This is a genomic window from Ruminococcus sp. Marseille-P328, assembly GCF_964249465.1.
Classification (GTDB): Bacteria; Bacillota; Clostridia; order Lachnospirales; family Lachnospiraceae; genus Blautia_A; species Blautia_A faecis.
Genome location: NZ_CAXUBQ010000018.1, coordinates 57,672 through 101,388 on the forward strand (window position 1 = coordinate 57,672; position 43,717 = coordinate 101,388).

General features: G+C 43.6%; 41 protein-coding genes and 3 pseudogenes (1 of these 44 running past the window's edge). 38 read left to right on the top strand and 6 right to left on the bottom strand.

The window, feature by feature from the left end:
• The 13 genes from ACESTK_RS13420 to rlmH all read left to right on the top strand — a co-directional run.
• A protein-coding gene (locus tag ACESTK_RS13420; RefSeq protein ID WP_173715574.1) for a redox-sensing transcriptional repressor Rex crosses the window boundary here: on the top strand, positions 1 to 361 show its 3' portion. It extends 293 nt beyond the left edge of the window; the window shows 361 of its 654 coding nt (coding positions 294-654); the start codon falls outside the window, past its left edge; it ends in the stop codon at positions 359 to 361.
• A 79-nt stretch (positions 362 to 440) separates the two neighbouring features.
• Complete coding sequence (locus ACESTK_RS13425; protein ID WP_195590191.1) at positions 441 to 1,997, top strand: NAD(P)H-hydrate dehydratase; 1,557 nt, start codon at positions 441 to 443, stop codon at positions 1,995 to 1,997.
• 74 nt (positions 1,998 to 2,071) lie between these two features.
• On the top strand, positions 2,072 to 3,238 hold the full coding sequence (alr, locus tag ACESTK_RS13430) for an alanine racemase (protein ID WP_373119978.1): 1,167 nt from the start codon (positions 2,072 to 2,074) through the stop codon (positions 3,236 to 3,238).
• Positions 3,239 to 3,449: 211 nt separating this feature from the next.
• Positions 3,450 to 3,800, top strand: a complete 351-nt coding sequence (locus ACESTK_RS13435) for a type II toxin-antitoxin system PemK/MazF family toxin (protein WP_021926628.1) — start codon at positions 3,450 to 3,452, stop codon at positions 3,798 to 3,800.
• A gap of 159 nt (positions 3,801 to 3,959) precedes the next feature.
• Entirely contained in the window at positions 3,960 to 5,315 is a 1,356-nt protein-coding gene (locus tag ACESTK_RS13440; protein WP_173715577.1) for a hemolysin family protein, read from the top strand.
• Positions 5,285 to 6,013, top strand: a complete 729-nt coding sequence (locus ACESTK_RS13445; RefSeq protein ID WP_118578401.1) for a YebC/PmpR family DNA-binding transcriptional regulator — start codon at positions 5,285 to 5,287, stop codon at positions 6,011 to 6,013. The genes ACESTK_RS13440 and ACESTK_RS13445 overlap by 31 nt, the downstream gene beginning before the upstream one ends.
• A gap of 53 nt (positions 6,014 to 6,066) precedes the next feature.
• Positions 6,067 to 6,801: a ClpP family protease gene (locus ACESTK_RS13450; protein ID WP_118578400.1), complete on the top strand. Its 735-nt coding sequence runs from the start codon at positions 6,067 to 6,069 to the stop codon at positions 6,799 to 6,801.
• A 199-nt stretch (positions 6,802 to 7,000) separates the two neighbouring features.
• The gene (locus ACESTK_RS13455) at positions 7,001 to 7,888 is read left to right on the top strand and encodes a sulfide/dihydroorotate dehydrogenase-like FAD/NAD-binding protein (protein WP_118578399.1); all 888 of its coding nucleotides are present in this window, start codon (positions 7,001 to 7,003) and stop codon (positions 7,886 to 7,888) included.
• Positions 7,888 to 9,285 carry an NADPH-dependent glutamate synthase gene (gene gltA / locus ACESTK_RS13460; RefSeq protein WP_148462574.1) on the top strand — a complete coding sequence of 466 codons (1,398 nt, stop codon included), beginning with the start codon at positions 7,888 to 7,890 and terminating at the stop codon, positions 9,283 to 9,285. The genes ACESTK_RS13455 and gltA overlap by 1 nt, the downstream gene beginning before the upstream one ends.
• 271 nt (positions 9,286 to 9,556) lie before the next feature.
• The gene (locus ACESTK_RS13465; RefSeq protein ID WP_118578397.1) at positions 9,557 to 10,432 is read left to right on the top strand and encodes an undecaprenyl-diphosphate phosphatase; all 876 of its coding nucleotides are present in this window, start codon (positions 9,557 to 9,559) and stop codon (positions 10,430 to 10,432) included.
• Positions 10,433 to 10,502: 70 nt separating this feature from the next.
• On the top strand, positions 10,503 to 13,664 hold the full coding sequence (locus tag ACESTK_RS13470) for a DNA translocase FtsK 4TM domain-containing protein (RefSeq protein ID WP_373119980.1): 3,162 nt from the start codon (positions 10,503 to 10,505) through the stop codon (positions 13,662 to 13,664).
• Between the two features lie 151 nt (positions 13,665 to 13,815).
• Positions 13,816 to 14,118 (top strand): Dabb family protein, encoded by a 303-nt coding sequence (locus tag ACESTK_RS13475; protein ID WP_118578395.1) that lies wholly within the window; start codon positions 13,816 to 13,818, stop codon positions 14,116 to 14,118.
• Complete coding sequence (rlmH, locus tag ACESTK_RS13480; RefSeq protein ID WP_118578394.1) at positions 14,119 to 14,598, top strand: 23S rRNA (pseudouridine(1915)-N(3))-methyltransferase RlmH; 480 nt, start codon at positions 14,119 to 14,121, stop codon at positions 14,596 to 14,598.
• 241 nt (positions 14,599 to 14,839) lie between these two features.
• On the opposite strand, the gene ACESTK_RS13485 is transcribed toward rlmH, so the two are convergent.
• Positions 14,840 to 15,997, bottom strand: a complete 1,158-nt coding sequence (locus ACESTK_RS13485; RefSeq protein ID WP_195379699.1) for a pyridoxal phosphate-dependent aminotransferase — start codon at positions 15,995 to 15,997, stop codon at positions 14,840 to 14,842.
• 413 nt (positions 15,998 to 16,410) lie between these two features.
• Between ACESTK_RS13485 and ACESTK_RS13490 the strand changes: the two genes are divergently transcribed.
• The 14 genes and pseudogenes from ACESTK_RS13490 (at position 16,411) to ACESTK_RS13555 (ending at position 29,566) form a co-directional block, all read left to right on the top strand.
• Entirely contained in the window at positions 16,411 to 17,352 is a 942-nt protein-coding gene (locus ACESTK_RS13490) for a tRNA dihydrouridine synthase (RefSeq protein WP_373119982.1), read from the top strand.
• 79 nt (positions 17,353 to 17,431) lie between these two features.
• Complete coding sequence (locus ACESTK_RS13495) at positions 17,432 to 17,980, top strand: DUF2284 domain-containing protein (RefSeq protein ID WP_118578391.1); 549 nt, start codon at positions 17,432 to 17,434, stop codon at positions 17,978 to 17,980.
• Between the two features lie 74 nt (positions 17,981 to 18,054).
• A complete protein-coding gene (locus tag ACESTK_RS13500; RefSeq protein ID WP_118578390.1) occupies positions 18,055 to 18,321 on the top strand; it encodes a YabP/YqfC family sporulation protein in 267 nt (88 codons plus the stop codon).
• Between the two features lie 32 nt (positions 18,322 to 18,353).
• Positions 18,354 to 18,413: pseudogene (locus ACESTK_RS13505) on the top strand (hypothetical protein); the annotation flags it as partial.
• A 17-nt stretch (positions 18,414 to 18,430) separates the two neighbouring features.
• Positions 18,431 to 19,630 carry a sporulation protein YqfD gene (locus ACESTK_RS13510; protein ID WP_373119983.1) on the top strand — a complete coding sequence of 400 codons (1,200 nt, stop codon included), beginning with the start codon at positions 18,431 to 18,433 and terminating at the stop codon, positions 19,628 to 19,630.
• A gap of 76 nt (positions 19,631 to 19,706) precedes the next feature.
• Positions 19,707 to 20,726, top strand: a complete 1,020-nt coding sequence (locus tag ACESTK_RS13515) for a PhoH family protein (protein WP_118578388.1) — start codon at positions 19,707 to 19,709, stop codon at positions 20,724 to 20,726.
• Positions 20,727 to 20,897: 171 nt separating this feature from the next.
• The gene (gene ybeY, locus ACESTK_RS13520) at positions 20,898 to 21,395 is read left to right on the top strand and encodes an rRNA maturation RNase YbeY (protein WP_226840922.1); all 498 of its coding nucleotides are present in this window, start codon (positions 20,898 to 20,900) and stop codon (positions 21,393 to 21,395) included.
• 220 nt (positions 21,396 to 21,615) lie between these two features.
• The gene (locus ACESTK_RS13525) at positions 21,616 to 22,629 is read left to right on the top strand and encodes a DUF3048 domain-containing protein (RefSeq protein WP_226814800.1); all 1,014 of its coding nucleotides are present in this window, start codon (positions 21,616 to 21,618) and stop codon (positions 22,627 to 22,629) included.
• Positions 22,630 to 22,971: 342 nt separating this feature from the next.
• Positions 22,972 to 23,829, top strand: a complete 858-nt coding sequence (gene proB / locus ACESTK_RS13530) for a glutamate 5-kinase (protein WP_118578387.1) — start codon at positions 22,972 to 22,974, stop codon at positions 23,827 to 23,829.
• Between the two features lie 84 nt (positions 23,830 to 23,913).
• Complete coding sequence (locus ACESTK_RS13535; RefSeq protein WP_373119986.1) at positions 23,914 to 24,135, top strand: DUF896 domain-containing protein; 222 nt, start codon at positions 23,914 to 23,916, stop codon at positions 24,133 to 24,135.
• Positions 24,113 to 24,673 (top strand): 5-formyltetrahydrofolate cyclo-ligase, encoded by a 561-nt coding sequence (locus ACESTK_RS13540; RefSeq protein ID WP_373119987.1) that lies wholly within the window; start codon positions 24,113 to 24,115, stop codon positions 24,671 to 24,673. The genes ACESTK_RS13535 and ACESTK_RS13540 overlap by 23 nt, the downstream gene beginning before the upstream one ends.
• Complete coding sequence (locus ACESTK_RS13545; RefSeq protein ID WP_173715584.1) at positions 24,674 to 25,924, top strand: glutamate-5-semialdehyde dehydrogenase; 1,251 nt, start codon at positions 24,674 to 24,676, stop codon at positions 25,922 to 25,924.
• A gap of 88 nt (positions 25,925 to 26,012) precedes the next feature.
• A complete protein-coding gene (locus ACESTK_RS13550) occupies positions 26,013 to 28,292 on the top strand; it encodes a hypothetical protein (RefSeq protein ID WP_373119989.1) in 2,280 nt (759 codons plus the stop codon).
• Positions 28,293 to 28,549: 257 nt separating this feature from the next.
• Entirely contained in the window at positions 28,550 to 29,566 is a 1,017-nt protein-coding gene (locus ACESTK_RS13555; protein WP_226814801.1) for a M14 family zinc carboxypeptidase, read from the top strand.
• A 166-nt stretch (positions 29,567 to 29,732) separates the two neighbouring features.
• On the opposite strand, the gene ACESTK_RS13560 is transcribed toward ACESTK_RS13555, so the two are convergent.
• Complete coding sequence (locus ACESTK_RS13560; protein WP_118578383.1) at positions 29,733 to 31,103, bottom strand: MATE family efflux transporter; 1,371 nt, start codon at positions 31,101 to 31,103, stop codon at positions 29,733 to 29,735.
• A gap of 372 nt (positions 31,104 to 31,475) precedes the next feature.
• Between ACESTK_RS13560 and ACESTK_RS13565 the strand changes: the two genes are divergently transcribed.
• From ACESTK_RS13565 to ACESTK_RS13575, 3 genes are all read left to right on the top strand, one after another.
• Complete coding sequence (locus tag ACESTK_RS13565; protein ID WP_118578382.1) at positions 31,476 to 31,841, top strand: BMC domain-containing protein; 366 nt, start codon at positions 31,476 to 31,478, stop codon at positions 31,839 to 31,841.
• A gap of 11 nt (positions 31,842 to 31,852) precedes the next feature.
• The gene (locus ACESTK_RS13570; RefSeq protein WP_118578381.1) at positions 31,853 to 32,281 is read left to right on the top strand and encodes a BMC domain-containing protein; all 429 of its coding nucleotides are present in this window, start codon (positions 31,853 to 31,855) and stop codon (positions 32,279 to 32,281) included.
• A 125-nt stretch (positions 32,282 to 32,406) separates the two neighbouring features.
• Positions 32,407 to 32,946, top strand: coding sequence for a EutP/PduV family microcompartment system protein (locus tag ACESTK_RS13575; protein WP_148462568.1), 540 nt, complete (start codon positions 32,407 to 32,409; stop codon positions 32,944 to 32,946).
• Positions 32,947 to 33,166: 220 nt separating this feature from the next.
• Here ACESTK_RS13575 and ACESTK_RS13580 read toward each other — a convergent pair whose 3' ends face one another.
• The gene (locus ACESTK_RS13580) at positions 33,167 to 34,048 is read right to left on the bottom strand and encodes a helix-turn-helix domain-containing protein (RefSeq protein ID WP_373119992.1); all 882 of its coding nucleotides are present in this window, start codon (positions 34,046 to 34,048) and stop codon (positions 33,167 to 33,169) included.
• A 306-nt stretch (positions 34,049 to 34,354) separates the two neighbouring features.
• Between ACESTK_RS13580 and ACESTK_RS13585 the strand changes: the two genes are divergently transcribed.
• The 5 genes from ACESTK_RS13585 to ACESTK_RS13605 all read left to right on the top strand — a co-directional run bounded on the left by ACESTK_RS13585 (position 34,355) and on the right by ACESTK_RS13605 (position 39,047).
• Complete coding sequence (locus tag ACESTK_RS13585; protein WP_118584215.1) at positions 34,355 to 35,590, top strand: galactokinase family protein; 1,236 nt, start codon at positions 34,355 to 34,357, stop codon at positions 35,588 to 35,590.
• A 214-nt stretch (positions 35,591 to 35,804) separates the two neighbouring features.
• Positions 35,805 to 37,055, top strand: a complete 1,251-nt coding sequence (locus tag ACESTK_RS13590) for a DNA polymerase IV (protein WP_373119993.1) — start codon at positions 35,805 to 35,807, stop codon at positions 37,053 to 37,055.
• 174 nt (positions 37,056 to 37,229) lie between these two features.
• Positions 37,230 to 37,586, top strand: coding sequence for a GntR family transcriptional regulator (locus tag ACESTK_RS13595; RefSeq protein ID WP_187565662.1), 357 nt, complete (start codon positions 37,230 to 37,232; stop codon positions 37,584 to 37,586).
• A gap of 16 nt (positions 37,587 to 37,602) precedes the next feature.
• A complete protein-coding gene (locus ACESTK_RS13600) occupies positions 37,603 to 38,313 on the top strand; it encodes an ABC transporter ATP-binding protein (protein ID WP_118584213.1) in 711 nt (236 codons plus the stop codon).
• Positions 38,307 to 39,047 carry a hypothetical protein gene (locus tag ACESTK_RS13605; protein WP_187565661.1) on the top strand — a complete coding sequence of 247 codons (741 nt, stop codon included), beginning with the start codon at positions 38,307 to 38,309 and terminating at the stop codon, positions 39,045 to 39,047. Before ACESTK_RS13600 ends, ACESTK_RS13605 begins: the two co-directional genes overlap by 7 nt.
• A gap of 126 nt (positions 39,048 to 39,173) precedes the next feature.
• Here the strand turns inward: ACESTK_RS13605 and ACESTK_RS13610 are convergent, their stop codons facing one another.
• Positions 39,174 to 39,407, bottom strand: a complete 234-nt coding sequence (locus ACESTK_RS13610; RefSeq protein WP_118584211.1) for an alpha/beta-type small acid-soluble spore protein — start codon at positions 39,405 to 39,407, stop codon at positions 39,174 to 39,176.
• A 249-nt stretch (positions 39,408 to 39,656) separates the two neighbouring features.
• Here ACESTK_RS13610 and wecB point away from each other — a divergent pair.
• From wecB to ACESTK_RS13625, 3 genes and pseudogenes are all read left to right on the top strand, one after another.
• Positions 39,657 to 40,394, top strand: a pseudogene (gene wecB, locus ACESTK_RS13615) (non-hydrolyzing UDP-N-acetylglucosamine 2-epimerase); the annotation flags it as partial.
• A 91-nt stretch (positions 40,395 to 40,485) separates the two neighbouring features.
• On the top strand, positions 40,486 to 41,589 hold the full coding sequence (locus ACESTK_RS13620) for a hypothetical protein (RefSeq protein ID WP_373119994.1): 1,104 nt from the start codon (positions 40,486 to 40,488) through the stop codon (positions 41,587 to 41,589).
• Positions 41,590 to 41,880: 291 nt separating this feature from the next.
• Positions 41,881 to 42,663, top strand: a complete 783-nt coding sequence (locus ACESTK_RS13625; protein WP_173770888.1) for a ZIP family metal transporter — start codon at positions 41,881 to 41,883, stop codon at positions 42,661 to 42,663.
• Between the two features lie 267 nt (positions 42,664 to 42,930).
• On the opposite strand, the gene ACESTK_RS13630 is transcribed toward ACESTK_RS13625, so the two are convergent.
• Together ACESTK_RS13630 and ACESTK_RS13635 are read right to left on the bottom strand one after the other, a co-directional pair.
• Positions 42,931 to 43,356: an aspartate carbamoyltransferase regulatory subunit gene (locus ACESTK_RS13630; protein WP_148462559.1), complete on the bottom strand. Its 426-nt coding sequence runs from the start codon at positions 43,354 to 43,356 to the stop codon at positions 42,931 to 42,933.
• Positions 43,356 to 43,717, bottom strand: a pseudogene (locus ACESTK_RS13635) (aspartate carbamoyltransferase); the annotation flags it as partial. The pseudogene ACESTK_RS13635 and the gene ACESTK_RS13630, both read right to left, overlap by 1 nt.

Here is a 43,717-nt window from a genome sequence, read left to right on the forward strand (position 1 = left end):
TGCCAATTATGGAGACTTCGAAAAACGTGGCTTCCGTCTGGTTGGAATTTTTGATATAAACCCGGTTCTGGAGGGGATTTCTGTTCGCGGGATTGAGATTCGGATGATCAACAGTCTCCCGGAATTTATCAGGGAGAATCAGGTGGAGATTGCTATTTTAACCCTGCCGAAGAATAAGGCCAAGGAGATGGCGAAGGTTCTTATTGACAATGGAATCAAGGCAATCTGGAATTTTGCCCATACAGATCTTGACGCCCCGGAGGATGTGATCGTGGAGAATGTTCATCTGTCCGAGAGCCTGATGGCTCTGTCTTACAACTTAAGCCAGTATCGTAACGAACATAAAGAAAACAAAGAATAAAAGTCAAAGAGGACTGCTGCTTGTCTCGCTGAAGGATTTACAGGAGACCGGGCGGCAGTTTTGCATTAGGAGTGGTCTTATGAAAAAAGTTGTAACCTGCAGTCAGATGAAGCTGCTTGACCATGGCACCATTCATAATATGCATGTTCCCTCTCTGGTTCTCATGGAGAGGGCAGCACTTGCCACAGCAGAAGAGATCCGGAAATATCTGGAAAAGAAAAACGGTTCTGGAAATTTGAAAAAAGAACGGATTCTGACCGTCTGCGGATCTGGCAATAACGGAGGTGACGGCATTGCCATTGCAAGACTTCTGCATCTGGCAGGGATCCGTTCTGAGATTTATCTTGCAGGAAATCCGGATAAAATGACAGAAGAAACCCGACACCAGTGGGACATTGCCATGAGCTACCAGGTACCGGTAATGAATAACCCTGTATGGGATGAATATACTGTTATAGTAGACGGAATTTTCGGCGTTGGACTCTCCAGGGAGATTACCGGGAATTACAAAGAGATAATTGACCATATGAATGAAGCTCCTGCATATAAAGCAGCGGTGGATATTCCGTCTGGCATTCATGGAGATACGGGAGCTGTTCTTGGAACTGCTTTTGAGGCAGATCTTACCGTAACATTTGCGTATAAAAAACGTGGGCTTTGTCTATATCCGGGAAGAGCTTATGCTGGCAGAACTGTGGTGGCGGATATTGGAATTTATGACCGGGACCGTGATGGCAGTGAGCTTGCAAGCAAGGCTGCCTGGCATATAGAAAAATCTGATATGAAAACTCTTCCGGCAAGAAAACCATGGGGAAATAAAGGAACATTTGGCAAGGTTCTTCTTGTGGCGGGTTCGAAGGGAATGTGCGGAGCAGCCTGTCTGAGTGCCAGTGCAGCACTTCATGGAGGTGCCGGGATGGTGAAGATCCAGACTGTGGAAGAGAACCGGATTCCTTTACAGAGCCTTTTGCCTGAGGCAATGCTGACCAGCGAATTTGATGAGGAAGCCAATAAGAAAAATTTAAACTGGTGTGATGTGCTGGTGATCGGTCCAGGACTTGGAACAGAAGGCTCAGGAAAGGAAAGAATGCTTTGGTTCCTGGAAAACGGAGCAAAAGCAGGAAAACCTGTTATACTGGATGCAGATGGTCTGAATATTCTGGCAATGCATCCACAATGGATGAAATTCATAGGGGAACAGACCATTCTCACACCCCACATGGGCGAGATGAGCCGTCTTTGCGGCTTGAATGTATCAGAACTAAAGGAAGACCCTGTAGCCCGTGCTTATCAGTATGCAGAGAAAAGTGGCGGTGTTCTGGTACTGAAAGACGCATGTACAGTAGTGACTGACCGGAATGAAAAGCTGTATCTGAATCTTTCTGGTAATTCGGGAATGGCCACAGCAGGAAGCGGAGATGTGCTTTCCGGTATTATCGCATCTGTTCTCTGCATGTATTTAAGCTGTGAGGAAGAACAGGAACTTTCCTATAAAGCTGCCATGGCGGTGTATATTCACGGTCTTTGCGGTGATATTGCCAGAGAGAAAAAAGGATCTCACGGCATGACGGCGAAGGATATGATCGAAGCCCTGCCGGAAGTTTTGAAACTGGCAGAAGTTCAGAGTAAAGGATGAGAATTGTGACGTACATTTTGCAGAACGCCTTTTGAGGCATGCTCTGATAAATTTAGAAAATCGAGGAAAATGTTATGGAAAAATACAGCAGAATCAAAGCATTGATTTCTCTTGATGCAATCAGATATAATTTTGAACAGATGAAGAAGAACATAAAAGAGGGAACAAAGATCATCGCAGTGATCAAAGCGGATGCATATGGTCACGGTGCAGTACCTATTGCGAGAATGCTTGAGGAATTTGATTATATATGGGGATTTGCTGCGGCTACAGCCCAGGAGGCATTACAGCTTCGAAAAGCCGGGATCACAAGACCGATTCTGATCCTGGGACTGGTATTTGAAGAATATTATAAGAAACTTGCTGAAAATGATGTGCGCATGGCCGTCTGTGATTATGAGACTGCCAGGAAATTTAACAAAGCTGCTGAAGCAGCGGGCAAAAAAGGTCTGATCCATCTGGCTGCGGATACAGGCATGACCAGGATCGGATTTAAGGACAGCGAAGAGAGTCTGGAGGAAATCCGCAGAATTGCAGCTCTTCCCAATGTGGAAATTGAAGGTTTATTCACTCACTTTGCAAGAGCAGATGAATACGACCGTACCCCGGCAATGGTTCAGCTGAAACGATATCTTGATTTTTCGGATCTTCTGGAAAAAAATGGAATCCATATTCCACTGCATCATTGTTCCAATAGTGCCGGAATAATCCGTGTACCGGAAGCCAACCTGAACATTGTCCGTGCCGGAATTACCATTTATGGAATTTATCCCTCTGAGGAAGTGGAAAAAGACATTGTAATGCTGAAACCTGTAATGTCCCTAAAGAGTCATGTTTCCTACGTGAAAGATGTGGAGCCGGGGGTCCAGGTAAGCTACGGTGGAACCTACACGACAGATCATGTTACAAAGATGGCGACGATTCCTGTTGGATATGCAGATGGATACCCAAGAATGCTTTCTAATAAAGGCTGGGTTCTGATTCATGGAAAAAAAGCGCCGATCTGTGGCAGAGTCTGTATGGATCAGTTTATGGTAGATGTGACAGAAATCCCGGATGTAAAGACAGGGGATGAAGTGACACTGCTTGGAAAAGATGGGGATGAGGTTATCAGTGCAGATACACTGGGAGATCTGTCCGGCCGTTTTTCTTATGAATTTGTATGTAATATCAGCAAACGTGTGCCAAGAATCTATATCCGCGATGGGAAAGAGTGCGGCGAGCTGACATATTTTGACTGAGCATACCCAGACAAATTGTGACGCGTATCCTTTGGAAAGCCTTTTGCAGGTATGCGTCAGGTAAGAACAATATAGACGGAAAGGGTTCCGTTACCGGCTTTTATAAGAACCCGTAACGAATTACGGGAAAAATACCACACATGTATACACATGAAAAAAGTTGGAAATACTTATTTTCAGAAAAGTAAAAGTAAAACGGAGTGTGAATTGTGTGGTAATTAAAAGAGGGGATATTTTTTATGCGGATCTTCGGCCCGTGGTGGGAAGCGAGCAGGGAGGTATCCGACCGGTACTTATTATTCAGAATGATGTAGGCAACAGACATAGTCCTACCGTGATCTGCGCAGCGATTACATCCAAAATGAACAAGGCGAAGCTGCCCACCCATATTGAGATTGATGCATCGGCCTATGGAATTGAAAAAGATTCTGTAATTTTGTTAGAACAGCTTCGCACCATTGACAAGAGAAGATTAAAAGATAAAGTATGTCACCTGGACGGTCCTATGCTTGACAAGGTGAACCATGCTCTTGAAATCAGCCTGGAGCTTACATTCTCTTGACGAAAAGAAACTTTAGTGATATAGTTGTAAAGTCTCAGCGGCATTGACTGCCGCAATTGCACATTCGTGCTGCTGTGGAATAAGGAAGCAGCAGTATGTTTTCGTTACTGCGAAGGTAATAAGCAGTAACGCTGTCTAGGAGGAACAAAGGTTTAATATATGGAATCTGGCAGTAGTATGCCCCTGGCGGGCTTTGTCATTTTATTATTGCTTTTGTGGCTGAATGGTATTTTTTATGGATTTTCAGCTGCAGTGCACAATCTGAGCGAAAACGAAGTGGAGAAACGGGCGCAGGAAGGAGATAAGAAAGCAGTCTTTCTTCTTTCCCTGATCAACAATCCTGTTTCATTTGTCAATGCGATTCCGCTGATTGTTATGGCTTCCGGAGTCTGTTTCGGAGCATTTATCGTTCCATGGGCTACCGAGACCTTTCATCCCTACATAAAGCATTTGGCTGCATTGATCCTGGTGCTTGCACTGGTGATCATTCTGCTTGCGTCTCTTGGTATTCTTACATTCAGGAGAATCGGAACCTATCACCCGGAGAAATATGCATATCGGTATATGAAGATTGTGGGATTTTTTACCAGGATCCTGTATCCTTTTACTATGTGCGTAACCTTTATTGCCAAGCTGGCAGCAAGGCCATTTGGTGTTGCTTTTAATCAGTCAGAGGATCCGGTGACGGAGGAAGAGATCATTTCCATTGTAGATGAAGCCCATGAGCAGGGTGTCATTGAGGAAAACGAAGCAGAGATGATCCAGAATATCATGGAGTTTACGGACACTGAAGCCAAGGACATTATGACGCATCGCAAGAATGTGATCGCATTTGATGAGGAGGACAATCTTCAGACCATTGTGGATACCATGCTTGAGGAAGGAAATTCCCGTTATCCTGTATTTAGAGAGACGATAGATAATATAGTAGGAATTATTCATTATAAAGATGCTTTGAAATTTCTCACCAGGAATTCCTGGGCGAAGTTCAAACCCCTTAAGGATCTGCCGGGATTGATCAGAGAAGCTTCTTTTATTCCGGAGACAAGGGGAATCAGTGATCTTTTCAAATCCATGCAGATGAAGAAAATTCATATGGCAGTGGTAGTGGACGAGTATGGACAGACTTCAGGAATTGTCTCAATGGAAGATATTCTGGAGGAAATCGTAGGAGATATTCTGGATGAATACGATGAAGACGACAGTACGTTCCGGACGCAGAAGGATAACAGTGTGATCATTGACGCACTGGCGTATCTGGAAGATGTAGCGGAAGAGCTTGGAATTGATTTCGGTAAAGTGGAATTTGAGACCTTAAATGGTTATCTGACGAATCTTCTTGGACATATTCCCACAGAAGATGATCTGGATAAAGAAATTGTTGTAAACGGCTACCGTTTCAGAATTCTTTCCCTTGGCAACAAAACCATCGGAAAGGTGCGGGCCGAAAAGATAAAAAAAGAACCAAAAGGAGAGGATAAGAAATGTCAGGACATTCAAAATTCGCAAACATAAAGCACAAGAAAGAAAAAAATGATGCTAAAAAAGGAAAAATCTTTACCATCATCGGTCGTGAGATCGTAATGGCTGTTAAAGCAGGTGGTCCGGATCCGAACAACAATGGTAAGCTTCGTGACGTTATTGCAAAGGCAAAGGCAAACAACATGCCAAACGATACCATTGAGCGTGGTATTAAGAAAGCAGCCGGTGCTGATTCCGCAGACAGTTATGAGAAAGCTGTATACGAAGGATATGGTCCGAATGGTGTTGCCATCATCGTTGAGACTCTGACTGATAACAAGAACCGTACAGCCAGCAACGTAAGAAACGCTTTTACAAAGGGTAACGGAAGCATTGGAACCCAGGGCTGTGTATCCTATATGTTCGATCAGAAGGGTCAGATCATCATCGACAAGGAAGAGTGCGAGATGGACGCTGACGAACTGATGATGACCGCTCTTGATGCAGGTGCTGAGGATTTCAACGAAGAAGAGGACAGCTATGAAGTTCTCACTGCTCCGGATGATTTAGGTGCAGTACGCGAGGCTCTTGAGGCCGCAGGTGTTCCGCTTCTTGAGGCACAGGTTGCCATGATCCCGCAGACAACTGTTGAACTGACAGATGAGAAATCCCTTAAGGATATCCAGAGAATCCTTGATCTTCTGGATGATGACGACGATGTAACAGATGTATGGCATAACTGGGACGAATAATTTAATCAGATTTGCAGATACTACCTCCATACGATTGTGTGGAGGTATTTTTTATGCAGCAAAGAGAGGATAATGAAGCAGAAAGTGAAAAAAAAGAATCTGTAGAAAAAGAAGAACAGCAAAATAAGCAGATCCGTGATATGGGACAGGTTATTTTAAATGAGAATTCCAATAAATACAAAGTGGAACTTCTGACGATCATCGGTGAGGTAGAGGGGCACGAATCGGCGCCGTCTCACAGCAAAACTACCAAATATGAGCATGTTTTGCCAAAGCTTGCCATGATCGAGGATGACAAGTCTGTGGACGGGCTTCTGGTTTTGCTTAATACTGTGGGCGGTGACGTGGAAGCTGGTCTTGCCATTGCAGAGATGATCGCCTCTTTAAGCGTGCCCACAGTGTCCCTAGTACTTGGAGGCGGTCACTCCATTGGTGTTCCCATGGCTGTATCTGCAGATTATTCTTTTGTAGTTCCCAGTGCCACCATGGTGATCCACCCTGTTCGCACAAATGGCATGTTTATTGGCGTCGCCCAGTCCTACCGCAACATGGAGAAAATCCAGGACCGGATCACCACCTTCATTTCCAGTCACACTCACATGTCCCAGGAAAGACTGGAAGAACTAATGCTGGACACTACGCAGCTGGTAAAAGATGTGGGAACTATGTTAGAAGGTCCGGAGGCAGTGAAAGAAGGTCTAATCGATGAAGTTGGAGGAATGAAAGAAGCTCTTGGGAAATTATATGATTTAATTGGGAAAGAGAAAAGCAAATCCCCTGAAAAATGAAAAATTATACATTTTTTGGAAAAAATATAAGAAAAACAGGAGAATTTTATTTTACTAACCTGTCTTTTTGTGCTATAGTGTTATAGGATATGACCGACACAAGTGTCCATACAGCGGACATATACATGAAGTGACGGTTAAATATAGGTTACTGCCCGCGGAGTGAGCAGCAACAAATATAGTACTTCAGGAGGGAACTATGTATAAGATACTCAACGCAGAGAAACTTTCTGCAAATGTTTTTCTTATGGATGTGGAAGCTCCTCGTGTGGCTAAGCATTGTCTGCCTGGCCAGTTCGTCATCGTGAAAATGGACGAAGTAGGAGAGAGAATTCCGCTTACAATCTGCGACTATGATGCAGAGAAAGGTACTGTAACAATCGTTTTCCAGCCGGCTGGTGCTTCAACAACCAGAATGGCCCAGCTGAAAGCAGGCGATTACTTCGAAGATTTTGTTGGACCTCTGGGACAGCCATCTGAGCTTTGCCATGAAGATCTCGAAGAGCTTAAGAAGAAAAAAATCGTTTTCGTAGCAGGTGGTGTTGGTACAGCTCCTGTATATCCTCAGGTGAAATGGCTTCACGAGCATGGCATTACCGCTGATGCGATCGTTGGTGCCAAGACAAAGGATCTCCTTATTCTTGAGGACAAGATGAAAGAAGTATGTAATCTGTATGTTACTACAGATGATGGTTCTTATGTACGTAAAGGTATGGGTACAGATGTACTTCGTGACCTTGTGCAGAATCAGGGCAAAGAGTATGATCTCTGCGTTGCAATCGGACCGATGATCATGATGAAATTTGTCTGCCTGTTAACAAAAGAACTGAACATTCCTACAGTTGTCAGCATGAACCCGATCATGGTAGACGGAACCGGTATGTGCGGAGCCTGTCGTTTAATGGTTGGCGGCGAAGTGAAATTTGCCTGCGTAGACGGACCGGAATTTGATGGACATAAAGTTGATTTCGACCTTGCCATGAAGAGACAGCAGATGTATAAGACCGAAGAGGGACGTGCTCTTCTGAAGCTTCAGGAAGGCGATACCCATCACGGCGGATGCGGACATTGTGGAGGTGACAAATAATGGCAGATGTATTAAAGAAAGTACCAGTCAGAGAGCAGGCTCCTAAGGTTCGTGCTACTAACTTTGAAGAGGTTTGCCTTGGTTACAATAAAGAAGAGGCAATGGAAGAAGCAAACAGATGCCTTGGCTGTAAGAAAGCAAAATGTATGGAAGGATGCCCGGTATCTATCAATATCCCAGGCTTCGTTCATGAAGTAAAAGAAGGAAACTTTGAAAAAGCTTACCAGATCATCGGTGAGTCCAGTGCTCTTCCGGCTGTTTGCGGACGTGTATGTCCTCAGGAGACACAGTGCGAGGGTAAATGTATCCGCGGTCTGAAAGGGGAAGCTGTTTCCATTGGTAAACTGGAGCGTTTCGTTGCTGACTGGGCGAAGGAGAATGGTATCAAACCAGTTCCGGCTGCACAGAAGAACGGACATAAAGTTGCAGTGATCGGTTCCGGTCCTTCCGGACTTACCTGCGCCGGAGATCTTGCAAAGATGGGTTACGATGTAACAATCTTCGAGGCACTTCACAAAGCTGGTGGAGTTCTTGTTTATGGTATTCCGGAATTCCGTCTTCCAAAAGACAAAGTAGTTGCAGCAGAGGTTGAGAACGTAAAATCTCTGGGTGTTAAGATTGAGACCAACGTTATCATTGGTAAATCCGTAACAATCGACGAGCTTCTTAAAGATGAGGGCTTTGAGGCTGTATTTATCGGATCCGGTGCCGGACTTCCTATGTTCATGGGAATCCCGGGTGAGCAGGCTAACGGTGTATTCTCCGCTAACGAGTACCTGACACGTAACAACCTTATGAAAGCATTCCGTGAGGATTATGATACTCCGATCGCACATGGCAAGAAGGTTGCTGTTGTTGGTGGTGGTAACGTTGCTATGGACGCTGCAAGAACTGCACTTCGTCTTGGCGCAGAGGTACATATTATTTATCGTCGATCAGAAGCAGAGCTTCCTGCACGTAAAGAGGAAGTTCATCACGCAAAAGAAGAGGGCGTACAGTTTGATCTTCTCTGCAATCCTGTTGAGATCCTTACAGATGACAAAGACTGGGTAACCGGTATTAAATGTATCCGTATGGAGCTTGGCGAGCCGGACGCTTCCGGAAGAAGACGCCCTGTTGAGATTCCTGGTTCTGAGTTTACCATCGACGTTGATACTGTTATCATGTCCCTTGGTACAAGCCCGAACCCGCTGATTTCTTCTACAACCATCGGTCTTGATGTAAACAAGAGAAAATGTATCATTGCTGACGAAGAGTTTGGTAAGACTTCAAAAGAAGGCGTATATGCTGGTGGAGATGCTGTTACAGGTGCTGCCACTGTTATCCTTGCTATGGGAGCAGGTAAAGCAGGTGCACGCGGCATCGATGAGTATATTAAGAGCAAATATGCAAAATAAAAGCTGCTGGCCTCAAAATGGACAGTAACAAATATATGCACCTTTTTTCTGAGAAGTAAGAAGGTATGAGTTCCCTGTCTGGGATTTCGGTTTGAAATCTCAGGCAGGGTTTTTTCTATATATTATAGCGTGTTTGAAAAATCATTCCTGCAATCTGCAGACAAAACAGTCGTTCGATTAAAGTTGTATCTTTGCCTGCTTTGTGGTATAATAAGTACGCTTGACGGGTTTTCGCGGCCCGTCTTATCCCAAAGAAAAGGAAATATTGAATATGTCAGTTTTACAGGCGATTTTATTAGGAATTGTTCAGGGAATCACGGAGTTTCTTCCTGTGAGCAGTTTCGGACATCTGGCAGCCATAGAAAATGCAATGGGAATTACACGAAACACTGCAGTCCTTTTTGAAGTGCTTCTTCACATAGGCACGATGGTGGCAGTTTTTTTTGCATTCCATGAGGATCTTCGCCGGATCGGAGAGGAGCTTCTGGGCATGATCATGGATATAATCGGGAATGTAAATATCTATTTTCACAACAGGAAAACCGGTGAGAATCTCCACTATGCCAGAGTGGTGCACGGAACATACCGTAAATTTACAGCGATTATGGCTGTATCATTTATTCCCACAGCATTGCTTGGATACATTTGCAGAAGACTGGTGACAAGAGCGGCGATTTCCCCGCTTCTTCCAGGAGCATGTATCCTTGTGACAGGAGTGTTTCTTCTTGTGACAGACCTCAGTAATATCGGTGGAATCAAGACACCGAAAGATGTGACTTATGACAATGCCATGTGGATTGGAATTTGTCAGGGGATTTCCGTATTTCCAGGTATATCCAGATGTGGAATGACGATTTGTGCAGGCTTATTATGCGGTTTCAGCAGGAAATTTGCAGTGAAATATTCTTATCTTATCAGCATTCCGGCAGTTCTGGGCTCTCTTTTTCTGGAGCTTGGACAGTTTACCACGCCAAAGATGAGTGTGTCTCTTGGATTTACCTATGTCTTTGGTATGATCGTGGCGGGAGTAGTTGGATATTTTATGATACGCAATCTGCTCCGCATTTTGCAGCATGCGAAACTGCGCTATTTCGCATTTTACTGTTTTGTGGCAGGAGCCATAGCGCTTATTAGCAATTTTGCATAACTGTCCGGCAGGAAAGCTTACAGAAACACGGATCGGTTACAAATTTGCCTGATGAAGGGGGAACTTTTTAATGGCAGCGTCTAATACGCCGAAGAAATCAACAACCAAACGTGGTACATCCGCGAAGAAAAAATCTTCCGCACGTACCCAGTCTAAAAAGAATACAGCAGGAAAGCAGTCAATATCCAGCGGCTTTCAGACGGAAATCATACTTCTGGTGCTGATGGCGGCAGCAATCATTCTTATGGTAAGTTGTGTCGGACTTGGTGGAAATGTCGGAGGAAGCATCAGCAAGGTACTCATGGGAGTAATGGGACTGATGGCTTATATTTTTCCCGTTGTACTTTTTATTATGGCAGCATTTCTGATCTCCAATAAGGGAAATGTGCTTGCTTATAAAAAAACAGCCGCCGCCGCAGTTCTGTTTCTGATCTGCTGTGGACTGGCGCAGCTTTTTACAGAAGGCTATACAGAGAGTACAACTCTTGCAGAATATTACAGGATCAGTTCTGAGTATCGTACTGGTGGCGGAGCCATTGGAGGCGCAATCTGTATTTCTGCAATCTCCGCATTTGGAACCATCGGTGCTTATGTGATCATTGTACTTGTGATCCTGGTATGTTTGATCCTGATCACGCAGCATTCTTTCCTGGGATTTTTGTATAAGGTTTATGATAAGATCCTGGAAGCTGTGAAGGGGCAGCAGGCGCTCTATCAGGAGGGAGCACCGGAGCGTCAGCTGAAGAAGCAGCTGAAAGTCCAGCAGCGCCAGCTGGCAGCCCAGGAGCGCCGTGAGAAAAGGATGCAGGAGCTGGAAGCTGCACTTGCCGAAGAAGGGATTGCTTCAGATATGGTGGAAGAACCATCCCGTTTTGAGAAAAAGGCAGCCAAACAGAAAGGGAAAAAGGCTTCCAGGACAGCTGGAAATGATTCCAGGGCAAATTCCCGGATGAGAATGCGTGGAAATAACCAGACCCGGGGCAGAAGAGGAGAAAACCTGGATTCTACAAGCTTTCTTGCAGGGACAGATTTATTTGAAGATAGAAATTCCGAGGAAAGCGGGGAATCTGTGGATCAGGAATTTCCTTTAAATCCAGAGAATGCCATGAATCCGGGAGATGCAGGATCACTGGAGAATATGACTACAGTGAATGGAGAATTTTCCGAGAGTGCTTCTGCTCAGAATCTTCCGATTAATACAGGAAAGTATGTGGATATCAGTGAGTATCGGGTCCAGGATGATGATCTGTCAATTGATGACAGAGAATCACAGGAGGAAACACAGCTGCAGTTTGCAATTCACCGTTCTGAGCCAGAGCAGTCAGACGAGCCAGATCTGAATACGAGCGCCTCCTCTGGACAAGATGATCCTGTACCGTCATATTCTATGGAAAAGGATACCACGGAAGAGGACGGTACTGTCTATATGAAAAATCCAGTTAGCAGTGACCAACCAGCTGAGGCAGAGGAAGAAGAAAACAGTTATGATGGAGTGGATTTTAATGAAGCTATGGCTACCATGCAGAATGCAGTTGCTTTGACGAGAGATACTTCTGGCGCAGCAGGTGGTGCTGCCCATGGATCTCCGGCAACTTCTGGCTTCCACTTTTCTGAAGCTTCTGACGAAATGGCAGCGGGGAATGGAGTTTCGGATGAAACTACTTCCCGTCAGTCGGCGAAGAATCCTAAGTCTTCCAGGCAGGAGATTGCCAACGGAATTGTAAATATCCAGCATGAGATCAAAACCCAGGAAGCGGCGGTGAAAAAGGAATATCAGTATCCGCCTGTGAATCTTCTGAAACGTGGAAATGGGAAATCCCAGGGAGACTCTGATTCCCATCTTCGAAAGACAGCTCAGAAATTACAGGAAATCCTGTATAATTTCGGAGTAAATGCCAAGGTTACAAACGTAAGCTGCGGACCTACAGTTACCAGGTATGAGCTGCAGCCGGAAATGGGTGTAAAGGTAAGCAAGATCGTAGGTCTCTCTGATGATATCAAGCTGAATCTTGCCGCGCCGGATATCCGTATCGAAGCTCCGATCCCGGGTAAAGCAGCTGTAGGTATCGAGGTACCAAATAAAGAACACAGTGCGGTTATGCTCCGTGATCTGATCCAGAGCCCGGAGTTTATGAATGCCAAATCCAAGCTGGCTTTTGCTGCTGGTAAAGATATTGAGGGTAAGACGATCGTGGCAGATATTGCCAAGATGCCCCATCTTCTGATCGCAGGTTCCACCGGATCCGGTAAATCTGTTTGTATCAATACACTTATTATCAGTATTTTATATAAAGCCAAGCCGGACGAGGTCAAGCTGATCATGATTGACCCGAAAGTGGTAGAGCTTAGTGTTTATAATGGTATTCCGCATCTGTTCATTCCAGTTGTCACAGATCCGAAGAAAGCTGCCGGAGCTCTGAACTGGGCAGTAAATGAGATGAGTAACCGTTACAATACTTTTGCAGAGTATGGGGTACGAAATCTGGAAGAGTTTAACCGCAAGATTGAGAAGATGAAGTTCCCGGAGGGAGAGCAGCGCCCTGAGAAAATGTGTCAGATCGTCATTATCGTAGATGAGCTTGCAGACCTTATGATGGTTGCACCAGGGGATGTGGAGGACGCTATTTGTCGTCTGGCCCAGCTGGCCCGTGCTGCAGGCATCCATCTGGTTATTGCTACCCAGAGACCGTCTGTCAATGTTATTACCGGTCTTATTAAAGCGAACATGCCGTCACGTATTGCCTTTGCAGTTACTTCCGGTGTGGATTCCAGAACCATTCTGGATATGAACGGCGCAGAGAAGCTTCTTGGTAAAGGAGATATGCTGTTTTATCCGCAGGGCTACCAGAAGCCTGCCAGACTGCAGGGAGCCTTTGTTTCAGATGACGAAGTCAGCAATATTGTGGATTTCCTTGCAGATAAAAATCCACGGACAGATTACGACAATAAGATTGAACAGCAGATGAACAATGCGGTTCTTACAGCTGGCGGAAGCTCCGGCGGCAATGAGCGGGATGTCTATTTCGAGCAGGCGGGTAAGTTCATTATTGAGAAGGAAAAGGCTTCCATCGGTATGCTGCAGAGAATGTATAAGATTGGATTTAACCGCGCAGCCCGTATTATGGACCAGCTGTGCGATGCAGGGGTTGTAGGACCGGAAGAGGGCACCAAGCCACGTAAGGTACTTATGTCTATGGAGGAATTCCAGTCATATGTGGAAGAACATTTATAGGAAATTAATTCATGTTATGAAAATTTGTATATGAATAATAGCACAGAGCCTGTCTAAATACGTTTAAAATAAACTATGAGGACGGATTATCAGAAGTATGAATTGGAGTAATAGTTAAGAAAATATAATACATGTAAAGGAGACAATAGAAATGGTAAAACATATGGTAATGTGGTCATTTAAAGAAGAGATTCCTGAGGAGAAGAAGCCTGAATTAAAAGCACAGATCAAAGAACATCTTGAAGGTCTGGTTGGTGTTGTGCCAGGGCTCATTAAGGCAGAGGTTGTTACAGACCTTCTTCCATCCAGCACACGTGATTTGTGCCTGATCACTGAGCTGGAGAGCGCTGAGGCACTGGCTGCCTATGCAGTAAATCCGAATCATGTTCATGTTGCGGACACTTACGTAAGACCAAATGTATGCGACCGTGTAGCAATGGACTTTGAGGTGTAAATGGAAATTCGTATTATCACAGTTGGAAAAATTAAAGAGAAATACCTGAATGACGGAATTGCAGAGTACGCCAAGCGCCTTGGCCGCTACTGTAAGTTGAATTTTATCCAGGTGCCAGATGAGAAGACTCCGGATAAAGCTTCCGATGCGCTGAACCGTCAGATCAAAGAGACGGAGGGCAATCGGCTTCTTAGCCATATTCGCGATACAGATTATGTGATTGCACTTGCTATAGAGGGTAAAATGCTGGATTCTGTAGAGCTTTCTGACCTGATTGCCAGATTAGGCGTTCAGGGAAAAAGCAGCATTGCCTTTGTGATCGGAGGATCACTTGGGCTTTCTGATGCTGTTTTGAAACGGGCAGATTATAAGCTCAGTTTTTCAAGAATGACGTTTCCGCATCAATTGATGCAGATGATTCTGTTGGAACAAATTTACAGGGGATATCGGATTATGAATCATGAGCCTTATCATAAATAATGAGATTTCATTTTTGTAAAGTTCCATAAATGATAATTACAGACACAAGAACTCCCAGATGTTAGAGCATGTTCGAGGCAGCTAACATCCGGGAGTTTATTAGTTTACACGAGCAATCAGTCAAAACCTAAAGCCGACGTTTGTGTAAGTTTCTGGTGATTGCTGCCATAACGCGCAAAACGTGTGGTGTACGGTTTGTTAAAGCTTGCAATATATTTGAAGATAAATTTGGAAGTGGTACTTAAATTCCACTTGTACGGATAGATTCCACAGCCTCTTTGATTTTCTCTGGTGGAAGTACCAGCGCGAAGCGCACATATCCTTCCCCATGAGGACCAAAGCTTGCGCCAGGAGTAACGATGACACCGGCTTTTTCCATTAATTCCATACAGAATGCCATGCTGTCCGTGCGTTTTCCCGGAAGCTTTGCCCATACGAACATAGTTCCTTTGCCGTTTGGCTTCTCCCAGCCAATGGAAGCAAGTCCGTCGCATAGAGCATCACGGCGTGCCTGGTATTGTCTGCATTGTTCTTTTACGCTGTCCAGAGGTCCCTCAAGAGCAGCGATAGCAGCTTTCTGGATTGGCAGGAACATACCGAAATCGATCTGGCTGCGAAGCTTTTTAAGAGCAGAGATGATTTCTGGATTTCCAATGAGAAAGCTGATTCTGGCGCCGGTTACGTTAAAGGATTTGGAAAGGCTGAAAAACTCAACACCAACCTCCCGCGCACCAGGAGTGGCAAGAAAACTTCCACCTTCCACACCATCAAAGATAATGTCGCTGTATGCATTATCATGGATAATTAAAATATCGTATTTTTTTGCAAATGCAACAATTTCTTCATAAAGTCCTGGTGTGGCAATGCTTCCTACCGGGTTGGATGGAAGAGAGACTACCATGTAACGGGATTTGCGAGCCACATCTTCTGGAATATCCTTTACATATGGCAGGAAATCATGCTCTGCTACAAGCGGGTAGTAGTAAGGAACTGCGCCTCCTAATTTGCTTCCTGCTGCGAAAACCGGATAGCACGGATCTGGAAGAAGAACCACGTCTCCCTCGTCGCATAAAGTCATGCCAAGATGTCCCATGCCTTCCTGACTGCCATAAACGGACATTACCATATCCGGTGTGATTTCCACATGGAAGCGCTTCTTGTAATATGCACAGACCGCATCCAGAAGCTCAGGCAGATCGCGGAGACTGTAACGCCAGTTCTGATCGTCAGCAGCAGCTTCCATCAGTGCTTTCTTAATATGATCCGGTGTATGGAAATCCGGCGTTCCAACACTCATGTTGTAGATCTTCTTTCCCTGTTTCTCAAGTTCAAGCCGCCTTTCATTGAGCGCGGCAAAAATTTCATCTCCAAATAAATTCAGTCTTTTGGAAAAATTCATCGTAAGTAAGCCTTCTTTCTATCAAAATGCCAAACCAATAGGTTTATGCTAAAAATCCTATTTATTTTATCACAGTACCATAACAGAGTGCAAGACAAAATTGTATTTTCAGGAAAGACATTTGTATTACTATTAGAAAACGAAAATGGGATGGTTGCCGTGCATTGCTGGATTTAGGGGTAAAGTTCTTTATTGTATAGATTTTAGAGAAAAAATAGCAGCTGACACTTAAGAGGGCATTGTCTAAAATTGGAGAAACGTGTATAATTGGCTATATCAAACCAAGGGAGGAAAAGAAAATGAAAAAGTTTCTCGAAGAATTTAAGGAATTTTTTGCATGGTGAAAGCTCTAAATAAAGCAGCTGAGAAAATCCCCCCCCTTGATTTGAATAAAAAGACATGCGAGGATATAAATGAAAGACTACATGGCCCCTATGGAGGGCGTGACAAACTTTGTATACCGCCGGACTTATCACCGGTTTTATCATCCCATGGATAAATATTTTACTCCGTTTATTTCTGCCAAGCCGAAGAAAAACCTGAGCTTCCAGGAAATTTGCGAGGTGTCACCGGAGCGGAATGAGGGAATGTACGTGGTTCCCCAGATCCTGACCTGCAATGCAGATGATTTTATCCGTACTGCCCAGCTTTTGAAAGATGATTACGGACACCAGGAAGTGAACCTGAATCTTGGTTGTCCTTCTGGAACAGTTACAGCGAAGGGAAAGGGTGCCGGATTTCTGGCAGAGCCCCAGAAGCTGGATCAGTTCCTGGATCAGATTTTTTCGAAACTTGATATGAAAATTTCCATAAAGACCAGAATTGGAACTCACTACGAGGAAGACTGGGAGTATCTGCTGGCCATTTATGAAAAATATCCCATTCATGAACTGATCATCCACCCAAGGATTCAGACAGATATGTATCGCGGAGTGCCGCGGCTCGGAGCTTATGAGAAGGCTGTAAACCGTCTGAAAATGCCACTTTGCTATAATGGGAATCTGTTTTCTGCAGCTGATTATAAGCGGATTACAGAGCGTTTTCCAGACACTTGCTGCTTCATGTATGGAAGAGGGCTGATCACGAATCCGGGGCTGGTAACTGAGATCCGGGAAGGCATTCGTCAGGATAAAAAGACAGTAAGAGAATTCCATGATTGTCTTTTCGAAGAGTATCGGGAACTTCTTTCCGGCGAACGGAATGTGCTGTTCCGTATGAAAGAATTATGGAGCTATATGGCCGTTAATTTTACAAATTATGAGAAATATGCCAAGAAAATCAAGAAATCCCAGCATCTGTCAGAGTATTCGTCTGTGGTATCCAGTTTATTTGCAGAGCAGGATTTGATAGATTAAGTATTTTGGATATTTAGAACGCTGAAAGGATCCCCCTTGGCGGGCTAAATAGCAATAAATAATTCGAAAGAGGAATAACATGTTAAATACCGATCGTTTTGAAGAATTTATATCTCAGTATCCCATTTATGAATACCGCCTTGTGGATACTGCTGAAATAGAGGTAAGAGAGCGGGTGCGGATCATCTGCAAACAGGAGTGTGAGCGTTACGGCACTACCTGGGCCTGTCCCCCTGCTGTGGGCAGTCTGGAAGAATGTGGGAAGCGAATCCACAGTTATCCAAATGGAATCCTTTTTTCCAGTGTGGCAGAGGTTTCCGATGTGATGAACATGGCGGAAATGCTTGCTACCCGAGATGCTCACGAGGAGCTGACTACAGAGGTAGCCGGATTTTTGAAAGGGGAGGGATTTGAGACATTTACCTTGTCCACTGAATCCTGCGATCTTTGCGAGCATTGTGCCTATTTAGACGGAAAGCCCTGTCGCTTCCCTGAGAAAATGCATCCCTGCCTGGAAAGTCACGGTGTAGTGGTAAATGAGCTGGTAGAGCATCATTCCATGGAATATAATCTTGGCGGAAATACCATTCTGTGGTTTTCTCTGGTGCTTTTTCGCCAGAGAGCGTGATCTGTTAACTGTAAATCAGAATGAAAAGAAAACCTCCCGCATAAGCTAGAGATAAAGACCGGGAGGCTTTTTTTATGTCTGTATCAGAACGTTTTATGACAGCTATGGAACTTCCTGGTGACCTGTCCTGTAAAGCCCCTATTATAACGATTACCGGACCGTCGCAGGTACAGATTGAAAATTATAAAAGCATCTTATCCTATACAAGCGAGAAATTAATCGTGGTTACCTGCCAGGGACGCGTGATCCTTCAAGGGAAAAATCTGGAAATATTTCATTACACTACTTGGGAAATGGAAATAAAAGGGCAGATTTTGTCGGTAATGTTAGAGCGTGTTTGAAAAATCATTCCCGCAGTCTGCAAGCTCCGGTTTGCGGTATATTTTACCTGAATTCGGTTGCCGTCCGGCAGTACATCGTAAATCCAATATAAATGGAGGCGAGATTAAAATGAATAACCCCGAAAAAATACTCCATGGATTTTTAGAACTTTCAGTATCCGGTGACCAGCTGGAACGCTTCCTGAATTTGTGCCACGCCAGAGCTGTCTCTTTGGAAAGAATCCGTTATCTGTCAGAAAAAAACATAACAACTCGCATTTCCATAAATGATTTCCGAAAACTCCTTCCCATACATAGAAAGACCAGAGTCCGTATCCATATTCTAAAAAAAAGAGGTCTGCCGTTTTTACTGCTCAGAATCCAAAAACGAAAGTGCTTTACAGCCGGGTTACTTCTTTGTGTGGTTTTGCTGCTCTGGCTCTCTGGCCACATCTGGAATATCCACATTGATGGAAATGTAAAAAATTCCACCCCTCAGCTTCTGGAATTTCTGGACCAGCAGGGAATTACCCATGGGATCCGTAAAAATCAGGTTAACTGTACCCGGATTGCCGACCTTCTCAGGAAAAACTACCCGGATATTACTTTTGTTTCTGCCAGGGTTCAGGGTACCCGGCTTCTTCTTACCATTCAGGAAGAAAACCTCACAGAAGATATCCAGCAAACCAACTCCCCATGCAATCTGATTTCCGACCTGGATGGAAAAATTGTGAATATGGTTATCAGAAATGGAACTCCACTTGTTAAAACTGGAGACATTTGCAAACAGGGTGATATTCTGGTATCTGGCGAGGTGCCAATCCTGAATGACAGCCAGGAGGTTGTACGTGTGGAATACGTTCCGGCAGACGCAGACATTTATGTGCGCCATCAGATTGCTTATTATCAGGAGGTCCCCCTTTCCTATGAAAAAAAGGTTCAAAGCGGCACTTCAAAAACCAGCTGGTATTTTCGTGTTGGTGACTTCGTTTTTGGCGCAGATACAGGAAAAAAATCCAGATATATAACCTCAACGGAAGAAATCCCTTGGAAACTTACCGAGAATTTCGTCCTTCCTTTTTCCCTGGGAAAAATCACCCGAACACCTTATAAGATACAGAGCACAGTTTACACGAAAGAACAGGCTCAGAAGAAAGCAGTACAGCAGCTGAGAATATATGAACAAAAACTTCTGAATAAAGGAATCCGAATTGCAGATTCCCGGTTGTCAGTCACATTTGACAGTACAAATTGTACTGTGCAGGGTACATTGACAGTAGATGAAAAAAGCGGAAAGAAGCAGAATATAGAATTCAGTCAGGAATCATAAGTGTTGAAAAACAATCTTTAGAGTGGTATACTTTTACCCAGAGATATTTTTGAACAGACACAAGGAGGAGCAGTTTTTGAAATCCACGAATATAGAGATTGACTCATTAGATATTTTACAGGAGCTTTTTGGAATCAATGATAAGCTGATCAAGGTGATTGAGAATCGTCTTGGCGTATCCATTACCCAGAGAAATTCCTGCATTACCGTAAGTGGGACTAATGACGGCAGGATACATTCAGCTGTGAATATTATTGAAGCCATGAAGGAAGCTCTTGAAAAACAGCAGCAGCTTTCCGTGGATATGATCCATCGTTTTCTGGATGAGACCGAGGAAGAGGATGACAGCGAGGAGGATATTGCAGACAGCACCCGCAAGGTGCTGGGGGATGCAGTGACTTTGAATTATAAGAATATTCCAATTCGAACTAAGACAATTGGACAGAAAAATTATATCACTGCTTTGAAGAACAATACGGTTACTATCTGTATCGGACCTGCCGGTACAGGTAAAACATACCTGGCAGTTGCTTATGCGGCAGAGCTGTACCGGAATGACGAGATTGAGAGAATCATTCTCAGCCGTCCGGCCATTGAAGCGGGCGAGAAGCTTGGTTTCCTTCCGGGAGATTTACAGGAGAAGGTTGATCCTTATCTGAAGCCGCTTTACGATGCACTAAATGACGTATTCGGGCCAGATCAGGCTGCGAAGTTAAGAGAACGGGGAATCATTGAGGTTGCACCTCTTGCATATATGCGAGGCCGTACTTTGAATAACAGTATGATCATCATTGATGAGAGCCAGAATGCCACACTTCCTATTTTGAAAATGGCACTTACCCGTATTGGTACTGGTTCTAAGATGATTCTTACCGGCGATGTAACACAGATCGACCTTTCCAAAGAGACGGATTCCGGACTTCAGAAGTGTGCTTCTATTTTGAAAAATGTAGACGATATTGCTACTATTTCCCTGACGAACCGTGATGTTGTCCGCTGCAAGATCGTGAAGGACATTGTTAAAGCATTTGAGAAAGAGGAAGCGAAAGCCCAGGAAAAGACCCAGAAGCGGGCAGTTCGGCGGACAAGCCGGTAATTGGGAAGCCAGGACAAAATTTTCAGTAAATGACAATCAATATCCTGTGGGAAGATTAATTTGAAACTGAAATGTGAATTTTACAGAATAATTCAAACAAAATAGTAAAATTGAACATATGGTGTCGCCTGTTTGAGAAATCAGGCAGATGTCATACAGGAGGAATAAGTTTTGGTAACAATAGAATACGAATGCGAGACCGATTTTGACCTTGGACTTGACTGTCCGGCGCTTGCGAAGATGGTTGCAGAGAAGGTGCTTGACATGGAGAAATGTCCATGGGATGCACAGGTAAATTTGGTTCTCACCGATAATGAAGAGATTAAAAGGGTAAATACAGAGTTCCGTGGCATTGAGAGAGCTACTGATGTTCTTTCTTTTCCAATGCTGCCATTTGAGACACCGGCAGATTATTCTGTGGCTGAAGATGATGAGTCCTGCTTTGATCTTGACAGTGGAGAGCTTCTTCTGGGAGATATTATGATTTCTGCAGAACGTGCTGCTGCCCAGGCAGAAGAGTATGGACACAGTGTAAAGAGGGAATTTTGCTTCCTAGTTGCACATAGTATGCTACACCTTCTGGGATACGATCACATGACTCCGGAGGAAGCCGCAGATATGGAAGCACGCCAGGCGAAGGCACTGGAGGAACTTGGAATTACCCGTTAAATTTTTTTGTGCATGACCCTATAGCTGGAGAGGCTTTTGCTGTTTGCCGTGAATAAGTTACTATGAAAGTTCCGGATGGCAGTTGCAAAGCGACTGATTTTCATATAAGGTGATGTCATCAGCAGGTGGCATTACCATTCCGGATGTATTTATAAGTGGCGGTTTCTGCAGTTTCTGTTCAGTTAGAAGGTTAAATATATATGCATAAGGAGGAGAAGACATGAAGAAAAAAATATTTAAACTTCTCACAGGAATGTTGCTTTCCTGCGCACTTGCAGGATCCACAGTAGCGGTACAGGCAGAGGAAGCCGGGACAGATACCGTGAAGAGTTATCTTACCGGAGAGGATGTATCTGTCGGCATTGGCCACAGACGTCCCATCGCAGTTATGCTTGGCAACGATACCAATGGCGCTCCACAGAGCGGAACTGAGAACGCAGGAGTCATTTATGAAGCACCGGTAGAGGGAAGCATCACCCGTCTCATGGCGATCATCGAGGACTATGACAATATTCCAAGGATCGGTTCTGTGCGAAGCTGCCGTGATTACTTCCTGTTCTATGCAAATGAGTATGATGCCATCTATTCTCATTATGGACAGGCTGTATATGCACTTCAGTATCTGGACCAGCACCTGATCGACAATCTGAACGGACTTACACTTGGAAATGCTTACTATCGCAGCACTGACCGTGTAGCACCGCACAATGCTTACACTGATTTCTCCCATCTTCAGGCAGGAATCCAGAGCCAGGGCTATAGCCAGGATTATAAAGAGGACTATAATGGTCATTTCCAGTTTGCACCGGAAGGAACTGAGACAACCCTGGATGACGGAGTTTCTGCAAATGTTGTGAAGCTTGATAATTTCGCTTATAACCATCCGTGGTTTGAGTACAATGCAGAGACTAAGGAGTACAGCCGCTTCCAGTTTAATGCACCGCATATTGACCAGAACACAGGTAATCAGCTGACATGTGAGAATATTATTTTACAGTATTCCAACTATGTTCCATATGATCCAAATGGTTATCTGAACGTAGATACCCAGTCCGGAGGTGAGGGCAAATACATCACCAGAGGCAAGGCAATCGACATCCACTGGACAAAGGATTCCCAGTGGGGAATCACTCATTATTATGATTCCAATAATCAGGAGATTCAGCTGAATCCTGGAAAAACATGGGTCGAGATCGTGCTGAATGATTCTGTAGGTTCTGTGTCTTTACAGTAAAATAAATTAAAAATGGAGAGGGACGTCATAAGATAAGGCGTTCCTCTTTTGTATTTACGTGAAAAACATGCTCTAGAGCCTGTCTGCACGAGCGCATGATGCAAATGAACGCGTTTTGACTTGATTTGCAAAAGTGATAGGACGATCAAAACACGGTAGAGCTCTTTCAGACTATGCAATATTTTACAGAAACAATAATTCTACACGTTAAAATGTGAAATTTTTCTGAAATTAAGAACTGTTTACCTGAAACCATGGACGAAATGAAAAAAATGATGTAAGATAAGAAATTGATATGTATGAAAACTACATGGAAACATAATAACGGAGTTGACAAATAAAATGAATGATCGGGAAAGACTGAAAGATAAAAAACGTATTGTAATCAAGATTGGAAGTTCCTCTCTTACCCATGCTGAAACTGGCAAGCTGAATCTTCGGAAACTGGAGATTCTGGTAAGGGAATTGGGCGATCTTCGAAATCAGGGTAAGGATGTGGTTCTGGTATCTTCAGGAGCCATCGCTGTTGGAGCAGCAGCTCTTGGATTTAAAGAGAAGCCACAGGAGCCTCGTCAGAAGCAGGCGTGTGCAGCGGTTGGACAGGCCAGACTTATGATGATTTACCAGAAGCTGTTTGGAGAATACAATCAGATGGCAGGTCAGATCCTGATGACCAAAAATACCATGGTAAACAACGCCAACCGCAAAAATGCAGAGAACACGTTTAATGAGCTTTTATCCATGGGTGTGATCCCTATTGTTAATGAGAATGACTCTATTTCCACCTATGAGCTTCAGTCTCTGGAAAAATTCGGAGACAACGATACCCTTTCTGCAGTGGTAGCTGCTCTTATAGGGGCAGATCTTCTGATCCTTATGTCAGACATAGACGGACTTTTTACAGATGATCCGAATACAAATCCAGATGCGAAATTTATTGACACGGTAGAAACATTGGACGATGAACTTCTTAACATGGGAAAATGCTCCTCCGGAAGTAAAGTGGGCACTGGAGGAATGGCTACCAAGCTTACAGCTGCCAGAATTGCCACAGCTGCCGGTACCGACATGGTAATTGCCAATGGCGGCGATTTTCATAATATTCACCGCATTGTGGAGGGCGACCCCTGCGGTACATTGTTTGTTGGAAAGAAAAAGGAAGAGTTTTTCCTGATCGATTATATTGAAAAATTGCTGTAACTGTTCAGTATCTTCACAGTTACAATTGCTTTAAGTTTTTGTATAAATTAAAATTACACAGAACATTCTCAGGAGGAGTATATTATGGACAGCACAAAAATCGACAGAATCAACACCCTTCACCATAAGGCACAGAGCGTAGGCCTTACAGAAGAAGAGAAAAAAGAACAGGCAGAGCTGCGCAAGGAGTATATTGCCACCATTAAGATGAACCTTAGAAATCAGCTGGATAATATTGATGTAAAGAAAGCCGATGGTACGGTTGTGAATCTTGGAGAAAGATATGGAAGAAAAAAGACTCATTAGAAAGCAGATTTTTGCAGCCAGAAAGCAGTGCAGCGATGCGCAGGTAGAAGAATGGAGCCATCAGATTACAGATCAGGTGCTGAAACTCTCAGAGTTTGTGAAGGCTAAGCATATTCTGGCTTATGCAGATTACAATCATGAAGTAATGACCAGATATATCATTGAGGAAGCCTGGAAAGCAGGAAAAGAAGTGGCAGTCCCGAAGGTTGTGGGAAAGGATATGATTTTTTACCGCCTTACTGATTTTTCTCAGCTAGAGCCTGGATATTTTGGAATTCCGGAGCCTGTCAGAGGCGAGATCGTGAAGTGGGAGGATGCTCTTATGGTCATGCCTGGTGTAGCTTTTGATCCTGAGAACAACAGAGTGGGATATGGCGGCGGCTTTTATGACCGCTTTTTAGAAAAACATCCTGATATTACCAGACTGGCAGTGGCTTTTGATTTTCAGATCCTTGATCTGGTGCCCACAGAACCTACGGACATTTGTCCTCAGATCATTGTGGCACAGAGTAAAGTTTACCGGAGGGAGGACTTATAAATGAATGAAATGCTGGAAACTCTTGGCAGGAATGCCAAAGAGGCAGAAATCGTTCTTCGAAACCTTGATACAGCTAAGAAAAATCAGGTTCTGGAGGCTGTTGCAGACAGCCTTGTTGCAGATTCGAAAGCACTTCTTACAGCAAATGCCATTGATGTAGAGAATGGCAGGAAGAATCAGATGCCAGAAGGACTGGTAGACCGTTTGATGTTGACAGAAGCCAGAATTGCAAGCATGGCAGAGGGGCTTCGTCAGGTTGCGGCACTGGAAGATCCTATCGGGGAAGTGACCGGGATGAAAAAACGTCCCAACGGACTTCTCATTGGACAGAAGAGAGTCCCTCTTGGAGTGATCGGAATCATCTACGAGGCAAGACCAAATGTGACAGCAGATGCTTTTGCCCTTTGCTTTAAAACTGGCAACGTGGTGATCTTAAAGGGTGGTAGTGATGCCATCCATTCCAATACTGCTATTGTGGATTGCATCCGCAGAACCCTGGATGAGAATGGAATTACGAAAGATGCGATCCAGCTGATCTCTGATACTTCAAGAGAGACTGCCGGAGAATTCATGAAGATGAATGAATATGTGGATGTACTGATTCCACGAGGAGGCAAAGGTCTTATTAAAGCAGTAGTAAATAACAGCACGATTCCTGTAATCGAAACTGGTACCGGAAACTGCCATATTTATGTGGATGAGAGCGCAGATCTTCAGATGGCGGCAGACATTGTGATGAATGCCAAGACACAGCGGGTGGGTGTCTGCAATGCCTGTGAGTCTCTTCTGGTGCATGAGAAAGTGAAGGATGCTTTCCTTCCGGTTCTTGCAGAGCGCCTTCGGACAAAGAATGTGGAGATGCGTGCTGACGAGGAAGCGAAGGCTTTGATCCCAGACGCAGTCACTGCCACTGAGGAAGACTGGGGTACAGAATATCTGGACTATATACTTTCTATAAAAGTAGTTGGATCTGCAGATGAAGCGATTCGCCACATCAATCGCTACAATACAGGCCATTCAGAGGCAATTATTACCAGAGATTACAACAATGCCCAGAAATTCCTGGATGAAGTAGATGCAGCTGCTGTATATGTGAATGCTTCTACAAGATTTACGGATGGTTTTGAGTTTGGTTTTGGTGCCGAGATCGGAATCAGCACCCAGAAGCTTCATGCCCGTGGCCCCATGGGACTTCTGGCACTTACTTCCACAAAATATATCATTTATGGAAACGGACAGATTCGTCCTTAGGTTTGATTTTTGAACTGAGATATGTTATACTAGACTTCGATGTTAATATTTAATATGGGGGACTCATTTATAAGGAGGACTTTTTAAAATGAAGAAAAAGCAACTTTTGGTATTCATTATGGCGGGAAGCCTTGCAGCCGGAATGTCTCCGGTGACAATGGCATTTGCAGAGGCAGATACCCAGACCGTGACAATAGAGGACACAGTAGCTGTTGCCGCAGAGTCAGAAGAAGGAGAAGCAGCAGCTGAACCAGTGCAGGATATTTCAGATGCCGCAGCAGATACACCTGTGGAAGAACCTGCACAGGCAGCAGATACGCCGACTGCAGAACCAACCCAGGCAGCTGCAGATACACCGGCAGCAGAACCAACCCAGGCAGCTGCAGACACACCGGCAGCAGAACCAGCTCAGGCAGCGGATGCGGTTGTGGATGATGGCTTTAACAGCGGAGATACTGCTGAGCTGACTTTGGAGGAAGAGGAGAGTGCTACCCCTACTCCTGAGACCACTGGTCAGATTATCCTGAAGGCAGCAGATGGAACCCAGACATCCTATTCCACATTAGCAGAGGCAATTGCGGAAGCCCCGGTTAATATTGGCAAGGATGGTGAAGTTACCCAGATCCTTGTAACCGGAACTGTAGAGATCAGTGAGACTGTTGTGATCGATCAGAATAAGAATATCTCTATTGCAGCAGCTGCGGATGGAACTACTATTAAACGTGCAGCCGGATTTTTAGGAGATATGTTTAAAGTAAAAGATGAGTCCACTTCTTTCCAGTTTGGTACAGGCAAGGAGGGTGAGACTGTTTTAAGTCTGACTGTAACAGGAGCACTTGACCAGGGGGATGCAACAGGCTCCATTATTTCTGTGGAGGGCGGTTACTTCGGATTGTCCGATGGTGTAACCCTGACAGGAAACAGAACCAGTGCGCCGGGAGCTGCAATCTGTAATTCTGGCGGAAGCATCGGACTGGCAGGTGGTACTATCACAGGAAACCAGTCTGAAGGTATTGTAAATGAAGCTGCTGAAATTACAGGTGGAGCTATTTACAGTCTGGGCGAGATCCGTGTTTCCGGCGCCGTAATTGTAAAGGATAACAAGGACGATGGTCTTAATGATAACAGTATTGTTTTAGGCGGTGATAACGCATGTATCGCAGCAATTGGCCAGCTTGCTGAAACAGCAGACCTTCAGGTAAGAAGAAGTGACGCAGCTGCCGGAAAGATTATTGTAAAGGTCGGTACGGATGCGAATGGTACTGCACTTACTACTATGGAGAATATTCTGGCACATGTTCATTATCTGGACACTACAGAGTATACCATTAACAACCAGACTGGAGCACTTGAGTCTGTTACAGCTCCTGTTAGTACTATGACGCTGACCGCAGATTCTATTTCCTGGAATAAGGCGTATGAGCATACTGTTGATCTGACCTTCCATACCAATGATGCTGGTGTTGGAGGAAGATATTATGTGACCTGGGTGAAGAAATCTGATTCTACACCTGGATTCGAAGCAGTAAAGAGCAATTATAAGAGCTCTGGAGATATTGCAAGCTCTGCAAGTGTACAGTTGACAGATGTAGCTTATGATACAGCCATTAAAGTAGTTGTATATGCTGAGGATTCCAAGGGACTTGAAGCAGTTGCGCCACTTGTACTTACATTAAAGGCGAAAGCAAGCACTCCCACAGAAACTCCGATTACTACTACACCGACGCCAACTACTCGTGCAACCATTAACCCGTCTGTCAGCGAAAGCAAGGTAACAGGTCTTGAAAAAGCACTGGCATTCTACCCGAAGCAGATGTACAATTTCACAGTAACTGGCGCCGGAACTGACAATACAAACCCGATCAAAGGTGATACCAAGTGGATCCCGTATGGCTGGAGCATGTCCGCGAAGAACATTGACACCGGATATCAGAAGAGCTGGTCTATCGGAAATGTAAATGGTATCAAGCAGGCGAAGACCTTTAGAATGTATATCTTCTTCCAGAAGTACATATACAATGGATCCGAATGGGAAGCTACCGGCGTGAAGGAAGCTCTCCCTACAGAATTTAAGTCCAAGGCAATCGACTTCACAGTAACTCCATCCGGCACAATCACGCCAACTGCAACAGCCGGTTCTGGTTCCGGCGGTTATGATTATAACGGAACAGGTAGCGGCGATGGAGATGGAACAGATGGCGATGATGCAGAGAACCATGACGGAACAGACAGCGATACCGGTTCTACATCTGCAACAAACGCGAGAACAGCCGATAACTCCCCGATTGCCACTATGATGATGCTTGCAAGTCTTTCTCTGGTAGCTGGAGGTTATGTTATCGTCAGAAAGAGAAAAAAAGAAATCTAAGAAAATCTATGGCATATGAATAACCATGCATTTTGATCAGAAGTTTTTCTGACAGCAAAATAATAAGAAACATACATTAGGCAGGTCTTTTGACCTGCCTTTTTGCATATAATAATACAGGCAGCGGGGGGACAGGCTATAGCGTGTAAAAAAAGGCCTTCTGCAAGATGTACGTTACACTTTGTTGGAATGATTTTTCAAACACGCTCTAGAGATGAAATGCCGCCTGAGTTTTTTCCTGCTGCAGGAGGTAAAATATGTTGTCAGAAAGCGTATTGTCAGTCAGAAAAGAATTGTTCCCACAGAATAAAACGGCTGTCAGTGACATGCCGAAAGTAAATATACAAAAGAAAGTACAACCGACAGATGCAGATATGGTACAAACATCGCTGTCATTTGAAAACATATATTATTCTTTATGGGAAATAGCTGGACGCTACAGCAGCTTTTGCCAGTTTCGCGTGATTGGAAACAGTCATGACGAGAGAATGATCCCAATGCTGGAAGTTGGCACCGGCGCACAGATGATCTTCTGTGTGGCTGGAATTAATGGAACTCAGGCTCTTTTGCCGGAACTTCTTCTGAAAATGGCAGGAGAATACTGCAGGGCCTACGAATGCGGCTGGAAGCTGGATGAATTTTATGAAGTGAAAAAACTCCTTGATAAAATAAGGATCTGTCTGATTCCGATTTTAAACCCGGATGGTTATGAAATCCGCCAGAATGGCTTTGGTGCTATTCGAAATCCAGTTTACCGTCAAATGCTTCGTATGCAAAGCATTCCTGCTGAGGATTTTGGATATAATGCCCGTGGAATGGATATTTCACATAATTTTCCAACGGTTCATTATATCCGTTCACGTATGGGAGAGGAACCAGCCAGCGAGAATGAGACAAAGGCATTGATCCGGATCATTCAGGAATATGATGGAAGAGGACTTTTGACGTTTGCTCAATCCGGAAGGGAAATCATTTATTATCACTGTCAGCAGGGAGTGGGAAGTCTTCCGAAATCCTACCGGCTGGCAAGACATATGCAGAAATCTTCTTCCTATCATCTGGAAAGGGAACAGATGACCGAATCGGCCAGGGAAAAATTTAAGGGAATGGGAACCCCGGAACAATACTATATTCAAACGAAAAAACAGCCGGCATTTCGTATTAAAGTACCAGCTCAAAGCGGAAATGGAAGAGGCGTTGAAGAGGATAAAAAGGCAGTATATGAGGAAATACATTTGCTTCCATTGGAATATATATTTTCATTAGACAATTAAATGTTATTGTTTGCAGGTGAGCTTTTGTAAAATAATTACCGGAGAAAGCTGGCCGGTAACCATAAAAGGAGATGTCCGAAATAATCGAAACATCTCCTTTTAGTATATGATTTGTTTTTTGGCGTTTACGAAACGCATAGAAGATTGCCATGCGCATCCGAAATGATTATTTTTCGGAAGTAGCAGTTTCCGGTCTTTCGTATTTCCTGCGGATATCTTTCATGACAAAAAGATAGGAAACACCGGTAAATACTGCTGCTGTAACCCACGCTGCCGGGTCACAGAAGCATGCAAGTGCATAACTTCCTACCGCCATGGAAATCATTGCTACAACCAGACGTGCAACCAATTCAGAAACACCACCCATCATAGGCAGGAATCCATATCCGCAGCCCTGCATGGTATTTCGGAATACGAAAATACTGCTTAAGGGAATGTAAAAGATCACACTCATATAAATGTAAGTTTTTGCCCATGGAAGCATGCTGTTCATATCCACATTTCCAGTGAAGAAAAGTCCAAGAGCTGGTTTCAGAAGAATACAAACCAGCACGGCTGCTGCAAGAGCATATACAACAGAAGCTTCCAGAGACGCTTTAACACCCTGGCGGATTCTCTTGATATCACCCTTTCCGAAGTTCTGTCCACTATATGTTGCCATAGTCTGTCCCATAGCCATCATTCCCTGGGTTACCAGGTTCTGTACCTTGCTGGCTGCCGTAAAAGAGGCAACGGCATCGGAACCGAAAAGATTGATAGCAGACTGCATGACCATGGTACCGGAAGCTGTAATTGCAAACTGCAATGCCATAGGAATTCCCATAGCCAGCTGGTTACGGCTCTCCTGGCCGTGAAGCCTCCAATGTCTTCTGTTTGGGGCAAGAGAAGGCATACGTATATAGATGTAGACCAAACAGAGTATTGCGGAAACGCCCTGAGAAATAATGGTTGCCCATGCTGCTCCGGCAACGCCCATTTTAAAATTGATAATCAGTACCAGATCCAGAATTACATTTAAAGCTGCGGAAAATACAAGAAATACCAGCGGAATCTTACTGTTTCCAACTGCACGCAGGTAAGAGGAAAACAGGTTGTAAAAAATAGTGGCGATGATTCCGGCGCTGATGATCATAATGTAGGTATATGCATCCTGAAAAATGTTGTCAGGTGTGTTCATCAGCTTCAGAAGAGGGCGCATGCCCAGCAAACTTAAAGAACTGATGATTACGGTAAAAATCAGGGAAAGAAGAATTCCGTTAGCTACACTGATCTTTACCCCTTCGGTATCTTTGGCTCCGAAGCGCTGAGCGGTGAGTACGGAGAAACCAGCTGTGATTCCCTGCGAGAAGCCCACAGTAAGAAACATGATCGTTCCGGTGGATCCGACTGCCGCAAGGGCATCCGCGCCTACATAGCGTCCTACAATAATCGTATCTGCCATATTATAGAGCTGCTGAAAAATGTTTCCAATAATAAGAGGAAGCATAAATTTCAGGATTACCGGCAAAGGCCGGCCTTTTGTCATATCTTTTTCCATAAAAAACTCCTTATTGAGAAATATAGAAATCGTAAATAAAAAGTGTTACTAAATTACTTACATATTAGAGTGTGTCAGAGTCTGTTTGAAAAATCATTCCCACAAAATATAACGCACATTTTGCAGATTGCATTTTTTTACATACTCTGGAAGCGAAAATTATTTTATCACACTGCGGATTATCTGTCACTATTTTATTTTTGACTATTTTAAAGGCATTTAATGCCATAATGTTCAAGAAACCACACTTTTTCTCGAAAAATGTTTAGGAATTTTGACTGATATGTTGGTTTTGCTTGCTATTTGCTCTCATAAATGGTAAAATCAAATATAACGTGAAGATATTTTTTTGAAAGAGAGGCATTCATATAAATGGCGAATGAACATGGAGAACAGATCAGAATCGTGCAGGAGACTGTGGCTGGTAAGGAGATTACTTTTGCCCATGTAATGGGAGGACCGGCACCGATCATTTATCAGAAGCTTGGGTTGAATCCGCAGCTGGATTATCGTTCCTCTGCAATTGGAATCATGAATATGACACCTCCGGAATCCGCAGTTATCGCTTCTGATATTGCGGTGAAGAGCGGTAATGTTTATCTTGGATTTGCAGACCGGTTTACAGGGACTTTGATCATTACAGGAGAGATTTCTGATGTAATGTCTGCAATGACTGAGATCGTAAATTATTTCCGGGATTCTCTGGGATATGTGGTCTGCAATATTACGAAACGATAGGAAGTAGAAGCATGGAGCGAATAACGAAGGAAGAGCTGCTGGAAATGCTATTCCATGATGATTATGAACATCTGAAGGGGAAGAAGCTTCGTATGACTCGTGTGCGTGTACCGGGAAAGGAAGTTTGTCTTGCTCATGTGATCAGTCCTTCCCAATCTTGTATTTATGAAAATCTGGGACTGCATATTGGAGTTCATGAGGGGGAAGACCACACAGGAGAATCCATTGGTCTGATCCGTTTTACTCCCTGGGAAGCGGTTGTGGTAGCTGCAGATGTTGCTATGAAGAGTGCAGATGTACAGATCGGGTTTATGGATCGTTTTTGCGGTTCTCTGATCATTACAGGAGGATTGTCCCAGGTGCAGACTGCTGTGGAAGAGGTCGTACGTTTCTTTGACAGAGAGTTAGGCTTTAAAACATGTGCGGTTCACAGAAGCTGACAGATACCTTATGGCTGCGGGAACAGTAGCTTATGGATACGATATTATGATATGCAAATGTAAAAATACTGCACTGCTGTATTTTTACAAGTAAGGTTTATTGAAAACAGGGGAAATACAATTCGATGAAGAAAATTTTTTTGATGGGAAGAAGTGAAGCCGGCAAGACCTCACTGACGCAGGCACTAAAAGGCGAGGAGCTTCATTATATAAAAACACAATATACCAATTCCAATGACGATACCATTGACTCTCCGGGGGAGTATGCAGAGTCAAAAAGATTCAGTGTAGGACTTGCATGTTTTTCCTTTGAGGCAGATGTGGTGGCAATTGTGCAGGCTGCAGATGAGCCATTTAATCTGTTTGGTGCAAGCTGCCGCTCTTTTATCCTTCGTCCTCTTATTGGCATTATCACAAAAATTGATTCACCATATGCCAATATCCCTATGGTGAGACAATGGCTGATCAACGCTGGATGTGAACGCATTTTTATGGTGAATAATGTGACCAGAGAGGGAATTGATGAGTTGATGGAATATCTGCAGGAGGATACCCCGAAGCTTACATTGGAACAGGCGAAATTCAAACAGAGCCTTGGTCTGAACGAGTGGGATCCTCTTCCAGAGGGAGTGGCTTATCCGGAAGAAAAAGAGAATATGCTATAAAAAATTCCCATTCAGATTTTCCTGTTATCTGGATGGGAATTTTTATATGGTATGTTGCTTATGTAAATTACGGTATTAAAGAAATGTACTGCTTTAACAGACAGAGGGTTAAATCCGGAACCGCCTGGGCAGCCGGAATCCCCACCGACGGTTCACCGATCATATTATATCAGATATTGGTGCAATAATTGGAAAATAAGTTAGCAACCACCAGTTCAACTTAAAATCTATGGTTTCGATATTCCCGGGGACTGCATCCCTTTATTTTGGCAAAAACTTTGGAATAATAATTGGGATCTGAAAATCCAGCCTTGTCAGCCACTGCGCTGACAGGCTGGTCATCCTGCAAAAACTCCAGGCTGCGCTCGATTCGATATTCCTGCAAAAAGGCAAACAAGGTAGTATTCATATGACGTTTAAAAAGCCGGGTGCATTCGCTTTCACACAGGTGGATGTGTCCGGCGATGTCATTTAAGGTGATCTTATTTTGATAATTTTCTTCTATGTAGGACAGAATCTTCTTGATTCGGTCGTATTCCAGAGAGTTTTCCCTGGAAGCCTGGGGTTCGTAGGTAATATGCTCCAGAAGAAGCCGCCACATGGATTGCAGGCAGATGGTAATGTCCAGCTCATAAAAATCCGGTTTCTTTTCATCCAGATCAATAATGCGGAGAAGATATTCGCGAAAAGGCTTGTGCCAGGGCTCACTCTGGTCGATACAGATGGCAGGGAGCATAGAATCCTGAATGATAGGATCTACATATTTGCTGTTGACAGTGCTTTGGAAAAATCCATAAATCAGCCTGGAATCAAAGGTTACAGGAATATAAGCGCAGTCCTTCTGATTTTCCATTGTGCCAGAGTGAAGGGCACCGGAGTTGTTAAATACAATATCTCCTTCTTTTAAGTGGTAAACCATATGGTTGACCTTGTAGCACATAGTGCCTTTTTGCACATAAGTAATCTCTATTTCCGGGTGCCAGTGCCACATAAAGGAACCAGACTCATATTCTGAAAGTTTCTGGTAGCTGACCAGGAATGGAAACTGTTCATTGCCGTGCTGTTTTAATTCTTTTTGAAACTGATTGGTTATGATCTGCATGCCAAACCTCCCGAGAAAAAATTTCATATCCTGTGGACTGTATAGAATTCCATATGTTCAAAAATAGAGAACTACAATAAAACGCATAAATTTACCTGTATTATACATCTGTTAAAGATAAAAACGCAATATATTACTTGTTTTTCGCAAGTTATTTAAGGTAATGCAAAGGAAATGCATGTAAAATGAAATTAACTTGATGAGAGATCCGGATAAGCACAGATGAAGCGGAAAATATGCACTGAGGCAGCTGGAGTACAGAATGTAAAATTATAACAATATTAACAAAAATAGGAGAATGAGACCATGAATTTACCAGAAAAAGCAAACCTTGAGAAAATCTATGGAGAGAACAGTGCCTGCGCAGCTCGTTTCCAGAATCTAGCAGACAACTTTGCCAGAATCTACAAACATGACCATGCAGATTTCTTTACTTCCCCTGGAAGAACAGAAATCATCGGAAACCATGTTGACCACAACGGCGGCAAGGTAATCGCAGGAAGTATCAATCTGGATACCATCGGCGCAGCTGCACCGAATGGAACCAACGTGATCCACATTACAAGTGAAGGCTACAGAGATGAGATCGTAGTTGATCTTGACAAGATCAACAGAGCCAACTATCCGAAAGGAACCTTTGCCCTGGTTGCCGGTATGATGGAAGGTGCGAAGAAGAATGGCTTTCAGACAGCTGGTTTTGATGCCTATGTAAGCACCAACGTGATCGCAGCAGCAGGAGTAAGTTCCTCTGCATCCTTTGAAATGCTGATCTGCGTAATCATCGATTACTTCTTTAACGACAGCAAGATGACTTACACAGACTATGCAAAGATTGGTCAGTACGCAGAGAACGTATACTGGGATAAAGCTTCCGGAATGATGGATCAGATGGCATGTGCAGTTGGTGGTCCGGTTCTCTTCGACTTTGCAGACAGAAATGATCTGAAATACAGCAAGCTGGACTTCTCCTATGGAAAATTTGGTCACAAACTGGTAATTGTAAACACCGGAAAAGGCCATGCAGATCTCAGCCAGGAATACTCTGAGATTCCAGGTGAGATGAAAGCAGCAGCCAAGGTACTTGGTGCAGAGCTTCTTCATGAGACTACTCTTGAAAATCTGCTTGCACATGTAAACGAGATTCAGGACGACAGAGCAATTCTCCGTTCCATTCACTTCTTTGAAGAGACTTCCCGTGTAGAACGGGCAGCAGAGGCAATTGGTAAGGCAGATTACGAGGAATTTTTGAAGCTGATGGATGAATCCGGAAGATCGTCCTGGGAACTGCTTCAGAACTGCTACTGCATGAAAGACTGCCACGAGCAGAAGATCCCGTTGGTTCTTGCTCTTACCCAGCTGTTCCTGAACAAGATCGGCGGCGGTATCTGCCGAGTACATGGCGGCGGATTTGCCGGTGTTATTGCAGCTGTTGTACCGGAAAATGAGATGGAGAATTATGTAGAATACATTTCCCAGTATGTTGGCAGAGAGAACGTTTATCCAATGGATATCCGCGCAATTGGAGCTGTTCACATTGGATAATGACAATATTCTGAGTTATCTGAACTAAAGGTGACCTTTTTCGCAGCAGCTTTTCGCTATGACAGCCAGTTTAGAACTTTTACAGTCTTTTTGTGTTACCGTATTTGCGTAATATATACATAAAGAATCTGGACATATTTCCTTCTGACGTGCTATATTGAGTCTATCACAGAATTTTCGGAAATAAAGGAAAATACGAAAGAAGGAGAATCAGATGGAAAGATTGATTTTTCATGTTGATGTGAACAGCGCTTTTCTTTCCTGGGAGGCAGCGAGCAGAGTAAAGGCAGGTGAGCCGGATCTGCGGGAAATTCCGTCTGCAGTAGGCGGTGATCCCAGGACGCGTACCGGAATCATAGTTGCGAAATCCATTCCTGCCAAGAAATACGGAGTACAGACTGGTGAGCCCGTGGCAATGGCACTTCGAAAATGCCCGAATCTGGTAGTGGTCCCTAGTGATTTTCGCCTTTACACGAAGAATTCCCAGGCATTTAAAGCAATTTGTAAATCGTATGCTCCTGCAATGGAATCCTTTTCTATTGATGAGGTATTTCTGGACATGACCGGAACTTCCCTGATCTACCCAGATCCCGTAGCCACAGCTTGTGAGATAAAGGACAAAATTTATCAGGAGCTTGGATTTACAGTAAATGTGGGAATTTCCACCAATAAGCTGCTGGCGAAAATGGCCTCGGACTTCGAGAAGCCAAATAAAGTGCACACCCTTTTCCCGGAAGAAATTCCGGCAAAAATGTGGCCTCTTCCCATTAGAGATCTGTTATTTCTGGGAAAAGCTTCGGAAAAGAAGTTGGTTGATTTCGGAATCCGCACCATTGGGGAACTGGCTCGGGAAAGTGAGTCCACTATTCAGGCACTTCTGGGAGAAAAGACCGGGCATCAGCTCTTCCAGTACGCCAGAGGCATTGACAATTCTCCGGTTTTGGAAGTGCCGGAGGAGAGTAAAGGCTTTAGCGTGGAGAAGACTTTCAATGATGATATTATATCTATGGAGCAGATTCAGCCTATTTTATTGGAACAATGCGATGTGGTAGCCACCAGAATGAGGCGGAAAGGAAAGAAGTGTACCTGTATTTCTGTCACCTTCCGCACTCTGGATTTTAAGAATCGTTCCCATCAGATGAAGCTTGGAAGTGCTACGGATGTAACCGATGAAGTCTACGCAAATGCCAGAAAACTGTTCGCAGAGTTCTGGAAGGGGCAGCCATTACGTCTAATCGGTGTGGCACTTACCGGGCTTACTGAGGACGGATTCGAACAGATGTCCCTGTTTGAGGACTGTACGAAAAAGGAACAGCGCCAGAAGCTGGATGCAGTGATGGATGCCATCCGCATGAAATTTGGAAACGACAAGATCACCAGGGCCAGCATTATGAACAGCAATGCAGGAATCGGGCGAAAAGCCAAGGCGCAGATGGAAAACGAAGAAAATGAAAAAGAATTCTAAAAGAAATAGAAAAGAGAACATTGTCATTTCCTTTGCAGGGAAATGCAATGTTCTTTTTTTGCACAGGAAACACTGTTTTGTTCCTTATGTGAAAAAATGTAAAAAACCACTTGACGAAAATACAATTCCAGTGTACTATACAGCTATGACAGTGATACAGAAAGAGAGGTAACCATGGAATATAATTCATCGCTGCCAATTTATCTCCAGGCAGCAAATTCTATAAAGCAGGATATTGTAACAGGCAAGCTGTCTCCTGGTGCGAGGCTTCCATCTGTGCGGGATCTGGCGGTAGAATATACCATTAATCCCAATACAGTCAGCCGCGTATATAAAGAATTGGAGATGGAAGGCGTCTGCTTTACCAGACGCGGGATGGGAACCTTCGTGACAGAAGATCCGGAAAGAGTGCAGCAGCTGAAGGAAGAGATGGCAGGAGCCCTGATCCGGGAATTTCTGGAAGGAATGGAGCAGCTTGGCTTTTCCAGAGCCCAGGCAATCGGACTTCTGGAGAAAGAACAGTCGGAATGACGAGGAGTGTATAAAAATGATCTTAGAGAGCAGAGAAGTAACGAAGAAATACGGCAGTAAGACTGCTGTGAATCAGGTATCTTTACAATTGGAGCCAGGCCTTGTATACGCCATGCTTGGCCCCAATGGAAGCGGCAAGACCACCTGGATGAAAATGGTAGCAGGACTTGTAAAGCCTACCAACGGTGAGATCCTTTATCAGGGAACTCCCATTGGAAAAGAGAGTAAAAAAGAAATTGCTTATATGTCCACGGAGCCTTATTTCTACAACTGGATGACAGTTTCAGATGTGGGAAAATATTATGAGGACTTTTTCGAAGATTTTTCCATGGAGAAATACAGACAGATGATTTCCCGAATGGAGCTTACAGAGGACATGAAAGCGAAGAAACTGTCCTCTGGTATGATGGCCAAGCTGAAAATTGCAGTTACCATGGCAAGGGAGGCCAGGCTGTACTTGCTTGACGAACCGTTGAACGGCATTGACCTTCTTGCAAGAGACCAGATCATGAAGAGCATTCTGGAAGCCATAGATCCAGATGTGACACTGGTAGTTTCCAGTCATCTCGTAGACGAACTGGAACGTGTAGCAGATGCAGCCATTTTTATGAAAGATGGTATTTTGGCAAATCAGTGCATGGTAGAGGAGCTTCGGATCAATCAACACAAATCCGTAGTGGATCTGTACCGTGAAATCTATGGACATGGAGGAGAAGAAGTATGTTAAAGTTGATGAAATATGAGCTTCGGAAAACCGCATTTTCCAAACTTGTTCTGTTGGTGATCACTGCAGTGGCAGAAATTGCTTTTTTAATAGGTGTATTTTGGAAAAAGGATAATATTCTGGCAATGGGAATTATTTTCCTGGTCATGTGTACAATATTTGGTGTTATCTACATTGGTATAGAGAGTGTAAATGTTCTCCATCGTGACCTGAATACCAAACAGAGTTATATGTTATTTCTCACGCCAAAGAGCAGCTATCAGATTCTGGGAGCCAAGATCCTGGAAAATGGAATTTCCATTATCATGGCAGGCGCATTTTTTGCAGCGCTGGCAGCTCTTGACGTGACAGTGGCAACTCTTTACATTGGTGGTCTGAAAGAGATGATCAATTTGGTAAGTTCCTTTATGGAATTAAACTGGTCCGTGACTTTTACTCCTACAGAAGCAGCTTTCTATTTCTTTGGTCTTCTGGCTAGCTGGATCGTCTTCATTGTGAATGCTGACCTGTCCGTGATTTTATCCGCCAGTGTCCTTGCAGGCAAAAAAGGCAGCGGCATCGCCGGCTTCCTTATCTTCCTGGTAATATCTTCTGTTATTGGGAAGCTGCTGGATCTCATTCCGGTTCTGAAAAGTATGGAACTTACTTTTGTCCTGTATATTGCAGCATCATTTGCCATTGCGGCAGTGCTGTATGTAATCAGCGGCTGGATCATGGAGAAGAAACTGAGCGTATAATAGAAAACGCAGGATCAGAAGGTTAGAGCGTCAAAAAAGATCTATTTCAAAACAGGGCATTACCTGCTTCTCGTTGAGGAGTAAGTAATACCCTGTATTTTTTTACTTAATCAGGCGTTTTTTGAATTAGTACTGACCACTCTGGCCGCTCTGTCCTGCGGACATGGATCTTTCCTGCGCCTCGATCATCTTTTTCACCATATATCCACCTACACTACCATTCTGTTTGGAAGTAAGGTTTCCGTTGTATCCGTCTGTAAGCGGCACACCCAGCTCATTTGCAACCTCAAATTTGAAACGATTTAATGCGCCCTTTGCTTCTGGTACAGCTGCTTTGTTAGAAGAAGTATTGTTTGACATAATCATTTTCCTCCTTGGTTAATTGTTGTTTTGTTTGATGTTACATTGCTAGTATGTACTCTGAAAATGAAAATACACTGGGAATAAATGGGGTGATCAAAAAAAGACAACAAAAAATAAATATGCCGGACAGCAAAATGTTTTAACTTGACGCTACATTCTCAGTGTAGAAATTCTTATATTGGGAGCATATCTTATTACAGGAACAAAAAATTGCATACACAAAAATAGAGATAGGAAGCGAGACTTCGTACTTATAATATGAAATCTCCCTATCCTGAAGAATTTAACAGGCAGGCCATTGGACTTACTGCCAGCTTGCATTTTGCACCGACCCAGAAAGCAGCGGATGCACTGCTGAAAGAGGGTAAGGATCCAGAGCAGATTTTTGTCACAGGAAATACAGGAATTGATGCTTTGCACTATACGGTGCGAAATGATTTTTATCACCCGGAAACAGAATGGGCAAAAGGCAGCAGACTGATTGCTGTGACAGCACACAGAAGGGAAAATCTGGGAGAACCCATGCGTGATATGTTCCGGGCTATACGCAGGATCGTGGAGGAATTTACAGATGTGAAGGTTATTTATCCTGTACATTTGAATCCGCAGGTCAGAAAAATCGCAGATGAGGAATTCGGTGGATGTGATAGAATACACCTGATCGAACCACTGGATGTGGTAGAATTTCATAACCTGATGAAAGCCAGTTATCTGATCATGACTGATAGTGGCGGAATTCAGGAAGAAGCTCCGGCATTGGGAAAACCTGTGCTGGTCATGCGAGATACAACAGAACGTCCGGAAGGTGTGGAAGCAGGAACCTTAAAGCTTGCAGGCACGAAAATGGAGGATATTTACAGAGAATGCAGGCAGCTTCTTACAGAACCTGAAATTTACAGAAGGATGAGTGAGGCCAGAAATCCTTATGGTGATGGGACTGCATGTATCAAAATCAGAAAAATCCTGGAGAATATAGATGCATGAGCATAAACACAATCAATGCAGAAGAAAAGTAAAACATCGAAAGAACGTGATGAAACTTATTATATTTTGCATAACTGTGGGAATTTCACTTATGTTCATTTATTATCAGAACCTGAGAAAAGAAATAGATGCCCGGCAGAAATGGCTGGAAACAGTCTTGACCGGAGAAAAAAAGTGGATTCTTGAAAATCAGGGGCCTGAGGGTGAATTTTACATGAATGGAAGTAAAGCCGGAGATGTTAATCCATACTTTGCATATATGGCTGCACTGGGGCTTCTGGCAGAAACAAAGAACTGCCCCATTACTGAAACAGAGAAAAAAGCTGTTGGCAGGTATCTGGACTGGCATACCGGGATTTTGCTGGAAACAGATGGAAAAATGGGAATCTACAGGAAAAAGAGTGGGAAACTTATTTATAAAGAAAGGGCTGATTCCGAAGACGGGTATCTTGGTATGTATCTTTTTCTTATGGGAAAATATCTGGAAAAGACAGAAAGTACAGACCTGCCGGAATACTGGAAAAAGGGAATCAGCCTTGCATTAAAAAAGATTCAAAGCCTGATGCAGGATGGAATTACACAGGTCTCAGAAGAAAATACAACAGTTTATCTGATGGATAATCTGGAAGTATGGAAAGGCCTGTACGAATTAGAACATGCAGGACTAAAGGATGTGCAGGCAATCCGTGAAATGCGTAATAAGCTACAGGCACAGATAGAAAAGCTATTCTGGGATGATGCAAATCAAAGATGGAGAATTATTGAAAACAGTGATCTGTATCACCAGAAAGAATTTTATCCGGATGGAGTTGCTCAGATTTATCCGCTGATTTATGAATTTCCGGTAAAAGAGAAGAAAAAGCAAAAGATATTATATGAGCAGTTTACAGAAAGGTTTCAGTGGCAGAAGCTGACTAAAAAAAGAAATGGCTTTTTGTGGGCAATGACAGGAATGGCTGCTGCGCAGATGGGGGATATCAATAACCTTTTGGAAATGATAAGAAATTATGAAGCAGAATACTGTGAGAACCGAAAATATCCGCTATACACAGGCGAAGCAGGATGGATTTGTATGGAATGTGAGAAATTGTATAGTTTATATGAAAAAAATAAAAACAGGATTTTTGGTTTGACCGGGCTTCCGGCTTTTTGTAAATTGCTGCAGAATATTAAATATGTACTCTTTAGACAATGACTTCAATTGTCCAGAAAAAAATCAAAGCATTGTTGAAAAAATTCTATTGTTACATGATTACGTAAATGATATACTTAAGTACAAGAAAACCGTGTGAAATTACAGCTTGCTTTTTGCACGGTTTCCTTTAAATTAGATAGTTAGTTTTGTCTAACATGATAAAAATATGACAAATTATAGAATAATAGATATTAGGGAATATAATCAACAAGCTATAGAATAAATACTATATCGCTGAAGATAATTACTTTTGCCAATAAATTTTTTCGAGCATATATGAAAGGAAATTTTATGCTAATAAATATTTTTGAAGGTATACTGATTCCATTTGTTGGAACAACGCTAGGTGCAGCATGCGTGTTTTTTATGAGAAAAACACTTAGCAAGTCAGTGCAACGTGCACTTGCAGGGGTTGCAGCAGGTATAATGGTTGCTGCTTCAATCTGGAGTCTTCTGATTCCGGCAATTAAACAATCTGAGAATATGGGAACTTTATCGTTTGTTCCGGCAGTTGTTGGGTTCTGGATGGGTATATTGTTTTTACTCGCACTTAATCATTTGATTCCGCATCTTCATGTTGGAAGTGATCAGGCAGAGGGACCGAAAAGCAAACTTGGCCGTACTACGATGATGGTGTTGGCAGTTACATTGCATAACATCCCTGAAGGTATGGCAGTTGGTGTAATGTATGCAGGATTTCTTGCTGAAAATGCACAGATTACAGCAACAAGTGCACTTGCTTTATCACTTGGAATTGCTATCCAGAATTTTCCGGAAGGAGCGATTATATCCATGCCGCTTAGGGCAGAGGGTGAAAGTAAAAGAAAGGCATTTCTGGGAGGTGTACTTTCAGGAGTGGTTGAACCGATTGGAGCAGTAATGACGATTCTTGCTGCACAGCTGGTAATCCCGGCATTACCATATTTACTGAGCTTTGCAGCAGGGGCCATGTTGTATGTCGTGGTTGAAGAACTAATCCCGGAAATGTCTCAGGGACAGCACTCGAATATTGGTACGCTTTTCTTTGCACTTGGATTTAGTTTGATGATGATCCTGGATGTGGCACTGGGGTAAGAGGAATGTTTCTTATGAGAATATTGATTTATGGTGCGGGTGTGATTGGATCCTTGTATGCGACTTTATTTGCAGATGACGGTTATGAATGGCTATGAGGCAACGAAAGCAATCCGCAGAAGTTCCCATGAACTGGAAAAGACGATCCCTATTATTGCCATGACTGCTAATGCATTTAAATATTTTTTTAAATACCCTTTAGGAATAGAAATAAACCTAAAGGGTATTTTCCTCTTAAGCGACATACAAGGGAGAGTTTGGTAGTTTCTATCTTAAGAGGGAAGCTTCCTGGTTGCAGTAAATACATCTATATTTTCCACTGGAGGACAATTTGAAGATGTGCTCGCAGTTTGCTTCCGTACTGGTAATGCAGCGGGGATTTTTGCATTTGATTACATTTTTTAAAGTTCTTGGCGGAACAGGATGATATTTTTTTACCACCTTTCCATCACGAATTACGATCAAAGTGACTCCATCGTTTAAATAACCAAGGACTTCAAGACGCTCAGGCTCTGTAAGCCCCTCTATTTTAATCAGATCTTTACAGCCGTATTTTTCACTTCTTACGGACTGCAGTAGGGCAATGGACTGCTTCTGGGAGTCCAGTTCCAATAACTTGTAAATATCCATTCCTTTTCCAGCCGGGATATGGTCGATCACAATTCCATTTTGGATAGATTCAATCTTTAACATTACAGCACCGTCCTTCCTGTCAGCGGATCCGGGATTTCAAGCAGCGCCATAATAAGTGCCATACGGATATATTTTCCGTTTTGTACCTGGTCAAAATAAGCGGCTCTTGGATCCTGATCCACATCTGAGGCAATCTCATCCACCCTTGGAAGAGGATGGAGAACCGGCATATCCGGCTGTGCCAGATTCAGCTTCTCGCGGTTTAAAATATAGGTATCCTTTAACCGGACATAATCTTCTTCGTTAAAGAAACGCTCTTTCTGAACCCTTGTCATATAGAGTATGTCCAGTTTGGGAAGTGTTTCCTCCAGGCTGGTAACCTCTTTGTAAAAAGAATGGTTAGGCTTTAAGGTCTCTTCAA

Coding starts and splice junctions, on each gene's coding strand:
- ACESTK_RS13425 (WP_195590191.1), top strand. CDS start 441: ATGAAAAAAGTTGTAACCTGCAGTCAGATGAAGCTGCTTGACCATGGC.
- alr (WP_373119978.1), top strand. CDS start 2,072: ATGGAAAAATACAGCAGAATCAAAGCATTGATTTCTCTTGATGCAATC.
- ACESTK_RS13440 (WP_173715577.1), top strand. CDS start 3,960: ATGGAATCTGGCAGTAGTATGCCCCTGGCGGGCTTTGTCATTTTATTA.
- ACESTK_RS13445 (WP_118578401.1), top strand. CDS start 5,285: ATGTCAGGACATTCAAAATTCGCAAACATAAAGCACAAGAAAGAAAAA.
- ACESTK_RS13450 (WP_118578400.1), top strand. CDS start 6,067: ATGCAGCAAAGAGAGGATAATGAAGCAGAAAGTGAAAAAAAAGAATCT.
- ACESTK_RS13455 (WP_118578399.1), top strand. CDS start 7,001: ATGTATAAGATACTCAACGCAGAGAAACTTTCTGCAAATGTTTTTCTT.
- gltA (WP_148462574.1), top strand. CDS start 7,888: ATGGCAGATGTATTAAAGAAAGTACCAGTCAGAGAGCAGGCTCCTAAG.
- ACESTK_RS13465 (WP_118578397.1), top strand. CDS start 9,557: ATGTCAGTTTTACAGGCGATTTTATTAGGAATTGTTCAGGGAATCACG.
- ACESTK_RS13470 (WP_373119980.1), top strand. CDS start 10,503: ATGGCAGCGTCTAATACGCCGAAGAAATCAACAACCAAACGTGGTACA.
- ACESTK_RS13475 (WP_118578395.1), top strand. CDS start 13,816: ATGGTAAAACATATGGTAATGTGGTCATTTAAAGAAGAGATTCCTGAG.
- rlmH (WP_118578394.1), top strand. CDS start 14,119: ATGGAAATTCGTATTATCACAGTTGGAAAAATTAAAGAGAAATACCTG.
- ACESTK_RS13485 (WP_195379699.1), bottom strand. CDS start 15,997: ATGAATTTTTCCAAAAGACTGAATTTATTTGGAGATGAAATTTTTGCC.
- ACESTK_RS13490 (WP_373119982.1), top strand. CDS start 16,411: ATGAAAGACTACATGGCCCCTATGGAGGGCGTGACAAACTTTGTATAC.
- ACESTK_RS13495 (WP_118578391.1), top strand. CDS start 17,432: ATGTTAAATACCGATCGTTTTGAAGAATTTATATCTCAGTATCCCATT.
- ACESTK_RS13500 (WP_118578390.1), top strand. CDS start 18,055: ATGTCTGTATCAGAACGTTTTATGACAGCTATGGAACTTCCTGGTGAC.
- ACESTK_RS13510 (WP_373119983.1), top strand. CDS start 18,431: ATGAATAACCCCGAAAAAATACTCCATGGATTTTTAGAACTTTCAGTA.
- ACESTK_RS13525 (WP_226814800.1), top strand. CDS start 21,616: ATGAAGAAAAAAATATTTAAACTTCTCACAGGAATGTTGCTTTCCTGC.
- proB (WP_118578387.1), top strand. CDS start 22,972: ATGAATGATCGGGAAAGACTGAAAGATAAAAAACGTATTGTAATCAAG.
- ACESTK_RS13535 (WP_373119986.1), top strand. CDS start 23,914: ATGGACAGCACAAAAATCGACAGAATCAACACCCTTCACCATAAGGCA.
- ACESTK_RS13540 (WP_373119987.1), top strand. CDS start 24,113: ATGGAAGAAAAAAGACTCATTAGAAAGCAGATTTTTGCAGCCAGAAAG.
- ACESTK_RS13545 (WP_173715584.1), top strand. CDS start 24,674: ATGAATGAAATGCTGGAAACTCTTGGCAGGAATGCCAAAGAGGCAGAA.
- ACESTK_RS13550 (WP_373119989.1), top strand. CDS start 26,013: ATGAAGAAAAAGCAACTTTTGGTATTCATTATGGCGGGAAGCCTTGCA.
- ACESTK_RS13555 (WP_226814801.1), top strand. CDS start 28,550: ATGTTGTCAGAAAGCGTATTGTCAGTCAGAAAAGAATTGTTCCCACAG.
- ACESTK_RS13560 (WP_118578383.1), bottom strand. CDS start 31,103: ATGGAAAAAGATATGACAAAAGGCCGGCCTTTGCCGGTAATCCTGAAA.
- ACESTK_RS13565 (WP_118578382.1), top strand. CDS start 31,476: ATGGCGAATGAACATGGAGAACAGATCAGAATCGTGCAGGAGACTGTG.
- ACESTK_RS13570 (WP_118578381.1), top strand. CDS start 31,853: ATGGAGCGAATAACGAAGGAAGAGCTGCTGGAAATGCTATTCCATGAT.
- ACESTK_RS13575 (WP_148462568.1), top strand. CDS start 32,407: ATGAAGAAAATTTTTTTGATGGGAAGAAGTGAAGCCGGCAAGACCTCA.
- ACESTK_RS13580 (WP_373119992.1), bottom strand. CDS start 34,048: ATGCAGATCATAACCAATCAGTTTCAAAAAGAATTAAAACAGCACGGC.
- ACESTK_RS13585 (WP_118584215.1), top strand. CDS start 34,355: ATGAATTTACCAGAAAAAGCAAACCTTGAGAAAATCTATGGAGAGAAC.
- ACESTK_RS13590 (WP_373119993.1), top strand. CDS start 35,805: ATGGAAAGATTGATTTTTCATGTTGATGTGAACAGCGCTTTTCTTTCC.
- ACESTK_RS13595 (WP_187565662.1), top strand. CDS start 37,230: ATGGAATATAATTCATCGCTGCCAATTTATCTCCAGGCAGCAAATTCT.
- ACESTK_RS13600 (WP_118584213.1), top strand. CDS start 37,603: ATGATCTTAGAGAGCAGAGAAGTAACGAAGAAATACGGCAGTAAGACT.
- ACESTK_RS13605 (WP_187565661.1), top strand. CDS start 38,307: ATGTTAAAGTTGATGAAATATGAGCTTCGGAAAACCGCATTTTCCAAA.
- ACESTK_RS13610 (WP_118584211.1), bottom strand. CDS start 39,407: ATGTCAAACAATACTTCTTCTAACAAAGCAGCTGTACCAGAAGCAAAG.
- ACESTK_RS13620 (WP_373119994.1), top strand. CDS start 40,486: ATGTTCATTTATTATCAGAACCTGAGAAAAGAAATAGATGCCCGGCAG.
- ACESTK_RS13625 (WP_173770888.1), top strand. CDS start 41,881: ATGCTAATAAATATTTTTGAAGGTATACTGATTCCATTTGTTGGAACA.
- ACESTK_RS13630 (WP_148462559.1), bottom strand. CDS start 43,356: ATGTTAAAGATTGAATCTATCCAAAATGGAATTGTGATCGACCATATC.